The organism is Nocardia sp. Tas62D01 (genome assembly GCF_055232035.1).
This window is the reverse complement of sequence record NZ_JBUYUZ010000001.1, coordinates 632,058-687,861: the sequence shown is the minus strand read 5'-3', so window position 1 is coordinate 687,861 and position 55,804 is coordinate 632,058. Positions and strand designations below refer to the sequence as shown.

General features: G+C 65.1%; 57 protein-coding genes and 1 pseudogene (1 of these 58 running past the window's edge). 40 read left to right on the top strand and 18 right to left on the bottom strand.

All coding sequences use genetic code 11. The features are described from left to right. Positions 1 to 420: 420 nt before the first annotated feature. Both ACV7NQ_RS03440 and ACV7NQ_RS03435 read left to right on the top strand, forming a co-directional pair. Complete coding sequence (locus tag ACV7NQ_RS03440) at positions 421 to 1,197, top strand: SDR family NAD(P)-dependent oxidoreductase (protein ID WP_463358269.1); 777 nt, start codon at positions 421 to 423, stop codon at positions 1,195 to 1,197. A 36-nt stretch (positions 1,198 to 1,233) separates the two neighbouring features. Then, the gene (locus ACV7NQ_RS03435; RefSeq protein WP_463358268.1) at positions 1,234 to 1,665 is read left to right on the top strand and encodes a VOC family protein; all 432 of its coding nucleotides are present in this window, start codon (positions 1,234 to 1,236) and stop codon (positions 1,663 to 1,665) included. 19 nt (positions 1,666 to 1,684) lie between these two features. Here the strand turns inward: ACV7NQ_RS03435 and ACV7NQ_RS03430 are convergent, their stop codons facing one another. Further along, a complete protein-coding gene (locus ACV7NQ_RS03430) occupies positions 1,685 to 1,870 on the bottom strand; it encodes a hypothetical protein (RefSeq protein ID WP_463358267.1) in 186 nt (61 codons plus the stop codon). Between the two features lie 49 nt (positions 1,871 to 1,919). Between ACV7NQ_RS03430 and ACV7NQ_RS03425 the strand changes: the two genes are divergently transcribed. Continuing rightward, complete coding sequence (locus tag ACV7NQ_RS03425; protein ID WP_463358266.1) at positions 1,920 to 2,879, top strand: helix-turn-helix transcriptional regulator; 960 nt, start codon at positions 1,920 to 1,922, stop codon at positions 2,877 to 2,879. A gap of 213 nt (positions 2,880 to 3,092) precedes the next feature. Here the strand turns inward: ACV7NQ_RS03425 and ACV7NQ_RS03420 are convergent, their stop codons facing one another. Continuing rightward, a complete protein-coding gene (locus tag ACV7NQ_RS03420) occupies positions 3,093 to 3,683 on the bottom strand; it encodes a TetR family transcriptional regulator (protein WP_463358265.1) in 591 nt (196 codons plus the stop codon). 124 nt (positions 3,684 to 3,807) lie between these two features. On the opposite strand from ACV7NQ_RS03420, the gene ACV7NQ_RS03415 reads away from it, so the two are divergent. From ACV7NQ_RS03415 to efeB, 5 genes are all read left to right on the top strand, one after another. After that, complete coding sequence (locus tag ACV7NQ_RS03415; RefSeq protein ID WP_463358264.1) at positions 3,808 to 4,776, top strand: SDR family oxidoreductase; 969 nt, start codon at positions 3,808 to 3,810, stop codon at positions 4,774 to 4,776. Positions 4,777 to 4,973: 197 nt separating this feature from the next. Then, the gene (locus tag ACV7NQ_RS03410) at positions 4,974 to 5,315 is read left to right on the top strand and encodes a hypothetical protein (RefSeq protein WP_463358263.1); all 342 of its coding nucleotides are present in this window, start codon (positions 4,974 to 4,976) and stop codon (positions 5,313 to 5,315) included. A gap of 40 nt (positions 5,316 to 5,355) precedes the next feature. Then, positions 5,356 to 6,276, top strand: coding sequence for an iron uptake transporter permease EfeU (efeU, locus tag ACV7NQ_RS03405; protein ID WP_463358262.1), 921 nt, complete (start codon positions 5,356 to 5,358; stop codon positions 6,274 to 6,276). Positions 6,277 to 6,291: 15 nt separating this feature from the next. Further along, entirely contained in the window at positions 6,292 to 7,425 is a 1,134-nt protein-coding gene (gene efeO / locus ACV7NQ_RS03400) for an iron uptake system protein EfeO (protein ID WP_463358261.1), read from the top strand. Beyond that, a complete protein-coding gene (gene efeB, locus ACV7NQ_RS03395) occupies positions 7,373 to 8,692 on the top strand; it encodes an iron uptake transporter deferrochelatase/peroxidase subunit (RefSeq protein WP_463358260.1) in 1,320 nt (439 codons plus the stop codon). The genes efeO and efeB overlap by 53 nt, the downstream gene beginning before the upstream one ends. Before the next feature lie 1,267 nt (positions 8,693 to 9,959). On the opposite strand, the gene ACV7NQ_RS03390 is transcribed toward efeB, so the two are convergent. Next, a complete protein-coding gene (locus ACV7NQ_RS03390; RefSeq protein WP_463358259.1) occupies positions 9,960 to 10,589 on the bottom strand; it encodes a TetR/AcrR family transcriptional regulator in 630 nt (209 codons plus the stop codon). A gap of 95 nt (positions 10,590 to 10,684) precedes the next feature. Between ACV7NQ_RS03390 and ACV7NQ_RS03385 the strand changes: the two genes are divergently transcribed. The 3 genes from ACV7NQ_RS03385 (at position 10,685) to ACV7NQ_RS03375 (ending at position 13,454) form a co-directional block, all read left to right on the top strand. Next, positions 10,685 to 11,149: a nitroreductase family deazaflavin-dependent oxidoreductase gene (locus ACV7NQ_RS03385; protein ID WP_463358258.1), complete on the top strand. Its 465-nt coding sequence runs from the start codon at positions 10,685 to 10,687 to the stop codon at positions 11,147 to 11,149. A gap of 1,021 nt (positions 11,150 to 12,170) precedes the next feature. Then, positions 12,171 to 12,368, top strand: a complete 198-nt coding sequence (locus ACV7NQ_RS03380; protein WP_463358257.1) for a hypothetical protein — start codon at positions 12,171 to 12,173, stop codon at positions 12,366 to 12,368. Positions 12,369 to 12,509: 141 nt separating this feature from the next. After that, positions 12,510 to 13,454: a S66 peptidase family protein gene (locus ACV7NQ_RS03375; RefSeq protein WP_463358256.1), complete on the top strand. Its 945-nt coding sequence runs from the start codon at positions 12,510 to 12,512 to the stop codon at positions 13,452 to 13,454. A 6-nt stretch (positions 13,455 to 13,460) separates the two neighbouring features. On the opposite strand, the gene ACV7NQ_RS03370 is transcribed toward ACV7NQ_RS03375, so the two are convergent. The 4 genes from ACV7NQ_RS03370 to ACV7NQ_RS03355 form a co-directional block, all read right to left on the bottom strand. Then, positions 13,461 to 14,261 carry a hypothetical protein gene (locus ACV7NQ_RS03370; RefSeq protein ID WP_463358255.1) on the bottom strand — a complete coding sequence of 267 codons (801 nt, stop codon included), beginning with the start codon at positions 14,259 to 14,261 and terminating at the stop codon, positions 13,461 to 13,463. Continuing rightward, entirely contained in the window at positions 14,258 to 15,418 is a 1,161-nt protein-coding gene (locus ACV7NQ_RS03365; RefSeq protein ID WP_463358254.1) for a tetratricopeptide repeat protein, read from the bottom strand. The genes ACV7NQ_RS03370 and ACV7NQ_RS03365 overlap by 4 nt, the downstream gene beginning before the upstream one ends. 340 nt (positions 15,419 to 15,758) lie before the next feature. Further along, a complete protein-coding gene (locus tag ACV7NQ_RS03360; RefSeq protein WP_463358253.1) occupies positions 15,759 to 16,106 on the bottom strand; it encodes a hypothetical protein in 348 nt (115 codons plus the stop codon). Position 16,107: 1 nt separating this feature from the next. After that, positions 16,108 to 16,437: a hypothetical protein gene (locus ACV7NQ_RS03355; RefSeq protein WP_463358252.1), complete on the bottom strand. Its 330-nt coding sequence runs from the start codon at positions 16,435 to 16,437 to the stop codon at positions 16,108 to 16,110. A gap of 227 nt (positions 16,438 to 16,664) precedes the next feature. Between ACV7NQ_RS03355 and ACV7NQ_RS03350 the strand changes: the two genes are divergently transcribed. Beyond that, positions 16,665 to 17,873, top strand: a complete 1,209-nt coding sequence (locus ACV7NQ_RS03350; protein ID WP_463358251.1) for a helix-turn-helix domain-containing protein — start codon at positions 16,665 to 16,667, stop codon at positions 17,871 to 17,873. Positions 17,874 to 18,078: 205 nt separating this feature from the next. Here ACV7NQ_RS03350 and ACV7NQ_RS03345 read toward each other — a convergent pair whose 3' ends face one another. Next, positions 18,079 to 18,666 carry an NADPH-dependent FMN reductase gene (locus ACV7NQ_RS03345; protein ID WP_463358250.1) on the bottom strand — a complete coding sequence of 196 codons (588 nt, stop codon included), beginning with the start codon at positions 18,664 to 18,666 and terminating at the stop codon, positions 18,079 to 18,081. A gap of 346 nt (positions 18,667 to 19,012) precedes the next feature. On the opposite strand from ACV7NQ_RS03345, the gene ACV7NQ_RS03340 reads away from it, so the two are divergent. The 3 genes from ACV7NQ_RS03340 to ACV7NQ_RS03330 all read left to right on the top strand — a co-directional run bounded on the left by ACV7NQ_RS03340 (position 19,013) and on the right by ACV7NQ_RS03330 (position 23,808). After that, positions 19,013 to 19,189 carry a hypothetical protein gene (locus ACV7NQ_RS03340; RefSeq protein ID WP_463358249.1) on the top strand — a complete coding sequence of 59 codons (177 nt, stop codon included), beginning with the start codon at positions 19,013 to 19,015 and terminating at the stop codon, positions 19,187 to 19,189. A 114-nt stretch (positions 19,190 to 19,303) separates the two neighbouring features. After that, positions 19,304 to 20,848, top strand: coding sequence for an ATP-binding protein (locus ACV7NQ_RS03335; RefSeq protein ID WP_463358248.1), 1,545 nt, complete (start codon positions 19,304 to 19,306; stop codon positions 20,846 to 20,848). Then, entirely contained in the window at positions 20,845 to 23,808 is a 2,964-nt protein-coding gene (locus tag ACV7NQ_RS03330; RefSeq protein ID WP_463358247.1) for a Z1 domain-containing protein, read from the top strand. The genes ACV7NQ_RS03335 and ACV7NQ_RS03330 overlap by 4 nt, the downstream gene beginning before the upstream one ends. 16 nt (positions 23,809 to 23,824) lie before the next feature. On the opposite strand, the gene ACV7NQ_RS03325 is transcribed toward ACV7NQ_RS03330, so the two are convergent. Next, on the bottom strand, positions 23,825 to 24,688 hold the full coding sequence (locus tag ACV7NQ_RS03325; RefSeq protein WP_463358246.1) for an HNH endonuclease: 864 nt from the start codon (positions 24,686 to 24,688) through the stop codon (positions 23,825 to 23,827). A 258-nt stretch (positions 24,689 to 24,946) separates the two neighbouring features. Beyond that, the gene (locus ACV7NQ_RS03320; protein ID WP_463358245.1) at positions 24,947 to 25,267 is read right to left on the bottom strand and encodes a hypothetical protein; all 321 of its coding nucleotides are present in this window, start codon (positions 25,265 to 25,267) and stop codon (positions 24,947 to 24,949) included. Positions 25,268 to 25,759: 492 nt separating this feature from the next. Between ACV7NQ_RS03320 and ACV7NQ_RS03315 the strand changes: the two genes are divergently transcribed. The 7 genes and pseudogenes from ACV7NQ_RS03315 to ACV7NQ_RS03285 form a co-directional block, all read left to right on the top strand. Next, positions 25,760 to 26,002, top strand: a complete 243-nt coding sequence (locus tag ACV7NQ_RS03315) for a hypothetical protein (RefSeq protein WP_463358244.1) — start codon at positions 25,760 to 25,762, stop codon at positions 26,000 to 26,002. A 1,275-nt stretch (positions 26,003 to 27,277) separates the two neighbouring features. Then, positions 27,278 to 27,625 (top strand): GNAT family N-acetyltransferase, encoded by a 348-nt coding sequence (locus ACV7NQ_RS03310; RefSeq protein WP_463358243.1) that lies wholly within the window; start codon positions 27,278 to 27,280, stop codon positions 27,623 to 27,625. Positions 27,626 to 27,814: 189 nt separating this feature from the next. Next, complete coding sequence (locus tag ACV7NQ_RS03305) at positions 27,815 to 28,489, top strand: phosphotransferase enzyme family protein (protein ID WP_463358242.1); 675 nt, start codon at positions 27,815 to 27,817, stop codon at positions 28,487 to 28,489. A gap of 799 nt (positions 28,490 to 29,288) precedes the next feature. Further along, positions 29,289 to 29,618 (top strand): hypothetical protein, encoded by a 330-nt coding sequence (locus ACV7NQ_RS03300; protein WP_463358241.1) that lies wholly within the window; start codon positions 29,289 to 29,291, stop codon positions 29,616 to 29,618. Continuing rightward, on the top strand, positions 29,599 to 30,120 hold the full coding sequence (locus ACV7NQ_RS03295; RefSeq protein WP_463358240.1) for a DUF6879 family protein: 522 nt from the start codon (positions 29,599 to 29,601) through the stop codon (positions 30,118 to 30,120). The genes ACV7NQ_RS03300 and ACV7NQ_RS03295 overlap by 20 nt, the downstream gene beginning before the upstream one ends. Continuing rightward, positions 30,078 to 30,965 (top strand): helix-turn-helix domain-containing protein, encoded by an 888-nt coding sequence (locus ACV7NQ_RS03290; protein ID WP_463358239.1) that lies wholly within the window; start codon positions 30,078 to 30,080, stop codon positions 30,963 to 30,965. The genes ACV7NQ_RS03295 and ACV7NQ_RS03290 overlap by 43 nt, the downstream gene beginning before the upstream one ends. A gap of 107 nt (positions 30,966 to 31,072) precedes the next feature. Then, positions 31,073 to 31,864 (top strand): annotated as a pseudogene (locus tag ACV7NQ_RS03285) (isocitrate/isopropylmalate family dehydrogenase); the annotation flags it as partial. An 81-nt stretch (positions 31,865 to 31,945) separates the two neighbouring features. On the opposite strand, the gene ACV7NQ_RS03280 reads toward ACV7NQ_RS03285, so the two are convergent. Next, positions 31,946 to 32,716 (bottom strand): GntR family transcriptional regulator, encoded by a 771-nt coding sequence (locus ACV7NQ_RS03280; RefSeq protein ID WP_463358238.1) that lies wholly within the window; start codon positions 32,714 to 32,716, stop codon positions 31,946 to 31,948. A 66-nt stretch (positions 32,717 to 32,782) separates the two neighbouring features. On the opposite strand from ACV7NQ_RS03280, the gene ACV7NQ_RS03275 reads away from it, so the two are divergent. From ACV7NQ_RS03275 to ACV7NQ_RS03250, 6 genes are all read left to right on the top strand, one after another. Beyond that, positions 32,783 to 33,949 (top strand): mandelate racemase/muconate lactonizing enzyme family protein, encoded by a 1,167-nt coding sequence (locus ACV7NQ_RS03275; RefSeq protein ID WP_463358237.1) that lies wholly within the window; start codon positions 32,783 to 32,785, stop codon positions 33,947 to 33,949. A gap of 240 nt (positions 33,950 to 34,189) precedes the next feature. Beyond that, positions 34,190 to 35,533, top strand: a complete 1,344-nt coding sequence (locus ACV7NQ_RS03270; RefSeq protein ID WP_463358236.1) for an MFS transporter — start codon at positions 34,190 to 34,192, stop codon at positions 35,531 to 35,533. Further along, on the top strand, positions 35,530 to 36,348 hold the full coding sequence (locus ACV7NQ_RS03265; protein WP_463358235.1) for an MBL fold metallo-hydrolase: 819 nt from the start codon (positions 35,530 to 35,532) through the stop codon (positions 36,346 to 36,348). Before ACV7NQ_RS03270 ends, ACV7NQ_RS03265 begins: the two co-directional genes overlap by 4 nt. Next, complete coding sequence (locus ACV7NQ_RS03260) at positions 36,345 to 37,379, top strand: Ldh family oxidoreductase (RefSeq protein ID WP_463358234.1); 1,035 nt, start codon at positions 36,345 to 36,347, stop codon at positions 37,377 to 37,379. Before ACV7NQ_RS03265 ends, ACV7NQ_RS03260 begins: the two co-directional genes overlap by 4 nt. 131 nt (positions 37,380 to 37,510) lie before the next feature. Next, entirely contained in the window at positions 37,511 to 38,704 is a 1,194-nt protein-coding gene (locus ACV7NQ_RS03255; RefSeq protein ID WP_463358233.1) for an MFS transporter, read from the top strand. 92 nt (positions 38,705 to 38,796) lie between these two features. Continuing rightward, positions 38,797 to 39,744 (top strand): phosphoglycerate dehydrogenase, encoded by a 948-nt coding sequence (locus tag ACV7NQ_RS03250; RefSeq protein WP_463358232.1) that lies wholly within the window; start codon positions 38,797 to 38,799, stop codon positions 39,742 to 39,744. Positions 39,745 to 39,786: 42 nt separating this feature from the next. Here the strand turns inward: ACV7NQ_RS03250 and ACV7NQ_RS03245 are convergent, their stop codons facing one another. Beyond that, positions 39,787 to 39,948 carry a hypothetical protein gene (locus ACV7NQ_RS03245; protein WP_463365522.1) on the bottom strand — a complete coding sequence of 54 codons (162 nt, stop codon included), beginning with the start codon at positions 39,946 to 39,948 and terminating at the stop codon, positions 39,787 to 39,789. A gap of 223 nt (positions 39,949 to 40,171) precedes the next feature. Here ACV7NQ_RS03245 and ACV7NQ_RS03240 point away from each other — a divergent pair, with 223 nt between their 5' ends. Further along, positions 40,172 to 40,435: a hypothetical protein gene (locus ACV7NQ_RS03240; protein WP_463358231.1), complete on the top strand. Its 264-nt coding sequence runs from the start codon at positions 40,172 to 40,174 to the stop codon at positions 40,433 to 40,435. Between the two features lie 38 nt (positions 40,436 to 40,473). On the opposite strand, the gene ACV7NQ_RS03235 is transcribed toward ACV7NQ_RS03240, so the two are convergent. From ACV7NQ_RS03235 to ACV7NQ_RS03225, 3 genes are all read right to left on the bottom strand, one after another. Then, positions 40,474 to 41,289 carry an MHYT domain-containing protein gene (locus ACV7NQ_RS03235; protein ID WP_463358230.1) on the bottom strand — a complete coding sequence of 272 codons (816 nt, stop codon included), beginning with the start codon at positions 41,287 to 41,289 and terminating at the stop codon, positions 40,474 to 40,476. 315 nt (positions 41,290 to 41,604) lie between these two features. Then, positions 41,605 to 42,624 carry a Gfo/Idh/MocA family protein gene (locus ACV7NQ_RS03230; RefSeq protein ID WP_463358229.1) on the bottom strand — a complete coding sequence of 340 codons (1,020 nt, stop codon included), beginning with the start codon at positions 42,622 to 42,624 and terminating at the stop codon, positions 41,605 to 41,607. A gap of 88 nt (positions 42,625 to 42,712) precedes the next feature. Beyond that, the gene (locus tag ACV7NQ_RS03225) at positions 42,713 to 43,717 is read right to left on the bottom strand and encodes a LacI family DNA-binding transcriptional regulator (RefSeq protein ID WP_463358228.1); all 1,005 of its coding nucleotides are present in this window, start codon (positions 43,715 to 43,717) and stop codon (positions 42,713 to 42,715) included. A gap of 265 nt (positions 43,718 to 43,982) precedes the next feature. On the opposite strand from ACV7NQ_RS03225, the gene ACV7NQ_RS03220 reads away from it, so the two are divergent. From ACV7NQ_RS03220 to iolD, 8 genes are all read left to right on the top strand, one after another. Then, entirely contained in the window at positions 43,983 to 44,897 is a 915-nt protein-coding gene (locus ACV7NQ_RS03220) for a TIM barrel protein (RefSeq protein WP_463358227.1), read from the top strand. Further along, positions 44,897 to 45,913 (top strand): sugar ABC transporter substrate-binding protein, encoded by a 1,017-nt coding sequence (locus ACV7NQ_RS03215; protein WP_463365521.1) that lies wholly within the window; start codon positions 44,897 to 44,899, stop codon positions 45,911 to 45,913. The genes ACV7NQ_RS03220 and ACV7NQ_RS03215 overlap by 1 nt, the downstream gene beginning before the upstream one ends. Before the next feature lie 6 nt (positions 45,914 to 45,919). Beyond that, positions 45,920 to 46,972: an ABC transporter permease gene (locus ACV7NQ_RS03210; RefSeq protein ID WP_463358226.1), complete on the top strand. Its 1,053-nt coding sequence runs from the start codon at positions 45,920 to 45,922 to the stop codon at positions 46,970 to 46,972. Further along, a complete protein-coding gene (locus ACV7NQ_RS03205; RefSeq protein WP_463358225.1) occupies positions 46,969 to 47,754 on the top strand; it encodes an ATP-binding cassette domain-containing protein in 786 nt (261 codons plus the stop codon). Before ACV7NQ_RS03210 ends, ACV7NQ_RS03205 begins: the two co-directional genes overlap by 4 nt. A 162-nt stretch (positions 47,755 to 47,916) precedes the next feature. Then, positions 47,917 to 48,855 carry a 5-dehydro-2-deoxygluconokinase gene (iolC, locus tag ACV7NQ_RS03200; RefSeq protein WP_463358224.1) on the top strand — a complete coding sequence of 313 codons (939 nt, stop codon included), beginning with the start codon at positions 47,917 to 47,919 and terminating at the stop codon, positions 48,853 to 48,855. Beyond that, positions 48,846 to 49,805 carry a Cgl0159 family (beta/alpha)8-fold protein gene (locus ACV7NQ_RS03195; RefSeq protein ID WP_463358223.1) on the top strand — a complete coding sequence of 320 codons (960 nt, stop codon included), beginning with the start codon at positions 48,846 to 48,848 and terminating at the stop codon, positions 49,803 to 49,805. Before iolC ends, ACV7NQ_RS03195 begins: the two co-directional genes overlap by 10 nt. Further along, positions 49,802 to 50,689, top strand: a complete 888-nt coding sequence (gene iolB / locus ACV7NQ_RS03190; RefSeq protein ID WP_463358222.1) for a 5-deoxy-glucuronate isomerase — start codon at positions 49,802 to 49,804, stop codon at positions 50,687 to 50,689. The genes ACV7NQ_RS03195 and iolB overlap by 4 nt, the downstream gene beginning before the upstream one ends. Positions 50,690 to 50,816: 127 nt before the next feature. Further along, on the top strand, positions 50,817 to 52,724 hold the full coding sequence (gene iolD / locus ACV7NQ_RS03185) for a 3D-(3,5/4)-trihydroxycyclohexane-1,2-dione acylhydrolase (decyclizing) (RefSeq protein ID WP_463358221.1): 1,908 nt from the start codon (positions 50,817 to 50,819) through the stop codon (positions 52,722 to 52,724). Positions 52,725 to 52,794: 70 nt separating this feature from the next. Here iolD and ACV7NQ_RS03180 read toward each other — a convergent pair whose 3' ends face one another. After that, positions 52,795 to 53,451: a hypothetical protein gene (locus ACV7NQ_RS03180; RefSeq protein ID WP_463358220.1), complete on the bottom strand. Its 657-nt coding sequence runs from the start codon at positions 53,449 to 53,451 to the stop codon at positions 52,795 to 52,797. Positions 53,452 to 53,602: 151 nt separating this feature from the next. On the opposite strand from ACV7NQ_RS03180, the gene ACV7NQ_RS03175 reads away from it, so the two are divergent. Both ACV7NQ_RS03175 and ACV7NQ_RS03170 read left to right on the top strand, forming a co-directional pair. Next, entirely contained in the window at positions 53,603 to 54,376 is a 774-nt protein-coding gene (locus ACV7NQ_RS03175; RefSeq protein ID WP_463358219.1) for a TetR/AcrR family transcriptional regulator, read from the top strand. Between the two features lie 343 nt (positions 54,377 to 54,719). Next, positions 54,720 to 54,923 carry a cold-shock protein gene (locus tag ACV7NQ_RS03170; protein ID WP_040693519.1) on the top strand — a complete coding sequence of 68 codons (204 nt, stop codon included), beginning with the start codon at positions 54,720 to 54,722 and terminating at the stop codon, positions 54,921 to 54,923. A gap of 77 nt (positions 54,924 to 55,000) precedes the next feature. Here ACV7NQ_RS03170 and ACV7NQ_RS03165 read toward each other — a convergent pair whose 3' ends face one another. Next, positions 55,001 to 55,150, bottom strand: a complete 150-nt coding sequence (locus ACV7NQ_RS03165; protein WP_463358218.1) for a hypothetical protein — start codon at positions 55,148 to 55,150, stop codon at positions 55,001 to 55,003. A gap of 74 nt (positions 55,151 to 55,224) precedes the next feature. On the opposite strand from ACV7NQ_RS03165, the gene ACV7NQ_RS03160 reads away from it, so the two are divergent. Further along, positions 55,225 to 55,746, top strand: a complete 522-nt coding sequence (locus ACV7NQ_RS03160; protein ID WP_463358217.1) for a winged helix-turn-helix transcriptional regulator — start codon at positions 55,225 to 55,227, stop codon at positions 55,744 to 55,746. Here ACV7NQ_RS03160 and ACV7NQ_RS03155 read toward each other — a convergent pair. Then, positions 55,743 to 55,804: the 3' portion of a nucleotidyltransferase domain-containing protein gene (locus tag ACV7NQ_RS03155; RefSeq protein ID WP_463358216.1), read on the bottom strand. The gene runs 712 nt beyond the window's last position; 62 of the gene's 774 nt are visible here — the last part of the coding sequence; its start codon lies beyond the right edge, outside the window — the gene reads right to left on this strand; the stop codon is at positions 55,743 to 55,745. The genes ACV7NQ_RS03160 and ACV7NQ_RS03155 overlap by 4 nt on opposite strands.

Genomic DNA, 55,804 nt, shown 5'->3' with positions numbered 1-55,804 from the left:
GGTCCAGCCGTTGGCTCGGGCCTCTTCGATGCGGTCGCGCAGGTTCGCGGCGATCTCGGCCAGCCGGTCGCGTGCGCGTAGGTGAATACGGAGGCTCGGACATCTGATGCATGCGTTCCCCGGAAATTTGCCGTGTTGTCGGTGATGGCGTTGCGCGGCTGGCCGAGTCGTGGCGGCAGCACCGCAAGCTCCCGGCCTGGCGGCTGGCCACCTGCCGCCAGGCCGACGTCGATGCTTGGAGTTGGGTGTTCCGGCGCTCGAAGCTGTCGAAGTCGTCGCTGGTACCGCCGTGGTCGAGGTATTGGGTGATGCGGTCGAGGTCGGGTTGCGAGCACGCGGGCTATGGGACGCAGGCATGGTCCAGATATCTTTTCCTATACCGGGCGGATCTTGTCTGGTATAGGTCCTAGCGTGGTCGCTATGACAACAACGAACGTATTTCCCACCGCCGATGAGCTGGCCGGAACCGTCGCACTCGTGACCGGCGCCACCAGCGGCATCGGTCGAGCCACCGCAATCGCATTGGCTGCGCGGGGTGCCCGCGTGCTGGTCCACGGCCGGAGTACGAGCCGCAGCGACGAGGTCGTGGCCGCGATCCGCGCCGATGGCGGCGACGCCGAGGCGCTGCTCGGTGAGCTAACCATGCCGAAGGACGTATCCGCGCTGGCCCAACGTGCCCTCGATCTCGGCGGCGGACACCTCGACATCCTCGTCAACAACGCCAGCCTGTTCCCGATCGGCGGACTGACCACGCAGACACCGGTCGCGGACATTGATGCCGCGTTCGCGGTCAACGTCCGCGCGCCGTTCCTGCTGGTCGCCGGGCTCGCTCCCGCGATGGCCGCACGTGGCCACGGCGTGATCGTCAATGTGCTCAGCACAGTCGCGCGACTCGGTGTGGCAGGCCTCGGGCTCTACGGCGCGAGCAAGGCCGCACTCGGATTGCTCACCCGCTCGTGGGCCGCCGAGTTCGGCCCCCACGGAGTACGCGTCAACGCGGTCAGTCCCGGCCCCACCCACACACCCGGTACCTCGCAACTGTCCGAATTTATCGAACAGATCGCCGCGCAGGCGCCCGCAGGGCGCGTCGCCACCCCCGATGAGATCGCCGCCAGCATCAGCTATCTCGTCGGACCCGGCGCAAGTTTCGTGCAAGGCGCCGTGCTCACTGTCGACGGTGGCCGCAGCGCGGTCTGACGAACCCCAGCCAATCCCCGGAAAGGATTACCTCCCATGAGAATCGCATCACTTCGCGTCATCACCGATGACGTCGCTCGGCTCATCCAATTTTACGAACACATCACTGGCCTGGCCGCCACTTGGGCGACACCTGACTTCGCGGAGATCACCACGCCCGCGTTCACCCTCGCCGTGGGCAGCACGCGCACCGTCGACATCTTCGGACCTGGAACAGCACGGCCGGCCGACAACCACAGCTTGATCATCGATTTCCTCGTCGACGACGTGGACGCCGAGTACGCGCGACTCCGGCAACACCGCGACGACCTACCTGCCATCCAGTTCGTCAATGAGCCTACGCAGATGCCCTGGGGCAACCGATCGCTCCTGCTCCGCGACCCTGACGGCACCCTCGTCAATATCTTCACCCCGGTCACCGATCAGGCCATCGCCAAATGGGCCCAGGGACGACCGCTTGTCAGCTGAGTTCGGGTCACCCCCCCGCTCAGTCGGCGGTCACGAACTCTGCGTGACCATCGGTTTGCCGGATCGCGCAGACCACCGGTGTGGTGCACCCCGTCACGGCTATGGACAGAACGTGCGCGCCGTCGGCGCCACGGTGCAAGCCGCTGGCAAGACCGATCCCACTGGTCATAGTGGTGTCAAGCCGTGCGAAGGACGTCATGGCCACGGCGCCGCACCTTAAATCCGGGCAATACCTGCCCGGATTAAGGTGCACAATGACGAATGTGCCCCGACCCACCGTCCGCGTGCTGGCCCTCCTGGAGATCCTCCAATCCGGGGGCACCCGCACCGTCACTGAGCTCGCCGACCGGCTCGACGTGGACGAGCGGACCGTCCGCCGCTATGTCGAGCACCTCGTCGAGCTCGACATCCCGGTTCGCTCGGTGCGCGGCCGCTACGGCGGTTACCGCATCGCCTCCGGATTCCGGATGCCTCCACTGATGCTCACCGACGACGAGGCCGTTGCTGTTCTCGTCGGCCTCGTCGTCGGGCAGCGCGCCGGCTGGGTACCCGCGTCAGGCGAGAGCGCGACGGCGAAAATCCGTCGAGTCCTTCCCCAGCCCCTCGCACGCCGGCTCGAGACGTTGCTTGCGAGCACCGATTTCACCAGCCCCACCCGCGACGCCGTCAGCCCGGACAGCACAGTGCTGCTCACCCTCGCCGAGGCGGCCCACGACCGCCGGCCAGTCGCGATCCGCTACGTCGGGCGCGACGGACGTCGCAGTGAACGCATCGTGCGCCCCTACGGGCTCGTCGCCCATTCCGGGCGCTGGTACCTCAGCGGCGCGGACTCCGCCAGCAACGACGTCCGCACCTTCCGGCTCGACCGTGTCGAGCGAGCTGCGCTCACCATGGGCACCTTCGAGGTCCCCGAAAGCTTCGACCCGACCGAACGCGTGCTCACCGCGCTCGCCGAGCAGCCCTGGCGCCACGAGGTGTCAGTTCGAGTCAAGGGAGACTCCGCAGAGGTCCGTGCCCGACTGCCAGCCGGGCTCGCCGTCGTCGAGGAGTCCCTCGACGACGGGTGGGTACGAGTCCGGATGCGCGTCGAACGCCTCGACTGGCTGCCCGCCGTGCTGGCCTCCCTCGACCGGCCGCTAGTCGTCGAGAATCCCGACGAGCTACGAGACCACCTACAAGCCCTCGCTCACCGACTCCAGGACGCCTGCCGTTGACACCAAGCGTTGCCGGGCCACGCGGGACGGGCGCCCGCGCCAGCGTGAAGCTCCGGCCTGCACTCAGGACCCGGCTGCGACAGAGCGTCAACCGCTCCTCCTGACTGTCCCGATAATGGGCATCCCATGCTCAACCTGCCTGGTTATCCGGGTCAGCCGCAGCGTGTCGGCACGTTTGTCCCGCAGACATCGGTGGCCGTGGGCGGGGCGGTGTCAGCTTTCAGGCCGTGCCTGTGCCGACAGGACGGTCGCGGAGAGGGCGCGCAGGTCGTCGAAGGCTTCGAGGAGATGCGCGTCCAAGCTCTGTGAGGGGTCGTCGATCCAGGCTTGGGCCGCGTGGTGAAAGGTGGCCCAGCCGGTCTGGGCAGCCAGGCCGGCCAGCCGGTCGGCGACACCGCGCTGCCGCAGCGCCTCCGCCGCGGCTTCGGTCATCGACGCGGCCTTGGCCAGCTCGCGTTCGCGGAGCGCTGGTGTCACGGCGATAATTCCCAATCGCGGTTCGGAGAACGGGCGATTGTCCTCGAGGATCCGTCCGGCTTTCCGGAAGGCGCAGAGCAGTACCTCGAGCGGCTGAAGACCATCGGGCGCTTCGGTCACCGCCTGCATCAGCTCGGCGCGCAGGGCGGCTTCGCCGTCGAAGAGCACCTCGCGCTTGTCTGGGAAGTGCCGGAAGAACGTGCGCTCGTTGAGGCCGGCGCGGGCGGCGATCTCAGCGGTGGTGGTCTGGTCGAACCCGCGTTCCCGGTACAGCTCCAGGGCCGCCTGCTGAAGGCGGCGGCGCGCTTCTATTCCGCTCCGTGGCACCCTCCGAGGCTACCGCAATGTGTCAGTAACTGGCGCCACATTGCGCCAGTGACTGGCGCTACGTGCAGAGTCGGCGACTGGCGCTACTTAGCGCCAGTAACTGGCGTTAAAAGGAGAGTGTTTCATGCATGTCTTCGTCACCGGGGGTTCCGGCCAAACCGGCCCCACCGTCGTCGCCGAGCTCGTCGCGGCCGGACACACCGTCACCGGTCTGGCGCGCTCGGATACCGCCGCCGCTCGGCTGGAGTCGATGGGTGCCACACCACACCGCGGCTCTCTGGACGACCTCGACAGCCTACGCAGCGGCGCCCAAGCCGCCGACGGCGTCCTGCACATGGCGTACGGCGGCGACTACGCCGATCCGGACAGCCTCATCCGCCGTGACTGCGCCGCGATTGAGGCACTCGGTCAGGCGCTGGTCGGGTCCGGCAAGCCGTTCGTCAGCACGTCGGGCACGTTGGTGACGAGGGCCGGCCGGGTCAGCACCGAGCAGGACGCGCCGGATCCCGATTCGGTCGCTGCCTTTCGTATCCCGGGCGAGCAGGCCTGTCTGGGCTTCGCCGATCTGGGGGTCCGATCCAGCGTCGTGCGACTCGCACCGACCGTGCACGGCCCGGGCGATTATGGGTTCATTCCGGCTCTCATCGCGGCCGCGCGCAGGGCGGGCGTCTCGGCCTACATCGGTGACGGCGACAATCGTTGGCCGGCAGTCCACCGCTTCGATGCCGCCAGCCTCTTCCGGTTGGCGTTGGAGACAGCTCCCGCAGGCAGCGTGCTGCACGGCGTCGGCGAAAGCGCCGTCACGATCAAGAGCATCGCGGAGCAGGTCGCGCAGATGCTCGACATCCCCACCTCCTCGCTGACCCTAGAGCGGGCCTGCGAGCATCTCGGAAACCCGTTCCTGGCCAGATTCTTCTCCCTCGACGTGCCCGTCTCCAGCGAGCACACCCGGGCGCTCCTGGGCTGGGCGCCGAAGCACGCAACGTTGCTGGAGGACCTCGAGACCGGCGACTACTTCACTCCGCAGGCCAGCATCCGCGCCGAGGAGATCTGGTTGCCGCACCACGGCCCGCGCGAGCACAGCCAGAGCTGACCCGCGCACCCCAAGACACCGCCAGCACCAAATCGACTACATCGTGGAATGCCTGCGCTGGCGCGATGAGATCGGCGCGGCCGCAATCGAAGTCGACGAGGAAGCCAGTACGCGTTCCCGCTCACCTTCGCCGCGCTCAACGCATGCTCGGCTGCCCGCCGGATATCGGTCAGCGAGTCGCGGTCGGGATGGCCGCGATGTTCGAAGGCGTGAACGCCGCCAACGGCAGCGCGATGCTCGCCGACGCATTGCGCGACCTGGTCTCCCTCAAGCGGGCCGAGCCCGGTGACGACATCACCTCCCGGCCACTGGCCCACCCGGCCCAGCTCGACGACGAGGAGTTGATCCACCAGTTGGTCACCCTCTACCGCGATCGGCGGCAGACTCCGCACCAACAACCACAAGTGCCACCACGGTCGCGAGGACTGCGGCCGAGGTCAGGACGTCGTCGTGGCCATTCAAAGTCGTCGGCTGCCGCCGGGCGTTTCAGCGTTTCTCAGTTTCGAGTCCCTTCCATCGCCCGGCATGTGTCAGAATAGGTTTGCCTTGCCAAACTATGGTGAGGCTGGCTTTGGTTCGATGGGTGTGAATGTGACTGACTTGGCTTCCGCGTCTGATGCACCGTCGGTTGCGGCTCAGTTGTTCGGCAGCGGATTGATCGGTGTCCGCGAGGGTCTCGAGACCGGGATCGTGGTCATGATTCTCGTTGCGTTCCTGGTGAAGTCCGATCACCGCGGATCGTTGAAGTGGGTTGCCTGCGGAGTCGGGGCGGCGATCGCGATGGTTGTGGCGATCTTCGTCGGCATCCACTACGGGACTTCCACGGTGACCGGACTGGCGGCGGAGTTGATCTCCGGGATCGCCTCGCTGGCCGCGGTCGCCATCGTCACCTGGATGGTGCTGTGGATGCGCACTGCTGCCCGCTCGATCTCCAGTGACCTGAAGGCCGGGATGTCCAAGGCCGTGTCTGTGGGCCCGGTAGCGGTCATGATTCTGGCGTTCCTGGCGGTCGGTCGCGAGGGCGTGGAGACGGCGCTGCTGATGGTCGGCTACGCGGAGAACACCGCGGGTAGTGCATGGCCGTTGCTGGGACTGGTGGTGGGGATCGGGATAGCCGCTTTGCTGACGGTGTTGCTGTATTTCGGTGCGGTGCGTATCAACTTCGCGATGTTCTTCAAGTACACCGGAGTGCTGCTGATCGTGGTCGCAGCCGGAATCCTTGCCTATGGGCTTCAGGCGTTGCAGACCGCGGACTGGCTGCCGGGCTTGTCCGAGTTCGCGTTCGATATATCGTCGTGGTTCACGATGTCGAGTTGGTACGGCACTGTCGCACAGGGGATCTTCAACTTCCGCGCCGATCCCACTGTGCTGCAGGTGCTCGCGTGGGTTGGGTATGTGGTCGTGGTGCTGCCGCTGTTTCTGCGCCCGGTCTCGCGATCGGCCCCGGGTGGCACCGAAATGCCCTCGTCTACTGATTCCGCGGCCGCGCCGCAATCGTGAAAGGTCTGCTCTTCCATGCGCTTTACCGTTGGTTCGATCACTGCTGCCGTGACGCTGCCGGTGCTGCTGATGTCGTGTACGAGCAAGTCCGATCCGGCGTCCGGCGGTGATATCGGCGTCACCGCCGGTGATTCCGCGTGTGATGTCGCGCGTGATTCGGCCGACACCGGCAACGTGACGTTCCAGATCACCAATAACGGCTCCAAGGTCACTGAGTTCTATGTCTACGGCGCCGGCGACCGCGTAGTGGGCGAGGTCGAGAACATCGGCCCCGGGCTTACTCGGCAATTGATCGTGCCGCTGCCCGATCCCGGGAAGTATGCGACGGCCTGCAAACCGGGCATGGTCGGCGATGGAATCCGCCACGATTTCACCGTCACGGGGCAAACCCAGTCCCGGGACGTGACCGGCAAGCTCGCCGACGCGGCGGCGGGATACCGGCGTTACCTGGTGAGCCAGGTGACGGCGTTGCAGGACACCACGAAATCCTTTGTCGCCGCGATCAAATCCGGTGACATCGAATCGGCCAAGAAGCAGTATCCGGTGACCCGCACCTACTACGAACGCATCGAGCCGGTGGCTGAAAGCTTCCCCCACGATCTCGATCCACGCCTGGACCTGCGTGAAGCCGACGTCGCCACTGGCGAGAAGTGGACCGGATTCCACCGGCTGGAGAAAGATCTCTGGACCCAGGGAGTACAACCCGACACCAACCAGATGGCCGACCAACTCGCCGCCGACGTCGCCGAACTCGTTGCGGGCGTGAGCGCTGCGAACTTCGCCGTCGATCCCATTCAAGTCGCCGGCGGCGCGCAGAGCCTGTTGGACGAGATTGCGCGCACCAAGATCACCGGTGAAGAAGACACCTTCTCGCACACCGATCTTTGGGACTTCCAAGCGAACATCGACGGCTCCCAGGCCGCGATCGCCAGCGTTCGACCTATCCTGGACGAACGAAACCGCGATCTCGGCACGCAGATCGACCGACGATTCGCCGAACTCGACAGCGAACTGGCCAAATATCGCGTCGGCGACGGTCATGTCGACTACGCCACCGTCACCGAGCCGCAGCGTAGCGCGCTGGCACGTCAGATCGATGCGTTATCCGCGGTCGTCAGTCAGGTGCAGGGCGTTGTCGCGGGATCGTGAGCGAGATGATCGCGGTAGCCGCGGGGTGTCGCGCCGTGGCCTGATCGGTTCGGCCGGTGTCGGAGTGGTCGCGGCCGGGGCCGGTGTGCTGGCGGGCCGGCTGTCCGGTCCGGCCTCGACGGCGTCTGCCTCCGGTGTTGTTCCGTTTCGTGCGGCCAATCAAGCGGGCATTGTGACGCCCGCGCAGGATCGACTGCATTTCGCGGCGTTCGACGTACACACCGAATCTCGTGCCGAGCTGGTCGATTTGCTGAAGACCTGGACGGTTATGGCGGAGCGAATGACTGCGGGGCATGAGGCGACGCCCGATGGCGCCATCGGCGCGGGGGCCTACATGCCGCCCACCGACACGGGGGAGGCGCTTGGTCTGGCTCCCGCGCGGCGTACGCTCACGATCGGATTCGGGCCGTCACTGTTCGCTACGGCCACCGGGGCCGATAGGTTCGGTCTCGCGGCCCGCAGACCGGCCGCGCTGATCGAGTTGCCGAAGTTCACCGCAGATGCGCTCGACCCGGCGCGCTCAGGCGGCGATATCGCCATCCAGGCATGCGCGGATGACCCGCAGGTCGCGGTGCACGCCATCCGCAACCTCGCGCGCGCCGGCTTCGGGGCGGTGTCGGTGCGATGGTCGCAGCTCGGATTCGGCCGCACGTCCTCGACCTCGACCAGCCAGGAGACACCTCGAAATCTCCTGGGGTTCAAGGACGGAACCCGCAATATCAAGGCCGAGGACCACGACACTGTCTCGAAATTCGTCTGGGTCGACGCACGCGACGATCAGTCATGGATGGCCGCCGGTTCCTATCTGGTGACCCGCAGGATCCGAATGCTGATCGAGCCGTGGGACCGCACCAGCCTGCACGAGCAGGAGCGGGTGATCGGCCGCGCTAAAGGCACCGGCGCGCCACTCGGCGGCGAGCACGAGTTCGACGAGTTGGACCTGCAGTCCGCGGGCCCGTCGGGGCCGCTGATCGATACCGACGCGCACGTCCGGCTCGCCTCGGCCGAAGAGCTCGGCGGCATCCAAATCCTGCGCCGCGGTTACAACTTCACCGACGGGTCTGATGGCTTCGGGCACCTCGACGCGGGTCTGTTCTTCATCGCCTACTGTCGAAACCCGCTCACCCAGTTCGTACCGATGCAGCAGAATCTCTCCCGCAACGACGCTCTCAACGAGTACATCAAACACGTCGGGTCCGCGGTCTTCGCGGTCCCGCCGGGGCTGGGGCCGCAAGACTATTGGGGCTCAACGTTGTTCGCGCCCTGACAAGCTCAGTCGCGCGGCATCGCGAAAGTGGCCGGCGATTACGTGCGGATCCACCGGAGGGGAGCGCAGTGGTCATGAGGTGCGCCACCCGGTGCTTACAGACTCGGCGGACAGTCGCGCGTTCCGCGCTGCTGGATTTCTGCAGTATGGACGATCGGTCCCTTCGGCTGCGCAGCGCGGGTTGTGCCGCGTGCGGCGAAAGCCTCCGCCTGAACCGGTCTTCGTCAATCAGCTCAACTGGGGTCAGGGTGAAGTCCATGTACGGGCGGAACCCCCGACAGCGGTAGGCGCCGATACCGGCGCCGCACCACTGATGTCCCGCCCGCTCGAGGAACTAGCTGCTGCCGAACAGGCCGTGCGGCAGCAGGTGGCGGGGGAACCGCCACGGGTCGTCTCCACGACCGCGGTCGTCGGAACGACCCCGATCGTCTCGACGATCGCGGTCGCAATCGTCCCGACGGCCGGGGCTGTGATTCCGGTCGTCCCGGAAGTCGGGCCGGTCACAATCCCCGCGGTCGTCCCGCGAGTCGTGTCGAACTTGGGTAATCGCCGGACCATCGGCCGACGGATCAGCCATGGCCGGAACCGCCAGGGCGGTCAACGGAACTGCGACAAACGCGCCGGCGACTGCGATGCGAGCCAGCCTCCGGCGTGGAGTAGTCGACTTTGTCGTCGAGAACACCATGGATCCTTTCTCTCTTGCGGTGAACCGTGCGTCCACCATCCCTCGGTCACGGTCTGCTCTCGTGGGGCGCAATGCCTTCCGGGCAGATCGGGATCGAGGTGCGGCCGCTGACAGCAGGCTGCTGAGGAAATCCCGGTGGTGGCACCGGCCGCACGTTCTACACTCTGCCGGACTTCGGCCGAAAGGCAATGGGGCTGACACCATTACAGGGAAGTTTCATCCTTTGGTATGAGGAGTCCCCTAGCCCGTGGGGTATCAGGACTCAGGGTGCTGGGCCTGGCGGGCCCGGACGCTGTGAACGGGAAGGGTTCGCCGAAGTGACGGCGCATCATGTCGCCGTCGAGCGGATCGCACCGATGGGCCCGTGTGCCGCGGTCCGGACGAACTCCACCGCGGTCGCAGAGGGCGGCCTGCGTGGTCGACTTGCCGACCGGGATGCTGCTGCGCCGCGACCGGCTGGCCAATCCCGTTGCGCGCGAACACCCGCGGGCGGCGCTGCGGGGGCGTTCTTGCGGTAGGCCCGCCGAACTGCCTTCTCTGGCACCGCACCGCACCTCACCGACACCAGAGCCGTCGGCGCGGTCAGCGTGCGTCGAAGATCGGCAGCAAGGTGTCGACGACAGTCGCGGGGGAGGGGAGCGACGCGACCGCGCCAGGTGGACTGAGGTGACGTTGTAATGCGCGTTGGTGCGCCGCACCGACCAGCAACAGTGCTGCGGCGCGCAGGTCCACCGCGGCGGGTGCGTCCGCTCGAGCGGTGGCGAGGCGGGCCTGGACGGCGTCGACGGCGCGGTGCGGGCCAAGATCGACCTCCTGGCTGCGTTCCTGATACTTCGCGCGGAGTTCGGCATCGGACTGGATGGCGGCGGCGACCGGTATCGCGCCGACAAAGAAATTCTCCAGCGCCTCGACGAGCGCGACGAGATCGGTGCGCAGGTCGCCACCGCCGTCGACCGTATCGAGCACGTCCTTGAACGGACGCAGATGCTGCTGAATCACCGCCTGCAGCAACCCGATTCGATCACCGAAGTGATAGAAGATGCTGGATTCGGCCACCCCGGCGCGTTTGGCGACCTCCTTGGTCGACAACCGCGCCACGCCCGCCTCGGTCAGGATCTGTTGCGCCGCAGTGATGACCGATTCCCGCACACCCGTCGACGGCCGCCCGCGTGTTCGCCCCTGCTCGCGCTCGGATGCCGGCACAACGCTCACCTCCCACTTCTCCTCAGACCCTTGCAGTATGCCCGATGCAGCCGTATTTTCTGAGTTATAACTCAGTAATTAGGTGACCTCCGGAGGTGCTCACCATGTCCACTCCCACCCGAAACAAGCCGACCCAGTCCCGCATACAGCGCACCGGTGACGCGTTCGTCCGCTTCTTGCTGCGATCCCCACTGCATCGCATGGTCAGCGGCAAGTTGCTGCTCATCACCGTGGTCGGCCGTAAGACCGGCCGGGAGTACACGAACCCCGTCGCCTACGCCGAACACGAAGGACATCTGCTCATCGGTACGGCCGCCAAGTGGCGGCGCAACCTGCAGCAGGGTCAGCCGGTGCGTGTCCGACTGCGCGGCAAGGACATTCGCGCCGAAGTCGAGGTCATCACCGACGAAGAGCGCGCTGCCGAGCTGTACCCGGTGATCCTCACCGACAACCCGGTGCACGGCCGGTTCGCCGGTATCGGCCTCGAACCGGATGGCACCGTGAACCGCGCGGACCTGCACCGGGCCTTCGCGAATGGCACTGCGATCGTGCGTCTGCGGCCGTTGTGACAGACCCGGCCCATCGAGGCGACCATTCGGTTGGTCGCCCCACCATTGCGCCGGCGTATTGAGCCAGGGACCGTTTCTCGACGCGTCGACGACCGAGTGGCGCGCGCCGTGCTCCATTCACGGCACCGCGCTGAGCGATCACAACGAGTGAGGTTCGGATTCAGGTGTCATGGCACCGGCCCGTGCGCGGTCATGCGGAGCCTCGGGACGTTGCTCCGCTCAGTGGCCCCGGACTATCAGCCCAAGCCTGGCCTGGGTGCGTACAACTCGGGCTCGAACAGTGCTTTGGCTCCGGAGCGTGTGTAGAGCTTTCGTTGCCGAAAGCCAGCTCGCTCAGAAATAGCACTCTGGCGGTACGCACCTCGGTCAACGTCGCACGGTCGCTGACTGCGCGTCGCAGCCTGCTGACCTCGTCGTCGAACCGGTCACGATCGGGAAATCCCGGTGCACGTACAGGGATCGGCGCATCGGTCGACACTCCGGTCCAGCTGGCCAGTGCCGCGTCCACGAAGTCTCGCTCCCTGGGCGTCAGTATCGACATATCGAATTCCATTGTCCCTTGTCCCTCGCTGGGTTATCGAACGTCACCGATTGCCGCCCTGCTTTCCCGGCGGTGTACCTCCCGGTGGGTCCCCCGGGGCTTGCCCCGGCTGGGGTGTGGGGGCTGGGCCCCAGGGTCTGAAATCGCGGTCCGCACGGTTATGTCCACACGCAGGCGGTGGGGCACGCTGCCACCGTGCTGGGGGCTGGATGATCTCGACTGGCACGGCGACCAATCCATCGAGATCAGTAGCGACGAATCAACCACATAAGTTGCGACCAATCCACCAGCACAGCCCCGACCAATCCACCAGATATATTGCGACGAATCAACCGGATACCCCGGGAAAGTCCATTACCTCGCCGACCTCGCCCGAACGGTTGCGGCAAATCGCAAGGGCCACGCGACAATCGGCGCGCTGACGCCATCAATTTGGCTGTTTCCCGGCGGTCAACCCGGTCGGCCCATCAGCACCAGCGATTGAGACGACTCGACATCCGCCCAGGCGCGGCCCGCAGCACCGCACTGTTCCAGCTCGCCACCGAGATCCCCGCAGCAATCCTGGCCCGCACCCTCGGCATCCACACCGATGTCGCCGTCGCATGCCAGCGACTCTCCGCAGGCGACTGGACCAATTACGCTGCAGAACTCAGCCGACGCCCAACTCCACCGGAGTGAGGCATCCAGTCTGGATCGGTTGGGCCAGTAGAGATTCGAAGTGCTGAATGTTGCCGCTACCGCACCCGCCCACTGATCAAGCGTTACAGTCGCTCGATCGAATCTTCGCGCAACGTCGCAAACACCGGGGTGGGCTCACACATGACCCAACCGAACCAGCCGAAAGCGCTGTCATGGCCGCGGCTACAGGCCGGTGACCGCGTCCGGCTCGTCTCTCCGGCCAGCTTCCCCGAAGATCCCGGCTCGATCGACGACTTGATCCACGTCCTGAGCAGTTGGGGCCTGGAAGTCGAGATCGGCAAACACGCCCTGGACAGGCGAGGTTACATGGCCGGGCGTGACGAGGACCGGCTCGCCGACCTCAACGCCGCCTACACCGACCCCCGCGTTCGCGCCCTCATCACAACCCGGGGCGGTGCCGGCGCCTATCGCATCCTCGACGGACTCGATTACGACGCGATCCGCGCCGACCCGAAACCACTGGTCGGATTCAGCGACATCACCTACCTGCACCTGGCCATCTGGCAACATTGCCGAGTCCCCGGCATCCACGGCTGTCTGGTCGGTCACCATGCGATCAGAACCACCCATAATCTGCTGACTAGCACCGAACTCGCAGTGCGGCACCGAAACTCACAACTGATGTCGGTCGCTGCCGAGGTAACAGGTCACGCTCATGGTTTCTTGATGGGAGGCTCGCTGACAGCGCTGACAGCGCTGGCCGGCATGGTCGGCGCCGGACTGCCCGACCTCGGCGGGGCCATCCTGCTGATCGAAGCCGAACGCAAGATCGGGCTCGGACAAGTCGACCGGCAACTCACGCAACTGATTCGTTCCGGCGCACTCGACAGCATCCGCGGGATCGCATTGGGTCGATTCCCAGGTTTCGAGGACTACACCGACCGCGGCTGGAATCTCATCGACGTCCTTCGCGACCGGCTCACCCCGCTCGGCATCCCCATACTGGGCGGCCTCGAACTCGGCCACGGGCCAGACCCGCACGCTGTTCCCCTCGGCGCCGCTGCCGAACTCGACACCGACAGCGGCACCCTCACTCTAAACCCACCTGGACAGTCAGGGTTCTGAGCAAAGTCAACGAACCCGATGCTCGACGGGCCCCGAACAGGCGGCGACCCCCTCGCTCACGGCGCACCGCCTAGCGGCAACATGAGGCATTCGGACAGCTCCAATATCCGACGTGATCTGTAGCCAGGTAATCAGCAGTGCCAGCAGTGAACTGGCCGTCACGGCGGACTCGATGCCCAATTGTTCGTTGCGTAACGGCTCGGCGAGCAGCGTCGTCAGCTCCGGCTCGAGGTCCTCGTCGGTAGCCGCGGCCCGCAGCGCGCGGCGGGCCGCGGTCAGTGCGTCGGCTTCCGTCGCCAGCAGTTCGTCGGGTTCGGTCCGGGCGGTGTCGGTGCGGGCGAAACGATCATCCCGCGAACCGGCCACGACGCCGACGGCCACCAGGGCCGCCACGTGCTGGTCGCTGCGCGGCTGCCCTCCGCTGCCGAGCACCAGGTGTCGCACCTGCGCGAATCCGTTGTCACCGAACACGTGTCGTTGACGGCGGGCCAGGGCAACCATGGACAGAAGTGACGGCAGTCCCACGGCGTGGTCGATCCAGAAGGCGATCGAGTCGATCCCGGCGTCGGCGGCCGCAGGCATGAAACCGTACCGGCGCACCGCCTTTTCGATCACCGGTCGCATGAACGCCAGGAATTCGGCTTGGGCGGTGCGTCCGGCCCGAGCGGCCCGCTCTTCGCGGTCGGACAGCTCAAGCAGAACCGCGCGCCCATTGAAGGGTATCGCGGCGCGCGCCACGACATCGATTTCATCGAGCCTCTGCACCGACAGCAGCGCGGGTAGCAGCGCCGTTTCGTCTGCGGTCACGGCTGGTCCTGCCGATTCAGAATGGCCACAAGCTCATCGACATCGCGTCGTTCGTCGTCGGTCGATGCCTGCTCGTAGGCCCGCGCCAGATACTGTCGCGCACGTGCTCGGTCCGGTCGCCAGAACACCTGGGCGAGATTGAAATACTCGGCGTGCGTCAGATCCGGCTCCGCGGCCTGCCGTTCGGCCAACAGCAACGCCGCGTCGGAGTTGCTGTTGATGTGCTCGGCGAACATCAGATAACCTCGGTACTCCCGATTACCGGGGAAGAACTGGACAACCCGCCGCAGCTCGGTGAGCGCGGCTGCCGACTCCGGCCCGCGGGTGAGGGCGATCTCGAACAACGACGTGAGCCTGGCCCGCATGTCCACCGCGTGCCTGTTCATATCGTCGTCTGTGACCACGAGTGCCCGGAGCACCGCGGAGTGCGGCGCCAGGGTTTCCAGTTCCCGGGCCACATCGTCGACGCGCTCGTCACCTCCCGTGCCGTAGGCAGAGACCAGCCGCTCCAACACCGCGACATTGTCCGGTTCGAGTGCGCGTGCCGACTCCAGTACCAGTGTGGCCTCGCTCAACAGCTCCTTCGTGTCGGCGAATCTGTGCAGTGCCATGAGATCGTTCGCCAACTGGATCAGGTCGTCGACACCGGCCTCGTCGGCCGCCGCCAGTTCTCGAAGCATCGCGGCACGTCGTTGGAACAGTTGAATCTCTTTGTCCCGCCACGCGATCCAGCGAGCTATCTGGTCGCGACGGCCTCGCAACACCACCAGGCTCTGCGACGGGTCGTCGTCTCGCGTCCGGCCGGACGCGATCTCGGTGATGGCGCTGTCCAGCGTGGCCACGGCGATGTCGACCTGACCGAGGTGGACATAGGCGTTCGCGAGATTCAGGCGAAACTCAAGGCGACGCGGCGCACGGGTGTTCGCATCCCGGAATGCCGGAACCGCTCGCTCCATGTAGCCCGCCAGCGCCAAACCCACTGCATAGAGGTGTATCTCGTTCGGCGTGCCGCCGCGTGTCCGGGTGTACAGATCCTTCAGTGCGCGCTTGGCCTCTTCGGGTGTAGAGCGTTCCAATGTCTCCAGTAACCGCAGATTCCGCTCGGTACGATCGCTGTCATCCAACAGCCATTGCGTCTCGATGCCAGGCTCGGACAAGTGAATACCCCTCCGATCGTCGCGTCATCGTCCAAGATCTATCTCCACGATGACGCCTGAACTCCGACAGACGTTCGTCCGATCCGTCCCAGCTACGTAATGGAAATGACCAACGCGGCGCACCTCGTTCATGCCGATGAAGGGTCACGGCCGAGGGCACGTCACCCCCCACGAAAGAACCGATCTAGCAAACTGTACTGGCAGAGGTACAGGGAACGAGCAAGATTCACTGGCAAAAAGGAAGATCAACTGTCACAGGACAATGCAACATTCAGCACGAACCATGCCATGAAGGTTCAGCATGTCGAGCCCCGATCAGATTCGGCGCCGATAGTTGGTCTCATCGCACGTGCCGCTCAGATCTGCTGCTGGGCTTGATCTTTCGCGCCGCCACCTTCGAACGGAACGCGGCACCCTTCCATTCGCACACGTCGGCATCGCATTCGTAGTGCGCCTGCAACAGATAGGAGGCGTCGTCGTTGCCGATCAGCGCGGCGTCGCTGGGGCGTTTCCAGCGGGGCGGTTCCCATCCCACCTCGCAGTGCCCTTCGCGGTCGATCCGTTTCATGATCGCTGTCAACTCGCTCTCCTTGCGGGAACGGCGGGCGAACACCACCATGGTGATCGCAAGGCCCACGAAGATCACGCACGCCAGGGTGGCGACGAATATGGTCCAGTCAGTGGACATTTCAACTCACCTCCACCGCGCCGTAGGTCGCCCATCTGTGGCCGCGCCGCCAAATCTGTTCAGGCGCAAGGACCATGAGGTGACAGACTTCGGTGAGCCCACGCCGCGCCGTCCACACGTGTTCCCGCGTCGGAGTGATCACCAGGCTCGCGGAACAGCGTCGAATCGTTTGCATCAGCAACAACGTCGGCATGTACACGTCGCGGTCGACGACGAGTATCTCCGCAAGTTCATAGGCTTGCCGCAGTGCTATGTCGTGGATCGCCTGCTTTTCACGCCCGCAATCGATCCCTGATTGGTCCAGTCGTATGTAGCCCACCGCGATGGTCACCCGAACACCCCTGGTTGTTCGTCCGTTGATAGTTGGCAGCCCGGCGCCGGGGGCTCTCGCTACCATCCGGCGGAACCCTTGGTCGCCGGTAATATGCCCTGATGAGTGGGGGCTTCACCCGACGCCGGGGCCTGATAAATAGCGTCACGGATTCGTAAGACCTGAACTAACAAGGATTTTGATAGTTTCGAAGGACGGGCAAGCGCAGAATAGGAACCGTGATGGTGATGACCAAAGACTCTGGTGTCGGCGTCGGAAAACGTCTCGCCGACGCACGCCACCTGAAGGGCTGGACTCAGGCACGCCTGAGCAGCGAGGCGAAGGTGTCCACCAGCCTGGTGTCACAGGTCGAACAGGAGCGAGTGCCGGCCTCTCCAGCGTTCCTTGCCGCTGTGAGCCGCGCGCTGGGCATCGGGATCGTCGACCTGACCGAACAGCCCTATGCGCGCAACACCGCCGCCGAGCAACGTGTTCACGAGGGGATAGCCGGCATCCGTCGCGAGCTCGCCGCCTACCGGACACCACCTGACGGAACCACCGAAGCGCGTCCGCTCGTCGAACTGTCGGCCGACGTGCACCGGGCCTCGAAGCTGCGGCACAGCGTGAACCTCACCCGGCTCGGTGCGATGATGCCCGGTCTGCTGTCGGAACTGCGGACTGCCTGGAACACCTTCACCGGCCCGGAACTCGAACAGGTCTACGGACTCGCGGCCGAAGCGTACGCGGCCTGCAGCCAAGTGGCGTACAAGCTCGGCTACATCGACCTGTCGAGCCTGTGTGTGGAGCGGTACGAGTGGGCTGCCGCGAAGTCCGGCGATCCGCTGGCCGTTCTTGCCGGGGACTACCAGCGCGCCGGCGAGCTGATCTGCGCGGCGGACTGGAGTGGGGCTCTACGGTATTTGGAACAGTCCCTGCGGATGATCGAGCCCGACATCGGCTTCGACGACCCGGCGACGCTTTCGATGTGGGGGAGCCTGCACTTGAAGGGCGGGTTGGCTGCCGCACGCGCCGGAAACGAGGCCCTCGCAGACGACCACCTCGCCGAAGCGCAGGAGACCGCGGACCGCATCGGTGTCGACCGCGACGACTACCGCCTGTGCTTCGGTCCGACCAATGTGGCGATCTGGTCGGTCGGGCTGGCCGTCGAAATGATGGACGGCACTACCGCGGTCGCCCGGTCACAAGATGTCCATCTGCCATCGGACACCAAACGTGAACGCGCCGCACACTACTGGATCGATTTGGGGCGCGGGTACTTGTTGCACGGCGATCGGGACCGGTCATTCGGGGCGCTGCGAAAGGCAAAGGAACTGGCGCCGACCATGGCCCGATATCACCCGATGGTCCACGAAACCCTCCGTGTCCTGGCACGCGATGATGCCCGCAGCACGGAGACGTTGCGCGGATTCGCCGCCTGGTGCGGAATCAACCGCTGACATCACCACAGCACCGACCGCGTACTCTGACACACTCCTCTTTGTCTGTTGTCTTGTGTCGCAACAAACAACCTACGAGAAGGAGCCCCCTTCACGTCAAAACGACTGAGCCACAACAGTACTCACCCCAGAAGAGCCGCACCCGTCTCCTATCGAGGCATGCTCGACCTGGCCACCATGCTCATCTGGCTTTGAGGACACTCGGTCAGCGGGCTCGTAGTGGGCCGAGCGCATCAGCCAAGAGCGCGAGTTCGTCCAGCATTGTCTTTGCCGCCCTTTCCATGATCTCGTTGGGCTCGATGACTCCGTCCGCGTTGAGGAAATTCGGGACAAACGGAATGTTTACCGCCTCGGGAATCGGCACCATCTTCAAGGTTGCGACTACCTCCTTGATCATGTGTACTGCCCTGGTACCGGCGGAAACGCCGCCGTAGCTGACGAATCCGACGGGTTTGTAATTCCACTCGGCGTGCAGGTAGTCGAGTGCGTTCTTCAGTGGCGCGTTGAACCCGTGGTTGTACTCGGGGGTTACAAACACGAATGCATTGGCGCGGTCGACGGTCGCACTCCAATCCTTCGTGTGCTGATGGACGTACTGGCGAAAGCGTGGATGGTTCGGTTCGTCCATCATCGGGAGGTTTACTTCGGCTAGGTCGACCACCTCGACGGTGAACCCGCCGTGCTCGACCGCGCACGAGTAAAACCACTCCGCCACGGGGCCGCCCGTCCTTCCGGGACGGGTGCTGGCTATGACCACCTGCAATACCGGCTTCTGTATGCCTGACTCAGGCATGACTGATCCTTCCTGCTGAATCTGGTCTCGGGACTCTGGCTGAGACCGCTGGCTGTATTGAGTGGGCTGGTACTTCGGCTGGGATCATTCGGATCGAATTCGTGCCAGTGGTAGCCGGACACGGAGGGCGAGCGTGGCTGTCATCTCCGATCGTCTCCTGCAAGCGACTCAGGGCGGCGGAGAGCTGATCGACCATGCGCAGTATGGTCGCGCTTACCGGGCGACGTCGTCACTGCCAGTACTACTTTTCGGATGCTGCTAGCCGGAATCTCGATTTTCCAGGCAACGGCAATGCGGCGGGCATAGTCGACAACACGCCGCCGACGATCTGACGAGCGCCGGCGCGATGCCGCCGTCGGAGAAGACCGCCCGGAGGCGCTCACTTCCATCGGGCGCCACCGTGCGTGCCTCCTGGTCCACGGGTGACTCCGCCGCGCAGGTCTACGCCGAGCGCGTCAACATGCACGAATACCGCAATGTCCGGCAGGTGGCTGAGGTTATCGCCCGCCTACTGCCCACGTGATGACTGCGCTCGCGTCAGGCAACCGACCAGCTGTGTAACGACTGCCTATGGTCCTAGGATCTCTCACTAGAGATTTCCTCTGAATTCAGAGGTGCGGGCGACCTCGGAGTGGCGATGACGGCAGATTGGCACTTCGACGTACCAACGGCGGGAACCAAATACCTTCCGCCCGACTCGCGGTACATGGACGCGCTGACCAGCCAGGGTTACGGCTTCGAAGCAGCCATCGCCGACCTGATCGACAACTCGATCGACGCGGAAGCGCACGATGTCGTCGTCCACTTCCTCCGTGACGGCGACACCCTGGTCAGTCTGCTGATCATCGATGACGGTCACGGTATGACCGACGCGGATCTCGACGTGGCGATGACAGTCGGTGGCCGCCGCGACTACTCCCCGAATGCACTGGGTATGTTCGGCACCGGGTTGAAGTCGGCATCGCTCAGCCAGGCATCTGCGGTAACCGTTACCAGCAGGACACGCAAGACCAGACCCGCTGGTCGGCGGTGGGTGATGGAGCGAGCCCGTAATGGCTTTCAATGCGACATCGTCGAACCTCGGTATGCGCAGTCCTTGATCGACCGTTACAGCGGGTGCCCGATCACGTGGCAGGGCACGGTGATCCGGTGGGACGGTGTGAAGGACTTCCCACAACACGGGGGCGGTGGACAGACCGACCGCTACCTGCACCGCACCATCAATAGGTTGGGTCTGCACCTCGGCCTGCAGCTGCACCGATTCCTGTTGCGCGACGACTTCAACATCACGATTGCCGTCGAGGACATCCGAAGCGGCGACGTGTACATGAACTTCGGCGTCGTGCCACTCAACCCGTTCGGCTACCCGGTTTCCGGTCATCCCGATTATCCACGCAGCTTCATGGCCGAGGTCCCATCGATCGGTCGGCTGCAGCTGACCGCCCATATCTGGCCGCCGAAATCCTCGTTGGACGAGTACAAATCTGTTGGTTCGGTGCTGGATCGTCAAGGTTTCTACTTCTATCGCAACGACCGCATCGTCCAGGCCGGTGGATGGAACAACTTCCGCCAGCCCGAACAACATCTCTCGTTGGCCCGTATCGACGTCGACCTGCCGTCCGACGCGGGTGACGTGTTGCGGCTGAGCGTGAAGAAGGAAGGGGTCAAGGCCACACCGGAGTTCGCGTCCGCAGTTGAGAACGCGCAGGACTCGAGCGGCCGCCCGTTCACCGAGTTCATCGCGGACGCCCAGACGACCTACCGCGAGGCGCGCAAGCGTTCCGGCACCCACCGCAAGCCGGTGATCGCGCCGGGCTCCGGATTTGCCCCTGCGGTAAAGGAATCCATTGAGGAGGAGCTGCCGCTTCTGCCCGGCGAGCAGCCGATCGCCATCCAGTGGCGGAAGCTGGCCGACGACGTCTTCTTCGACATCGATCGCGACATCCGAACGATCGCGCTCAACCGCCGCTACCGGACCGCCATTTTGGGCGGGCGCCGTGGAACCCTCAACGACGCACCGCTGGTCAAGTCGCTCATGTTCTTTCTCCTGCACGAGGTATTCGAGAAGGAGTTCAGCGGCCCCCGGATTAGGGACAACCTCCAGTTGTGGCAGGCCGTCCTTGTCTCGGCAGCCCGGGCCGAGCTCAACCAACTCGACGACGAGTCTGGAGAATCCGCATGACCGCCGCGGCGCATCGCATCGCATTGCACAGCGCGGTGCTGGCCGATATGGGTGGCAGCCGGCCGAAGAGGCTGGCGAAGGCGATGGCCTACCAAGCGGAGGACATGCCGCCCGAAGTGGAAGCCCATGCCCACGAGGACGACTTCCGGGAGGCGCTGCTACACGCCGCAGTCAGCGACCAACTGGTTGACATGTGGCGAAAGCAGTTGACCCATTGGGACTTCGCGGAGGCTCCCCTGTGGTCCTCGTCGGCCGCGCGGACGGATGAACGCCGCGCCGATATCTACCGACTGCTGGATCTGGAGCGGGGAATCTGCAAACTGCTCGAGGCATTGATCCCGGTGTCGAAAGCTGTGCCGCCAGTGGTGATCAGCGACAAGTTCACACCCTGGTACATGCCCGCAGCGCAACAGGGCAGGCCCTGGTACTGGCCGTCCTATCAGGGTCTGCTCGCGAGGAAGGGCTGGTCCGCCGAGTCGATCTCGGCACTCGATATCGCGACCGACAGCGTCATCGAGCGACTGGCCGACCCCACACGTTCCGACGCGTATCAGTCGAAAGGACTTGTCGTCGGCTATGTTCAGTCGGGTAAGACCGCCAACTTCACCGGTGTGATCGCCAAAGCAGTCGACGCCGGCTACAGACTGGTCATCGTCCTTGGCGGGACGCTAAATCTGCTGCGCGGCCAAACACAGCGTCGCCTCGACATGGAACTCGTCGGCAGGGAGAACATTCTGCGCGGCGCGAGCGAGTACGAATCCGACTACGCCGACGATCCGGATTGGATCCGTGGCAAGTTCGTGGAGTTCGGCGGATTGCCCTCAGCCCTAGCGGCTTTCGACATCGTCCGGATGACCACCCGCCACGACGACTACAAGAGCCTCCTGCAAGGCATCGTCGCCCTCGAATTCGAGAAGCAGGAACCGGCCCTCCCGCTCTACGACGCCCGCAACTTGCACCGCGCCTCGGCCCGGCTGATGGTCGTCAAGAAGAACAAGACAGTTCTCACCAAGCTGGTCAAAGACCTCAATAAAATCAAGACACCGCTCTCCGAGATCCCCGTCCTGATCATCGATGACGAATCGGATGAGGCCTCGGTCAACACGTCTCGACCGAAGCCGGACGCCGACCGTACCGCGATCAACAAGAAGATCTCCGAGTTGCTGACCATGCTGCCGCGTGCCCAGTACGTCGGCTACACCGCAACGCCGTACGCCAACGTCTTCATCGATCCGAGCGACACCGCCGACATCTTCCCCAAAGACTTCATAGTGTCGCTTCCACGGCCGGACGGCTACATGGGCGCGAGCGATTTCCACGATCTCGACACCGACATCCCGGAAACCGAACGCACCATTGCGAGTTCGAACGAGAAGGCCCACGTCCGTGATGTCATCGTCGATGCCGACGACGACACCTCATGTCTGCAACAGGCAGTCGATATGTTCGTCCTCACTGGGGCGATGAAGCTCTACCGCGAAGATGAAGGCGGCCTCGGTGACCGCTACTTCCAACATCACACCATGCTCATCCACGAGTCCAGCTGGCTCGACGTACACCGGGAACTCCTGGGGCGAGTCACCAAATTGTGGTGGAACTCGGGCTATACGGGTGCGACAGGGCACCAGCGGCTGCGGGCATTGTTCGACAACGACGTTGCCCCGGTCTCCGCCGTCCGCGCCGAGGGGCTCGCGGTTCCTGCTTCGTACGACGAAGTGATGCCATATGTAGGCCCGGCCGCAGTACGCATTAGCGGCGACGAGAAGCCGATCATCGTCGTCAACGGCGACAAGGACCTGGAAACCGGCGAAGCTGACTTCGACAAACGCCCGATCTGGAAGATCCTGATCGGCGGTCAGAAGCTATCCCGTGGCTTCACGGTCGAAGGACTCACCGTCTCGTACTTTCGGCGCCGTGCGACCAACGCCTCTGCGCTGATGCAGATGGGTCGCTGGTTCGGGTTTCGTGACGGATACCAGGATCTGGTGCGGCTGTTTATCGGGCGCGAGGAAGTCGGAGCAGGTCGGAAAGGAATCGACTTGTACAAGGCTTTCGAAGCAGTATGCCTGGATGAGGAGAGTTTCCGGGGAGAGCTGACACAGTATTCGGAATGGGTGAATGGTGTTCCGCAGGTGACGCCGGCTCAGGTCCCGCCCCTCGTTTCCCAGCATCTGCCGTTGCTCCGGCCCGCTAGCCCGAACAAGATGTACAACGCAAAGCTGGTCGAGGTTCGCTCACCAGGTAGATGGCGTGAGCCGTTTGCCTACCCGTCTCTTCCAGCAGACCTGCGGCACAATACCGCGCTGTGGACGCCGGTATTCGACGGCCTGTCCAACGCCACTACCGACTTCGCGTACCACTTCCCGGAGAAAGGGATTGTGCACCGACTCACGGCGCTCACCGGCAGGCTCACCGGGGCAGAGTTCCTGGACATCGTCGAAGCCGTGAAGTGGCGCGCGCCAGGGCAGTTCGCCCCACATCTCGAGTATCTACGTGCGATCACCAAGGGGTCTGCGAATAACGTCGATGACTGGGTGGTTCTTGCACCCCAGCGGCTGAACCGCGACAAGGAGGTTCTGATCGGTCGACGGCGTTACACGCGGTGGGAGCGTGTCCGCCGACGTGATCCGTTGTTCGGCGCGATCAGTACCAGTCGCCATCGCGATATCGCCATGCGTATCGCGCGGGGACTGACCGATTCGGGGGACCCGAACACCGAGCGGCTTGTGGGCGATCATCGTGGCGCCATCATGCTGCACCCGGTCGTCGAGCCGAAGTACGGTCACGAGGTCATGCCGGATGGGTACATCGATCCCGCAAAGCTGGTCATCGCGTTCGGATTTGTCGCGCCTGCCTCTGCAACTGGTGGCGATGGTAGGGTCATCCGGTTCACGACGATTGATTCTTCCAACGATTCGGCGATCATCGATGTGGAAGAGACCGAGAACGAGCTGGAGTAGCCCGATAGCCGGAATATCAGCCGGCTGCCTCGAATTCGGCGAATCGTTCCTCGAGCCGTTCGGGTGAGGGACGGTCCTGCCGCCGTTGCGGCAAGGCGAGGTGCTTACCGTTCATCTCCTGCAGTCCATGCCGCAGCATCGGCCCTTCGTGCGGATCTTGCATCAGCTTTTCGCCGACGTGGATCTCGTATTCGGGAGAGATGCCGATCAGGTTCGTGTCATAAGCGGCATGGTGGATCTTGCAGAGGCTCAGACCGTTGCCGACGTCGGCCGCACCATGCTCCTTGCCGTCCGCGATGATGTGAGCGGCGTCGAGCAACTGCGCGTGGCCCACATTGCACATCGCACAGCGATGGTCGTACGCAAGGAGAACCCGGCCCCTGAACTCTGGCTGGTGTAGTCGTTGCTTGGTGAGGCGCTGAGCGTATGCCCGCTCGATCGGCATCAGGTTCAGTGGATCAGCAACGTCTCGGAGGCTGTCGTCCAGCGCGAGGATGAATCGTTGGCGTTCCTTGTCGTCCGCAATCACGTAGACCGGAAATACCGGGACGTACCGAATGGCAGCACCGATGCTGATCCACCGAAGCAGGATGATGGGCAGCTGTAATTCATAGGCGCGCCGCAGCTTCGTGTTGTCGCCTCGGACGTTGCCGTCCCGGTACGCATAGGCGTAGAGAGAATCGCCGACTTCCTCGTCGTCGTAAGGGCTGTCGGGCTTCGACAGGATCGACAGGGTCGCCGCGAATCGAGCGGGGTTCCAAATCCCTTTGTTGCGATCGATCAGCCGATAGGTCTCGGCACCGACTTCGAAGTCGGTCAGCTCGTCTCGGGTCAGCGACCCCTTCTCTTTGACCTTGCGCGCCAGGTGATCGAAGATCATCTGGCGCAGTTCTAGCTCCGCCCCGCTCTCCACAAGTGAAGTGTGCCATGGTCACTCGATCTGCGCTGATCTTTCGAGCAGCAGCGGCAGCGGCGGGTGCAGAGCTGCGAGCTCACTCGTCTTCGGTCGTGATATGTCTGCCAGAGCTTGTGCTCCGAGTCGCAGCACGTTCCCGTTGCGAGCGACGCGGCCGGGGTGACAGGAGTGATATCGAGTGCATTCAGAGGCGCGTCGGCGTGGGACGGCTAAACCCGTAGGTCAACGTCCGTCAAAGTCCTCGGGCGAGACGCCGTCGAGCCAGTATGCACCGTCACGACCCTCGACGTAGTTTCCGCCAGGAGGGTCGGCGTAAACGGTCAGCATGGCTCCCCTTGCTGAAGAAGAAGCGGCCGATAGGTTTTCGTCTCGAGAGTCTTTCCAATCGTCCCAGGTCCAGCCAGCACCTGCATCGATCCTGAACTCGGTGACTACCTTCTCGACACCGTCAACGAACACACGGACATCGATCGGACCGTCCGGGTCACGCACGACGACCACCTCGATACCCGATTGGTCGAAATGCTCTGTACCGCTGTTCATCCGATCCTCTTCTCGCAAACGATGGTTTGATTGATGGTTTCGGTGCTCATGTTCAGGGTTCCAGATAAAGGCGCTCGTTCGGCAGCCGCGGTAGTCCTGCGGTGTTGCCAGGGACGACGGCCACGGCGGCGGGTCCGTGATGGGTTTGCCAGTCCTGCACGAACATCAACGCGGCGGTGAGGCAGGCGGCAAAGTCGATCCGAGCGTCGTTGATGACGCTGGCCGACCAGCTTGCCGCACTGACTCGCAGCGATAGTCGGCCACTCCGATCTTTGGAATGCGCGGGTCAGCGGCGTTCGCTCATGGCTAGTTGGCCAAGGTTCTCAACGGTAGTTGGCCAGCGAGGTAGGTGGATCGGATGCCGGGCTGTTCGAGTTCACTAGCCAGCTCGAGGTGTGTGTAACGACCTAAAGTTGCTTTTCGACAGTAACTTTGGTCGTCCGATTGGGACGCCGGCTCCCAGCCCATTGATTACAGTGAGGAATCCCAGACATGGCATATCGCTTGTCGCGCAAGTCGATTCGCGCCGCCCTCGGCACTATCGCGGTCGGCGCGGCCCTCGTCGCTGGCGGCGCTACCGCCTCGGCGGATCCGTTGCCCCTCGACCCCGCATCGACGCCCGCCGCGGCATCGCCGATTGGGTCCGATGGCACCGGCTCGGCCGGGACCGGGTCCGCCGGCCCCGGATCGATCCTCTGCTGGCTGCTTCACCCCAGCCCGACTTGCCAGATCTGAGCTTGTTGTTCAACCTCGGCGACCGGTTATGCCGGTCGCCGAGGTTGTTTCTGTGGTGAAAGGTGCTGTGCCTGACAGTATTTCGCCGATGCTGCGGGCGTGTCGCTGGCGGTGAGGCGGTCACCGTCCGATAACTTCGGGTTCCTGCGAAAGATCCGGAAGAAGACGAAAACGGTGACCGTGGCTGCCAGCCTGCCCGAGGTGGGGATCCCTAGGAAGGCCGAGTCATCCGTCGATCGCCGCTGGTGCTGCCGTTTCCAGCCCTCTCGGATCGCCTCCTGGACGAGAATCATTGTGTAAGAATGTATTTGATTTGAGCGAAGTTGGCCCGGGAGGGGATCATGTCCAACCTGGACGACCGAATGGACCTAGCAGTCGATTGGTTAGGGCGCAGTCAGGTGTCCGACGGTGCTGGTGGTGCGGGGTGGGGCTGGGTGGCGGATGTTCCGCCGAACCCGCAGAACACCGCGGAGGTGGTGTGCGCGCTCAAAGCAGCTCGTCGCGAAATACCCAGGGCAGCAGAGGTATCGGTGTTGATCCGTCGGTCGGTGGTGGATCGGCAGGGTGGGGGTTCGTGGGCTTTTGAGGCTCCGGTTGATGTCGCGTGGCGACTGCGTGCCATGCGGTGTCTTGGTGCCGAGGTCGGCGATCCCGATGTTGTTGCCTGTATCGAGTTGCTGGTTGCCGAGCAGGACGCCGAGTCGGGTGGGTGGCGAATGTCGGGGCGGGTCGGCCCGGCGTCGATCACTGCCACCGCAGCTGTGATACATGCGTTGGGTGGGGTAGCTCCGGAAGACGAACGGGTAGCGCGGATTGTACTGCGCGGGGTGACTTTTCTGGCGATGTCGATGTTGTCCGAGGATGTTCGGGCACAGCCGATGTACGCGGCTGCGCATATCGCTTCTGTGCTGGCCCGACCGGAACTCGTATCGGTCGGCGGCAAGCGGAGTCGGCGTGCGGCCGAGTTCGCGGTCAAGCGATTGCTGCAGGGGCTCGGGCGGGATGAGGATCGAGTCGAAGAGGAACCGTTTCGTCGCGGCGATGTCTCTGATACGTGGCGCCACTTGAGCCTGCACCTCTCGGTGGGCGCCGTGGTCGCTGCCGACAGCGGTTCGATATTCGATCCTGCTGTGCGCAAGTCATTGACCGAACTGCTCGAGCTGCAGGAGACGACTCCGTTGCATGCTCATCGGGGCGGGTTCCGGACCTCGGCGGAAGGGTTTGTCACGTCGTATGCGACAACCCAAGCTCTGGAAGCGATGACGCAAGCTCGGGATGCGGTCAGCGAAACTGTCAATCCCGGAAAGGTATTCGACATCATCTGCCGGATCGACGGCGCGCATCACAGCGATCTACCCCGAACTACGCCCCGCGTCGACGGGCGCACCGGTCTACATCTTCCGCGAGTTCGCCGTACACCCCGACCAGCAGGGCCGGGGGTTCGCGCGAATCATCCACGACGCCTTGCTGTCCCAGCGTCCGGAACCACTGGCTTACCTGCTGGTGCGTGTCGGCAACCCTGCCAGAGCAGCGTATGAGTCGTGGGGCTGGCGTGTGATCGGCCAAGACCAACCCTTCGCCGACTCGCCGGTGATGGACGAGATGGCCCGGCCGTTGGTTTGAGCACCGAGGCATGACGCATCTACGGGCAACTATCGGGCGACTCTCGGCTGTCCCTATTCGGGATCAACTACGGACTCTTGCCGAAGCTGCTGCGCCGCATCGTTGGATGACTGAAGTCATCGAACTGAGGCGAGCCCTCATCAGCTCTTCAGCACCTGGTGCAGCGCCGTGAGTCCTGCCAGTGCCCCAATGTCGTCGCACGAGGTGTTGGCCAAGGCGGCCCAGATCGGTGGCCTCGACGCACGGGGATGCGAGGTGATCCGTGATGGGTCCCATGCTGTCTACCGACTGCCTGGTGGCATTGTCGCGAGGATCGGCAAGCCGGGCAGCGCTGAAGTCGCGCGTCGCGAGCTGCGGATCTCACGGTGGCTCAACGATTCCGGTATTCCGACAGTTCAGCCCATGTCGACGGTGGCTCAGCCGATCGTCGTCGACGATCGCCCGGTCACATGGTGGCATCTGATACCCGAGCTGCGGTCGTCGACGACGGAGGAGTTGGGCACTGTGCTCAGGGCGTTGCACGCTCTGCCGATTCCGGCAGAGTTGATGCTCGTGCCCTACGATCCGTTTGCCGGGCTGTCGGAACGACTTTCTGCCGCAGTCACTGTCGGTGAAGGCGATCGGGCATGGTTGATCCAGCACTTGCGGGAGCTGCGGGCGCGGTACGACGAGCTACCAGAACCGTTCTCGTTGTGTGTAATTCACGGTGATGCTTGGCAAGGCAATGTGGTGGTTGGGTCTGATGGCGTACTGACCGTGCTCGATCTGGACAAGGTGTCGCTCGGCCGACCGGAATGGGATCTGGTCCAGCTCGCCGTCGACTCATGCACCCCGCAGTCCCGGAACAACCCACCCGATCGCTGAATGTATTCGGCGGGCGGTGGTGCCGGGTCGAGATGCCCTGTGCCGCTGTTCATCCGATCCTCTTCTCGCAAACGATGGTTTGGGACAACGGCCACGGCGGCGGGTCCGTGATGGGTTTGCCAGTCCTGCATGAACACCAACGCGGCGGTGAGGCAGGCGGCAAGTCCATCCGCGGAAGAGGCGCGAACGTCACGTGACGACTGATCACGGATTCCTGATCCACACATCATGTTCGGCCGGGCTGAATGTCCGTCCGTTGCTACAACCCGGTGCCCATCGGGCGTACGTGTTCTCAGGGCTTACGGTGATCACGTCAACTACCTTCACCAACTCCGAGGACACTTCCCCACCGAAGTGCCGGACACTGGGAACGATCACGGCGTCTACGTCCACGCGGCGAACAACGTTCATCAGACGGCTTAGAGGGCTGTCGGTCTCAGGTCCGAACACAACCGTTTTCGCAAGCTCGTACCCGAGCCTCTTTGCGACACTGCGTATCTGGATCTCGTCCCAGGTCTGAGAGACGCCGGATACGTCTCGGCGCAGGTAGCCGATCGCTGTTGGCCGTGGCCTCATTCGTGCACCCCATCCGTCGTGGTTGGCAAGCACCCGACGCCGGGGGCGGCTCACCCGGCGTCGCGTGCCTGAACAAGGACGGTAGGGAGCCGCTGAGCACAAGCGCCAGGAGTGTGCACAACTGTGCTCGAAATCGGCCATCAGCCAATTAAATCGGATTTACCGGGGATAATGTACTTGGCACGGGAAAACTCGTGCTCAGTCCTAGACAGGGGGCAAGAACATGCGCCTACAGTTCCTCGGCAAGGGTGGATCGGACGTTGGCGGATGCCCGACGCTGTATGCCACAGACCACGGCTCGTATCTCGTCCAGGGGTGGCAGACAGGCACGCTGAAATCCATCGAAATCCCGCACCTGTTAACGGGATTCGCTGAAGCCGATACGTTCATCGGGGCAACGATGACGGACACCGGCCGGGGTACCTTCACCCTGTCCGGCCGACCGATCGCCGAGCCTGAGACGCTGGCTCAGCTCGACCTAGCACCCAACGAGACAGCGATTGAAGTTCCGAAGATCAGGAGGGCGTTCTACGGTGCTCTACCTTCAGCATGAGCCGCCCGATTGGGTGGCCTTGTTCTGTGATTGCAAGGCCGAAGCGTTCCACCTCGAAGTCCGGGACGCCTACGCCGTGCCGACCGAGTCGGACCGGTTTCGGCGGTTCCTCGCTGGTGAGCCCGCCTTGCCGGACGAGCACAAGAACCGTTGGAACGATCTTGTCCGGGAAACGACCGGGCGGGGTGTGACCGTGAGCAGGGTCCGCGTTGTGACGGTCCCGCACACCGACTACCACCGCTGGCTGTTGTCGGTGACCGATACCAACACAGCAGCGGGTGAAGACATTCGGTACGTGCCCCGGCATCTCGCCGGAGAAGTGCCACCCGATGATTGGTGGCTCATCGACAACGAGCGGGTTGTCTACAACCTGGTTGGCGAGAACGAGAAGCCAGCGGGACTGGCTGTGACCACCGATCCGGGGATCGTCGACTACGCCCGGAGTGTAAAACAGCGGCTGTGGTCGCTGGCGACCCCGTACGCGGAGTACGTCAACCAGTGACGAGCAGCGTTCACGACGCGCGGGAAGCTCTCGGGGCACGCCTTCGGGAGCTTCGCCGCACAGCTGGGCTCACCAATCGGAAACTCGCCCAGTTGTCCGGCTGGCACGAGTCGAAGGTCTCGAAGATCGAATACGGACGGATCAATCCGTCCGATGACGACATCCGGGCGTACTGCCTGCACGCCAACGCCAGCGATCAACTCCCTGACCTACTGGCCACGCTGCACAACATCGACGCCGCATACCTCGAATGGCGGAGGGTGCTCGGTACAGGGCTCAAGCGTCGGCAACAGAAGTCCTTGAAACTCGAAGCTGAAGCAACGTTCATCCGTGACTACCAGCCCCAGATCATTCCCGGCCTGTTGCAGACGGCCGAGTACGCCGAAGCCAAGCTGCGGCGGGGTATCGAGTTCCACCAGGTACCTGACGACGTGGACGAAGCCGTATCGAAGCGCATGGAGCGGCAACGCATCCTCTACCAGCGCGACCATCGGTTTCACTTCCTCATCGCTGAGCAGGCGCTCTACACAACAGTTGGCACCGACGCCGTCATGATCGGCCAGCTTGACCGGCTTGCCTCGATCCTCGGAATGCCACGTGTCACGCTCGGCATCGTTCCGGCTATGGCTGAGGCGCTGGTGGTATCAACCAACTTCGCCATGTTCGATAATCGGCTTGTCATGGTGGAAGGAACAGCCGCGGAGCTGACTATCACCCAGCCGAGAGAGATAGCGACCTACGGACGAGCGTTCAAAACCCTTGCCGGGCAGTCTGTCACTGGTGAGGCCACGCGGAAGCTGATCAGGGCAGCGCTCGACAAGCGGCGCACACAGCCCCAGAAATGACGAAGCCAGGGCGGTGTGCCCCGGCCGCTCGAACCTTCCAATCCTGGGACAGTCACGACCGTGACGCCGTTGTTCGTGACCTCGCCCAGCAACCGGCGTAACACACCATGGGTGCAACGCATCGGATCGCAGTCATCCCCGGCGACGGGATCGGCACAGAGGTCGTCCCCGAGGGGCTGCGGGTACTCGAAACCGCGGCGTCGGCATTCGACTTCACCCTCGACTACGAACAGTTCGACTACGCGAGCGCCGACTATTACACCAAGACCGGTGCGATGCTGCCCGCCGGCTGGTTCGACGAGTTGAACCGCTTCGACGCCATCTTCTTCGGTGCGGTCGGATGGCCCGAAGTCGTGCCCGACCACATCTCGCTGTGGGAAGCCTGCTGCAGTTCCGCCGCCACTTCGACCAGTAGGTGAGCCTCCGGCCGGTCAAACTCCTTCCCGGCATCGCGAGCCCGCTCGCCGGCCGCGCACCTGGTGACGTCGACTTCTACGTTGTCCGAGAGAACACCGAAGGCGAGTACTCGAGCATCGGCGGCAAGATCTTCGAAGGCACCGATCGCGAAACCGTCGTCCAGGAAACGGTGATGACGCGGATCGGGGTGGACCGGATCCTCGAGTACGCGTTCAACCTCGCCCAGAGCCGACCCAAGAAGCATGTGACGTCGGCGACGAAGAGCAACGGAATCTCGATCACGATGCCGTACTGGGACGAACGAGTCGAGGAGATCGCGAAACGATTCTCCGACGTCGAGGTCGACAAGTTCCACATCGACATCCTGACCGCGAACTTCGTACTCCACCCGGACTGGTTCGACGTCGTCGTCGCCAGCAACCTCTTCGGCGACATCCTCTCCGATCTCGGCCCCGCATGCACCGGCACCATCGGCATCGCAGGATTCAGGGAGCCTGGCGCGCAGCGCAATTCGCTGCACTCGGCCGGACCCCAGCTTGTTCGTTTTTCGGGCAGCGGTGTCTCTACCCGGCACTCCGTTCGGCCGGTGTCTGCTCACGATCTTCCAGAGCGCGAATGGCGCTGGCAGTCAGGCTCTCGGTGATGTGGCGGCGCATCAGATCACCCGCGCCGGCACTGTCGCCGGCGACTACCAGCTCGTAGAGTTGCTGGTGCTCGTTGAAGTCCCTGGTCCGGGGTTCGTCTCCGGGCGGAAGTTCGAGGCCGACGCGCCGGTAGCGGTCGGATTTGTCCCAGACGTCGTCGAGCAGCCGAATGAGAACGTCGTTGTGTGAGGCGACGTAGAGCGAGCGGTGGAAGTCGCGGTGCGCGAGGAGCCCCTCTTCGCCCCACTGGCGCGTAATCGGCAGCAGGCGGTTCAGCGCCGCTCGCATGATCAGGATGTCCTGCTCAGTGCGGCGTTCGGCGGCCAACTCGGTGGCGGTGGGATCCAGGGAGAGCCGGACTTCGAAGAGCTGGCGGGCCTCCTCTGCGTTCATTTGGGCAATCCGCACGTCGCGGTGGGCGTCGACCTCCACCAGCCCCTCACTGCTGAGGCGGCGGACTGCCTCCCTCAGTGGCGTGATACTCATCTCGAGGTTATCGGCGAGTTCGTTCTGCGCCAGGCGCGACCCAGGAGCGAGTTCGCCGCTCAAGATTAGCCGCCGTAGTTCGTTGTAAGCAACGTCGCCCTTGCTGGAAAAGACGTTCGTCGACGGCATGTGCCCTCTCTCACCCAGATTCACGGTTTGTGCCCTCGGCCATAAATTGCCCCTTGTGTCCGGGGCCGCTTTCACCTTAGCATCGTCCCTACATCTTATAATGGATACATCTTATAAGATATAAATAGTGAGAGGACCCACATGAAGATCATCTCGGTGCACGAAGGCGTCGTCCCGATCAGCTCGTCCATCCGCAACGCCTGGATCGACTTCAGTGCCATGGACTGCTCGATCGTGGCGGTGGTCAGCGACGTCGTGCGTGATGGTGAGCCGATCGTCGGATACGGCTTCAACTCCAACGGCCGCTACAGCGCCGGCGAGATCCTGCGCCGCCGCGCCATCCCCCGTCTGCTCGACGCCGAGCCCGAAAGCTTGCTCGACGAGAACGGTGACCTGGACCCGGCGCCGGCCTGGGACATCATGATGAAGAACGAGAAGCCGGGCGGACACGGCGAGCGGTCCGTCGCGATCGGCGTCATGGACATGGCGTTGTTCGACCTCGCGTCGAAGATCGCGGGCCAACCGCTCTACCGCTACCTCTCCGACAAGTACGGTGACGGTAAGCCCGACGACTCGGTCTTTGTCTATGCCGCCGGTGGCTACTACGCACCCGGCAAAACGCTGCGTGACCTACAGGACGAAATGCGCGGCTTCCTCGACCTGGGCTACAGCGTGGTCAAGATGAAGATCGGCGGCGCGGACCTGGCCGAGGATCTCACGCGTATCGAGGCAGTCCTCGAGGTTCTCGATGGCGACGGCTCTCGCCTCGCTGTCGACGTCAACGGCCGCTTCGACCTGAACACTGCCCTCGAATACGGCCGGGCCATCGAGCCGTACAACCTGTTCTGGTACGAGGAGGTCGGCGACCCGCTCGACTACCGCCTGAACGCGATCCTGGCCGAACAGTACCGCGGCCGGATCGCGACCGGAGAAAACCTTTTCTCGCTGCAGGATGCCAGGAACCTGATCCGTTACGCGGGCCTGCGCCCGGACCGCGACGTCATTCAAGTCGATCCCGCCCTGAGCTACGGACTCACCGAATACCTGCGCGTTCAGCAGATGCTGCGTGATCACGGCTGGTCGTCGCGGAACTGCGTCCCCCATGGTGGTCACCAGTTCTCCCTGCACATCGCCGCTGCTCTGAAGCTCGGCGGTAACGAGTCCTACCCCGGCGAGTTCCAGCCGACCGGCGGCTTCGCTGACGACGCCATCGTGCGCGACAGCCGCGTGGGACTCACCGAGATCCCCGGCATCGGTTTCGAAGGCAAGGCCGCGTTCTACAAGGTGCTCCGCGACCTCCACCACTGACCCCTACCACCCCCGGTTCCGGCCGCGGGGACCGCTGCCCAGCCCGAAGTGCAAAGGAGCACTCGCGATTAGTACTACAACCATGCCACCGAGCCATACCGAATGTGAACGCTCGAGGCCATCGGTGGATAACCTGCGCAAGGCCGGCCGGATCGGCATCAAATCGATCGGCTACTTCCTTGCCCTATTCCATCCTTTGCGCGATCGTGAGAGCGCCCGAGACAGAGAACTGAGGTCGGCATGAGCTCTGCGACGTACGAATTCGCAGGTCGGCAACGCCGACGGGTGATTGCAGCGGCATCGGCCGGCAACTTCGTCGAGTGGTACGACTGGGGTGTCTACGGTGTCGTGGCCACCGTCATCGCCGCGAAGTTCTTTCCCCCTGGCAACCCGGTCGTCGGTCTGCTGAACACCTATGCGCTCTTCGCCCTGGGCTACCTTTCCAGGCCCTTCGGCGGAGTCGTGTTCGGTTTGATCGCCGACAAGCTCGGTCGCAAACGGGCGCTCTCGCTCACCGTCACTCTCACCTGTGGGGGTACCGCTCTGATCGGTGTCCTGCCCACCTACCACCAGGCGGGCCTGCTGGCGCCGGTCCTGCTGTTGATATGCAGGCTCGCGCAGTCCATGGGGACCGGAGGCGAGTACTCCAGCGCCATCAGCTTCGTCTACGAGCACAGCCCATCGGCGCGCCGAGGCCGTAACGTCGCGATCCTGGTGGCGACCACGTTCGTCGGCATCTCCGTCGGATCCATCCTCGCCCGGCTCTGCTCAGCGTTGATGAGCGCGCAGGCGTTCGCGACCTACGGCTGGCGCATCCTCTTCCTCCTGGCCATCCCCATGGTCGCCATCGGCCTCTACCTGCGTTCCAACGTGGAGGAGACACCGGAGTTCCGCCAGATCGCCGCCGCCCGGGAGAAGGCCAAGCGCAATGCGACGCCGCTGCGGGACGCGGTGCGCTCGCAGTGGCGCACGATGGTCGTCTTCGGCGTGGCCACCGCCAGCTGGGCGCTGATCAGCACCACCATTACGGCCTATCTCACCACGTTCCTGACGGACGTGAACCACATGACCAAAGCACAGGCCTACAACGTCACGATCGCCAGCAACGTCATCCTGATCGTCGCGACCGTCGCCATGGGCCCCGTCTTTGACAGGTTCGGCCTGCGCAAGTCCCTGATGGGCTCCGCCGCGGTCGTCGCCGTCCTCGCGATTCCCGCGCTGACCCTCGCTGCGCACGGGCTCGCCGGGGGAACGGTGGGAAGCATGGTGATCGGCCTGTGCAAAGGCTTGCTGGCCGTCCCGGTGCTTGTGGCGATGAGCCAGATCTTCCCGGGTGCGACCCGCGTGACCGCCGGCGCGCTCGCCTACAACATCTCGCAGGCGTTGTTCGGCGGGACGGGGCCGATGATCGGCGTGTGGTTGAACCACAGCACCGGCGGCCCGTACGGCTTCGCCATCTATCTGGCGGCCCTCTGCGTGATCACAGTGATCGCCGCGTACGTCGCCCGCGCCATCTTCGAGCGCTCGGACCACAGCGACACTGACACCGCCGCCCCGGCGGCTCGTGTACTGGAGGTTCGATGAGCACGCCGTCCTGGCCCACCGGACCGGTCCGGCGCGCCGACGTCAGCAGCGACGGTTACCGGGTGTTCCCGCTGGTACAGGGGTATCCGGGCAAGAGCACCGAGCACGGCGGACTCGGCTGGAGCAGCGTCACGATCGTGGCCGGGAATGGCCGCCTCGTGCTGGTCGACACCGGCGGCTTCGGAATGCGGCCGATGCTCGCCAGGCGGCTCGCCGAACGCGAAGTCGACCCCGGCGACGTCACCGACGTCCTGCTCACGCACGCGCACTACGACCACCTCGCGAGCTATCCGCTGTTCCCCCGCGCGTCCGTGTGGATCAGCGCGGGGGAACTGGAGTGGGCGGAGCACGAGCCGCCCTCGTTCACCCCGCTGGCCGAGCTCTACGCCGCCGACCTGCGCACCAATCCGCGTGCCCGGCACGTGGAACGGGACGGAGAGATCCTGCCCGGCATCGAGGCGATCGCGGCGCCCGGTCACACGCCCGGGTCTCTGATCTACCGCGTCGCAGGGGCGGAACACCCCGTGCTGTTCACCGGCGACGCGGCCAAGAACAATGCGGAACTGCTGTCCTGTGTGGCCGACATGTCGGGCGACCATCAGGTCAGCAGCGCCTCGCTCCGCCACATCAACGAGGTATGGCGGCAGCGTCCCGGCACAGTGCTGATTCCCGGCCATGATCTGCCGCTCGCACTGGACGCCGATGACCGGCCACGGCGCATCGGCCGGCGTCGCGCCCACATCGACGCCTGGTTCGGCGACGACCTGCAGACCACAACGGGCTTTGACCTCACCACAGTGAAGGGAACCTCGTGACCACCATCATCGCGCGCGAGCGGCTGGAGGAACTCGCCTCCGCCGCATTGTGCAACGCGGGCATCTCCGCGAGCGACGCCGCCCAGGTCGCCCAAGTGCTCGTGCTCGCCGATCTTTTCGGCATTCACACCCACGGCGTCCAGCGCATCCCCCAGTACCTGGGCCGGGCGGACGCCGGCGGGCTCGATCTGCATGCGCAGGTCGTCGCTGAGGTCGTGGCTCCCGCGATCGCGCTGGTCGACGGCGCGAACGGCCTCGGCCCGCTGGTCGGCGCACGCGCGCTCGAGGCCGCGATGGCCGCGGCACGCCGGACCGGCGTCGGCGTCGCCTTCGCCCGCGGCAGCAACCATTTCGGTCCGATCATGCCGTACCTGTTCAGGGCATGCGGCGAAGGCTTCGCCGTGATCATCGCGAGCAACGCCACCACGACCATCGCACCGTGGGGTGGACGCGAGGCCCGCTTGGGAAACAACCCGCTGGGACTGGGCGTACCGGCTCCCGGCGGGGACCCGGTCATGCTCGACATCGCCATGAGCGTCGCGGCCCGCGCCAAGATCCGCGCTGCGGCCAAGAACGGGGAGCCGATTCCGGACACGTGGGCCACCGACGCAGCCGGGCTACCGACGACCGACCCGAACGCCGCCCTCGACGGCTTCCTCCAGCCCATCGGCGGACACAAGGGCTACGGCCTGTCCATCATGCTCGACCTGTTCGCCGGCCTGCTGTCCGGGGCCGCGTACCTGACCCATGTCGAGTCCTGGAACAAGACACCGGACCGGCCCCAGAACCTCGGCCACACGTTCATCCTGATCGACACCGGCCACCTCGGTTCCCAGGACGAACTGGCCGGCCGGATTCGGGACTTCGCGGACATCATCCACGACACACCGCCCGCTGATCCCGCCCGTCCGGTACGCCTGCCCGGAGAGGCCGAGATGGCCGCCTATCACCGGCAGTCCCGGGACGGGGTCGAGGTCGCGGCCGAGGACGTCGCCGCGCTCACCGACCTCGCCGAGGCCCGTCACCGATGACGGGCCGTACGGCCGGGCCGGCGGCCGGGCCGTTCGGCCGGGCCGGCCGACGGAGCCACGGCGACCGAATGGGCCCGAGGGCCGGCACTGACGCCGGATACCGGCCGGGTGATCACACATACAGGCGGGTTGTGTTCGGTCTCGCGCTCGGCGGGTTCGCGAACTTCATGGCCCTCTACTACGTCCAGCCGTTGCTTCCCGGCATCGCGGACGTATTTCACGTCTCGGCCTCGGCGTCGGCGGCCGTACTGTCGCTGCCCACGATCACGATGGCCGTCGCCCTCCTGTTCGTCGGGCCGCTTTCGGACGTGATCGGGCGCGTGGCGATCATGCGGATCTCGCTCGCCGGATCGGCGGTCGCGGGCATCTCGTGCGCGTTCGTGCCCAGCTGGCACGGCCTGTTGCTCGTCAGGGCGATCGAGGGCGTGGCCCTGGCCGGTCTGCCCGCGGCGGCACTCGCCTATCTGCGTGAGGAGATCCACCCCGGGGCGCATCTTCGCGCGAACGCCGCGTACATCACCGGAACCGCATCCGGAGGCGCGGCCGGGCGGCTGCTTCCTGGGCCGTTCAACGCGGTGTGGGGGTGGCAGGGGGCCGCCTTGGCCGCCGGCTGCGTCACCCTGCTCGCCGCCGTCGGCCTGTGGGTCCTCGTCCCGGGGTCGCGGCGATTCACCGGCTCCAGCGCTCGGCCGGCCAGCTTGCTACGCAACACCTGGCTGACCCTGCGGGACCCCGGCCTCGCCGCGCTTTGCCTGGCCGGGGCAGCACTCATGGGTGCCTTCGTCGGCCTGTTCAACGCCATGGCGTTCCGTCTGGAAGCCGCCCCGTACCGGCTGGGTGACGCCGCCGTGCTGGTGTTCCTGGCCTACCCTCTGGGCCTTCTCGCGCCGAACGCCGCGAGCCGGACTGCAGCGCGGCTCGGGCGCGGTTCCACGGCCTTGATATTCGTCACCCTGGTCCTGGCCGGTGCGGTGTTGACCGTGGCGACGTCGCTCGTCGTAATCTTCATCGGCATCGGCATGGTTACCTTCGCGTTCTTGGGCACCCACTCGCTCGCCAGCGGCTGGGTGGCAGGCCGGGCGCATCGGTCCGGTCTGGGTGTCGGGCAGGCGTCCGGGCTGTACCTGCTCGCGTTCTATGTGGGCAGCTCGGTCTTCGGCGCCGTGGTGACCTACCAATGGCAGGCTGGGGGCTGGCACGAGGTGACGATGACCTGCGTGATCCTGATCGTCGCTGGGGGTATCTGCGTGTTCACCGCCCGCTGCTTCGACGCAGCCTCCCGGCCCACCGGCTCGGACTCGCGACCTGACGCGCCGTCGCGATGAGTGGCCCCGCGACTGGCCGGCCCATCCGGTATGCCTGAGTTGACCGCTGAAAGCCGCACCAACGGTGCAACACGTTTCGAGAGGATTCGCGCATGTCACGTGTACTGGTCACCACCGACTACCTCTGTCCCGGTGACGAGATCGACGACATTCTCCGCCGGCACGGCCATGAGGTGACCTACTCTCCTGCCCTCGCTGCCCGTAGCCGCGATGAGGCGTTGGCCCTGTTCGACGGAATAGACGGCGCCATCATCGCAAGCGAACCGGTCACCGCGGATATGCTCGAGCACGCATCCTCGCTGAAAGTCATCGCTCGCAGCGGCGTCGGCTACGAATCGGTCGACGTCGCCGCGGCCGCCCGCCGCGGCGTACGTGTGTGCAACACCCCCGGCGTCAACCACCACGCGGTCGCGGAAATGACGATGGCTCTGATCCTTATGGTCGCGCGGAAACTTCCCGCGGTCCTCGATGGTGTCCGAAACGGGCAGTGGCCCCGCGATGCCGGCCGCGAGCTTCGCGAATCCACACTCGGAATTATCGGATACGGACCCAGTGGTCGAGCTGTCGCACGACTGGCCCGAGCCTTCGGCATGGCCGTGGCGGTGAGTTCCGCACACCCGGACGCCGACGAACCGGGTATCGAATTCGTCGACCTCGATACTGTCACCTCGACTGCGGACTACTTATCGCTGCACGTCCGCGCCGATGAGTCGACCCGCCACTTGATCGACCGCAAACGCCTGCAGTCGATGAAAAGCACAGCGATCCTGGTCAATACCGCGCGAGGCAGCCTGGTGGACGAGGACGCGCTCGTCGAGGCCCTGGCCGCAGGCGAGATCGCCGGCGCGGCACTCGACGTCGTCACATACGAACCGCTGTCTGTCTCGAGTCCACTGCGCGGCTTCGACAACGTGCTCGTCAGCTCGCACCTGGCTGGTCAGACGACAGAAGCGCGCATCCGGGCAGGTATGTCGGCCGCACAAGCGGTGATTGATGTCCTCGCAGGGCGCGAACCCGCCTACCCGGTCGATCGACTGTGAGAGTCGAGATGGGCACTGAGGGAGACCAGTGCGATGGGAAAGTTATTGTGGGAGAACAGATTCAGCAGTTTGCGCACGGCGGACGACCATCGGCTCCAGGCCGTGGCGCTGCATGGCGGCACGGTAGCCCTTGCGGCGCGGTGCGGAGGTGAAGGCGGCGCCGCCGTCGAGGTGCACGATGCGCCGATGCCCGAGGGACACCAGGTGATCGACGGCGAGACCGGCGCCGACCTCGCCGTCGTCGTTTAAGGCAGGGCCGACGATGTCCCCAGGCGCTGAGGGGTGGACCGAGCGGTTGTCGATTCGGGCGGGTGCGGCGCAGTCAGTCGAGCAGATGCGGCGGTGTCCGGGTCGGACGCACTTTGTGCACGAAGTTTCGCCTCAGCCCGTGGTACGGCTCACCTGCGGCGAAGAAGTTGTGGCGCATATGGGCCAGCTCCCCGCCGTCGACTACGAGGATTTCAGCCGTATAGCCGAGCCGGAGTATCGGTCGTTCGTCGAGGCGTATGGCGGCTACGACGTCACCACCTGGCCGGGCTTTCGGCTGCTTGCCGATATCCAGGAATTGCGTTGGGTGGGTTTCGCTCTCGGGCAAGCGCATTCCAGTGACGCCGCTGCTACGCAGGCGCGGCATCGGATCGCATGCTTGCGCGGATCGGTGCCGCGGCCTTGGCGGTGGGAGGCCTTGTGAGCACCGCCCCAAGCCGGGCATGCCGCGCGTGAAACCGGTCAGTTATCGACGCGCCGCCGCCATCGGCGATCGCTGGTGGTGACGGCGGGGTTGGCTGTCGATCCTGCAGGACCTGGGAGCGGGTCGGGTGTGCTGCGCTCCTCGATTTCGGCCGCGCCGACCAGGATGATCAATATCATCGTGACCAGGGTAACGATGAGGATCAGCGGGCTGAACAGCTGGAAGGGTTCGGCGCCGTTGGGTGTGCCGATGTGGTCGCCGTGGTGGGCGCTCATCGACGCCATTCCGGTGTAGTGCATGCCGGATACCGCGAGGCCCATGATCAGCGCCGCCCCGGTAGTCGCGCCAAAGCCGCGCACGTGCAGTACAAACCATAGCGCCGCCGTCGCGGCGACCACTGCGATCACGACCGATAGCGCGACGAGCGAGCGGTTGTATTCGATCCTCGCGTTGGTTTTCATCGCGTGCATGCCGATGTAGTGCATGGCGGCTACACCGAAACCGGTGATGGCGCCGCCGAGCGGCAGTGTCAGGCTCTCCCGTCGACCGTAAACGACGATCGACAATCCGAGCCACGCCACCACGATCGCTACCGCCGCGCTGAGCATGGTCATCGGCACGTCGTAGCGGATTCTCTCCCCGCGGATGGCGAAGCCGAGCATCGCGGTGAAGTGCATGACCCAGATGCCGGTACCGCCGAGAGCGACGGCCGCGGCGACGAGCCAGCCGTCGCGCCAGCGAGACGCTCGGGCATGGACTGTACATCTCAGACCGACGATCGATCCGACGACCGACATGGTGTAGGCCAGGGCGGGGGCTACCCACCCTGCGCTGAACTGATCGAGTTCCAGCACGTAAGTACTCCCTGGCTAATTCAGTCTGATGTGAAACGTTGATGTCTCGTATTGGTGTCGTCTGAAACGCCTACGACCGTTACCACAGGGAGCTGGCACTGAGGCGCGATGATTTCTACGCATGCGCGCGTGCCGACCTCGAGGTTTGTAGCGGTGCGCTTCCAGCCAGCTACCTGATTGGCTTGGCTATGACGGCAAACGATTCCAGGACTTCATGATCAGGCCCAGGGCTGTCAGCGGTGGTGTCTGCGCGATTCTTGATCCGAGCGACGTTGATTGTCACCGGTAGGCGGGCCGTCTACCGGTGAACCGGAATCAACGGCGGAGTTCGGCTACCGTGACCGGCCGTGATTCCCGGCGGGAAAGTTCGCAAGCCTCGGCGATATAGAACGCCTCGAGGGCGTCGTTGGGGCTGCAAGGGTTGTCGAGTTCGCCGGTCACGACGGAGACGAAGGCGGCCAGTTCTTCGGTGTAGGCGCGGCGGAAGCGGTCCATGAAGCCGGGGTAGGCGGGGTAGGGGGAAGGGGTGTAGTCGGGTTCGACCGAAGTCAAGGGTGAGCGGTCGTCCAGGCCGACGACGGCGTTTCCCTTGGAGCCCAACGCTTCCAGTCGGACGTCGTACCCCGCCCCGTTGTATCGGGTGAGGGAGACGGTGGCGAGGGCGCCGTCGTCGAGACGCAGCAGGACGGCGGCGGTGTCGACGTCGCCCGCGTCGGCGAAAAAGGATTCCCCGCGGTTGGCGCCGACCGCGTAGACCTCTGTGACTTCACGTCCGGTCACCCACCGGATGATGTCGAAATCATGCACACCGCAGTCCCGGAACAACCCACCCGATCGCTGAATGTATTCGGCGGGCGGTGGTGCCGGGTCGAGGGTGGTGGCGCGTAACGTGTGCAGCCACCCGAGGGTGCCGGACCTGATGGCTTCGCGGGCGGCCTGGTAGCCGGCGTCGAAGCGGCGTTGGAAGCCGATTTGGACTGGAACGGTGGAGTTTTGGATGTGGTCGATGACGTCCAACGTGCCCTGGATGTCGGCGGCTACCGGCTTCTCGCAGAAAACGGGGATGCCCGCGTCGACGGCGCGGGTGATCAGTTCGGGGTGGGAATCGGTGGCGGTGGCGATGACGAGGCCGTCGATGTCGGAGGCGAAAAGGGTATCGATGTCGGGGGCGAATTCGACGCCGAGTTTGGCGGCGGTGGTGCGGGCGCGTTCCTGGTCGGCGTCGGCGACGATGACGGTCTCGACGCCGGGGAGATGTTTCAAGGTTTCGGCGTGTGAGGTGCCGATTCGTCCGGTGCCTGCCAGGCCCAAGGTGACGGTTGTTGCGGATGTCATCGTCGCTCCTCCTGGTGAAACTCATCGTGTGGTGGGGAATTCGCCATCGGATGTGAGTTCGAACTCGGGGTGGCCCATAGGGCCTGATTCAGCTGCGGAGTATGGCCGTCGTCGCGCGGACGACCAGCGAGGGCTGTAGGCGACGACGGACCGGATCGGTGCGGCCGTCGCGGAGGCGTTCGGTCAGCGCTTCGATGGCCAAGCGGCCCATTTCGGTGCGTGGCTGATCGATGGTGGTCAGAGAGACATGCCGCAGCGCCGCCAGTGACGTGTTGTCGTAGCCGACGATGGAAACGTCGTGCGGCACCCGCAATCCCGCCTCTTCCAGTGCGGACATGGCGCCGACGGCGTTGAAGTCGTTGCTGCACACCAGCGCGGTGGGGAAGTTGTTGTGGGAAAAGAGGTTCAGGAGTTTCTGCACGGCGGCGATGCCTGCTGAGTCGGTGTGTTCGCTCGGGATGATCATCGGCTCCAGGCTGTTTCGCGCCATGGCGTCGCGGTAGCCGCGGCGGCGCGCGGCGGAGGTGAAGGCCGCGCCGCCGTCGAGGTGCACGATGCGGCGATGGCCCAGGGCAGCAAGGTGATCGACGGCCAGCGCAGCGCCGACTTCGCCGTCGTCGTTGACGGTGTCCACGTCGGGGATGGTGGAGCTGCGGGAGACGAGGACGACCGGACCCTGTTGTGCCGCATCGCGGATCGCGGCGACGGGCAGCACCGGTGACAGCAGGATGATGCCGCCGGGGCGGAAGGACAACAGGCTTTCCAGCGCGGTGCGTTCGCGGGCGGTGCTGCGTCGGCCGGTATTGAGGATCAGCTCCAGCCCGGCGTCCTGCGCGGCCGCGTCCATGCCCTCGACGACGTCGGCGAAGAAGGCGTTGCGCAGGTCGGAGACCATGACGCCGACGATGTTCGAGGTCCGGCTGGCCAGGGATCTCGCCATGATGTGCGGTTGGTAGCCGAGGTCTTTCGCGGCCTCGAGCACGGCGCGGCGGCGGTGCTCGCTCACTTTGGGGGAGTCGCGCATGACGAGAGAGACCAGCGCGCGGGAGACGCCGGCGCGGGCCGCGACGTCGTCCATGGTCGGTCGCGTCATGTCGCCTCCGTTCCGCGTTCGGTGATGCCTGCGGTGTCGGACGTTACAAGGTTGGCGCGTGCGAAGCAATAGAGCGCTCTAATTGGACATTTTCACGCGTCACCGCCTCTTCATCAGCACAGGTGGACGTTATATTCGCAGGTAATAGCGTTATATAGGCTGCCGAAGCAGTACTTGACACGCTATGACCTACGTTACATAGTTGGAGCGCTCCAACAGTTTGGAGCGTACACGTCGATAGACACCGAAGGTCGGAGAAGTCCCGATGACCGAACCGCTCTACCCGCTGCGTATCGCGGCCGCGCCAATCTCATGGGGAGTCTGCGAAGTCCCCGGCTGGGGCCACGTGCTCGACGCGCGCACCGTGCTGACCGAGATGGTCGCCCTCGGGATCTCCGCGATGGAACTCGGCCCACCCGGGTACCTACCCCAGGATCCAGTCGAATTGCGTGCGCTGCTCGACGGGTTCGGCGTCAGCTCGGTCGGTGGCTTCCTCGCTCTCGCACTGCATAAGGACCCACAGCGCGCGATCGAAACCGCACGGGAAACCGCCGCCCTGTTCGCCGCGACGGGTGCCGAGGTGCTCGTCCTGGCTGCCGCGACCGGACTCGACGGATACGACACGCGCCCAACGCTTTCCGACGACGAGTGGCGGACCCTCGTCGAATCCGCCGCCGCGATCGGGGATGTCGCCGCGGAACACGGTCTGCGCACCACGCTGCACCCGCACGTCGGCACCTATGTCGAGACCGAAGCCGAAGTCGACCGCTTCCTCGCCGATTCCGATCTCGACCTCTGCCTCGACACCGGGCATCTACTCATCGGTGGCACCGACCCGGTGCGACTGGCCCAGCGGTACCCCGACCGCGTCGGCCACATTCATCTCAAGGACGTTCGCAGCGCGATCGCCGACGAGGTCCGCAGTGGCGCAGTGGAATACAGCGAGGCTGTGCGTCGCGGACTGTATGTCCCGCTCGGCGCAGGCGACGTCGATATCGACGCCCTGGTGCGCGCCGTCCACGAGGCCGGCTACCAGGGTTGGTACGTCATAGAGCAGGACGCCGCACTGAGCCCCACCGATTCGGCAAAGCTGCCGAGTCGGGATGCCGAACTCAGCTTGAATTACCTCGCGAGCCTTGGCTCCACACTGGCAAGTCGTACGAATCTAGTTGGGAAGTGATGACAATGATGTCAATTCGATCGCGTCGGGCGGCCACCGGGTGGCGGCGGTCGCGCGCGCTGCTGCCGTGTATGGCGACGGTTGCCGTGCTCGCCGCGTGCAGCGGCCCAGGCTCCGACAGCAATCCCTCGACCACCCAAGCCCCTACTGCCGAAGGCAAATTGGGCTCCGTTGCCGTGGTGACCCACGGCAGCGCCGGTGATGCCTTCTGGAATGTCGTCAAGAACGGGGCCCAGGCGGCGGGCAAGGACCTCGGCGTCCGCGTCGACTACCAGTCTTCCGGTGACCCGGGCCAACAGGCGAAGCTCATCGATAACGCGGTGGCGCAACACGTCGACGGTCTGGTCGTCTCGATGGCCAACCCGGAGGCGCTGCGATCGTCGATCGAAAAGGCTGTCGCCGCTGGCATTCCGGTGGTCACCATCAATTCGGGCGAGAACGACAGCGCCACGTTCGGCGCGATCGGCCATGTGGGACAAAGCGAGACGCTCGCCGGCCAGAACGCGGGCAAACGTCTCGCTGATGCGCACAAGACCAAGCTGCTGTGCGTGATCCACGAGGCAGGCAATATCGGCGCCAACCAGCGCTGCGACGGCGCCGCAAAGGGATTCGGCAATGCGACCACGCTGCAGGTCGACATCAACAACCCGACCGACGCGCAGTCCCGGATCAAGGGCGCGCTGGAGGCGGACAAGTCGATCGACGCGGTACTAACGCTGAATTCGCAGGTGGCGGCGCGCGCGGTGGATGCGGTGAAGGAATCGGGCTCTGCCGCAACGGTTGCCACCTTCGACCTCAACAACGATGTGGTCGAGGCGATTCGAGCGGGCAAGCTGCTCTTCGCGGTCGACCAACAGCAGTACGAGCAGGGTTATCTGCCCGTCGTGATGCTGAAGCTGTACCGGTCGAACATGAACAGCGTCGGCGGCGGCGCACCGGTGCAGACCGGTCCTGCCTTTGTCGACAAGAGCAACGTCGAGGCCGTCGCCGCGCTGGTGGCGCGGGGCAATCGGTGAGTTGATATGACTGTTGCCACGCAAACACCCGACACCACACCGACGCAGCGGCCGGACGGTCCGACGCTGTGGCAGCGGATGGTCGTGCGGCCCGAGATCGGGGCCTTGCTCGGCGCGCTGTTGGTGTTCGTGTTCTTCTCGGTTATCACCGACCGTTTCCTCAGCCCCCTGGGTGTCGGGACCTGGCTGGACGATTCGTCCACGCTGGGCATCATGGCAGTCGCGGTGGCGTTGTTGATGATCGGCGGCGAATTCGACCTGTCCGCAGGCGTGATGACCGCGTCCACCGCGCTGGTCACCGCGCTGCTCTCGGTGCACGCGGGTTGGAACATCTGGTTGGCGCTGCTGGCGTCGCTCGTATTCGCCTTGGTCGTAGGAGCATTCAACGGCTGGGTGGTGATGCGCACCGGTTTGCCGAGCTTCATTGTCACGCTCGGTACGTTTCTCGCGTTGCAGGGCTTGAATCTCGGTGTGACACGGCTGGTGACGAACACGGTTCAGGTGTCGGGTGTGCGTGGCGCGGCAGGCTATCAGTCGGCGGGCTCGGTGTTCGCCTCGACCATGAACATCGGCGGCCTCACCATTCAGGCCTCGGTCCTCTGGTGGGTCGTGGTGACCGCGGTCGCCTCACTCGTGTTGGTGCGCACCAGGTTCGGCAACTGGATCTTCGCGGTGGGCGGTTCGTTGCCGAGCGCGCGCGCCATCGGGGTGCCTGCGATACGGACGAAGATCCTGCTGTTCATGGGCACGGCATTCGCCGGATGGGTGGTCGGCTCCTGCAACATCCTTCGGTTCTCCAGCGTGCAGGCGAATCAGGGGGTCGGGCTCGAACTGCACTACATCATCGCGGCCGTGGTCGGCGGCTGCCTGCTGACCGGTGGTTTCGGATCGGCGATCGGCGCCGCGATCGGTGCGCTGATCTTCGGCATGGCGCGGCAGGGCATTGTGTTCGCCCGTTGGGACAGCGACTGGTTCATGCTGTTCCTCGGCGTGCTCCTGCTGGCCGCGGTGCTGGTCAATAACAGATTCCAGAAGCGAGCCGAGAGGGTACGCCGATGACTACTCCACTGATCGAAGCGATCGATATCGGCAAGAGTTACGGCGGCGTTGTGGCGCTGCAGGATGTCAGCACCGTGGTGAACGCGGGCGAGGTCACCTGCATCCTCGGCGACAACGGCGCGGGCAAATCGACCCTCATCAAGATTCTCGCGGGAGTCCACCAGCACGACCGCGGCGAACTGCGGATGGACGGTGAAACGATCCGATTGTCCTCGCCCCGAGAGGCTTTGGACCGTGGCATCGCGACGGTGTACCAGGACCTCGCCGTGGTGCCGCTGATGAGCGTCTGGCGAAACTTCGTCCTCGGGTCCGAGCCGACCCTCGGATACGGTCCGCTGCGACTGCTCGATCGCCGCAAGGGTCGCGAGATCGCGCGACAGGCGTTGGAGGACATGGGAATCGAAATCCGGGACATGGAGCAGCCGGTCGGCACACTCTCCGGTGGTCAACGACAGTGCATCGCCATCGCCCGTGCTGTGTACCACGGAGCCAAGGTGCTGATTCTCGACGAACCGACCGCGGCGCTCGGCGTGAAACAGGCCGGTGTCGTGCTGAAGTATGTCGTCCAAGCGCGCGACAGCGGCCTCGGCGTCATCCTGATCACCCACAATCCGCACCACGCCTACCCGGTCGGTGACCGGTTCCTGCTGCTGAAGCGCGGCGCGATGCTCGGTTCTTACGAGAAGTCGGAGATCGATGTGCAGGAACTGACGAGTCAGATGGCAGGCGGCGCCGAGTTGGACGCCTTGCAGCACGAATTGGAGCGGGTGGTGACGCCGTGAGGTACCGCCCGGCGCCATACCCACAGCCAAAGCCTCGTCGCGACGGCCGAGGCCGAGACGAGGGTCGTGCGACGCGAGTTACTACGGGTGGTGGCGGAATGAGGACACCGGAATCTCGGAGCACCGTTGGCCGGACGGCGAGGACATGAGGGCGGTGGCACGGTGACCGGCCTCGAGGTCCTGACGATCGGACGCGTCGGTGTCGACCTCTATCCGCAACAGAGCGGTGTGGGCCTGGCCGAGGTCGAGACGTTCGCGAAGTTCCTGGGCGGCACCGCGACCAATGTCGCGGTCGCCGCCGCAAGGCTGGGCAGGCGCAGCGCGGTGCTCACGAAGGTCGGGCCCGATGGCTTCGGTGACTATGTGCGGGCCGCGCTGGAGGGATTCGGTGTGTCGTCGAGCTACGTGACGACCGCGCCGAATCTGCATACCCCGGTGGTCTTTTGCGAACTCGCGCCGCCCGCCGACCCGCCCCTGCTGTTCTATCGAGCGCCCATCGCCCCGGATCTCACCATCACCGAGGACGAAGTCCCTTGGGAAGCCGTGGATTCGGTTCCACTGCTGTGGGTCACCGGCACCGGTGTCAGCGCGGAACCCGCCCGGTCCACCCAGCGGACGATCCTGGAACGTCGGGCCCGCAGTGGGCATACCGTGCTCGACCTCGACTACCGGCCGATGTTCTGGCCGGACGAGGCCACCGCGCGCGCCGAGATCAGCTGGATGCTCGACCACGTCAATGTGGTGGTGGGCAACAGGACCGAAGTGCAGGTGGCGGTCGGCACCGCCGATCCGGACGCGGCGGCCGACCGGCTGCTGGCCCGCGGTGTGCGCCTGGCGGTGATCAAGCGCGGCGCCGACGGTGTGCTCGTCGCCACCGAATACGAACGCTGGTCGGTGCCGCCGTGCCGTGTCGAGGTGGTGTGCGGGCTGGGCGCCGGCGATGGGTTCGGTGGTGCGTTGATCCACGGTCTGCTGTCGGACTGGGATCCGCAGCGGATCGCCACCTACGCCAACGCCGCCGGTGCGTTGGTGGCCTCGCGGCTGGCATGCGCCGACGCGATGCCGACGAACGCCGAAATCGAGGAGGTGCTGTGTATCTGACCGATCAGCGCTGGCGCGAATTACTGCACGTGCGCGCGACCGACCCTGCGGCGATCGAACGGGCATATGCGAAACGGCTCCGGCGCCCGAGTCTGTTGCCGGACAAGGAAACCCTGTTCCTCGTCGCCGCCGACCATCCGGCGCGCGGCGCGCTCGGCGTCGGCTCGGATCTGACCGCGATGGCGGACCGTCGCACCCTGCTGGAACGTCTGCTCGTCGCGCTGGCGCACCCGGCCGTCGACGGTGTGCTCGGTTCTCCGGATGTGGTGGAGGAACTGCTGCTGCTGGACGCGCTGGACGACAAGATCGTGATCGGTTCGATGAACCGTGGCGGTCTGGCGGGTGCCGAGTGGGAGATCGACGACCGTTTCACGGGATACGACGCCGACGCACTGGTGCGATTCCGGCTGGATGGCGGCAAAATGCTGCTGCGCCTAGTGGATTCGGATGCGGGCACGATCCCGACGCTGCATGCCTGCGCACAGGCCGTCTCCGAATTGGCCGCGCACGGCCTGATGGCCATGGTGGAGCCGCTGCCGTACCGCCGCGACCACAGCGGAGCCCTGGTGATGAGCAGGGACGCACCGGCATTGGCGCGGGCGATCACGGTGGCGTCCGGCCTCGGTGTCACCTCCGCTTACACCTGGCTGAAAATTCCGGCGCCGCAAGACTCTTTCGTCCTCGACGCGACGACACTGCCGGTGGTCGTGCTCGGCGGCGCGCCATCCGGCGACCCGGCCGCGGATCTCGCCTCTTGGGGTGGCGCACTGAGTCATGAGGTCGTGCGCGGCCTGGTGGTCGGCCGTACCCTCCTCTACCCGCCCGACGGGGATGTCGCGTCCGCGGTGGACGCGGCCGCACAAGTGCTCCAGGGACGCCCGATGACCGCGCCGGTCGTCCATCAGGACCCGCTCGGCCGAGCCGCCCTTCGGAATTGGGAGGCTCGATGAAGCTGCATCGACCGGCCGGGAGTTTGACCGATGGGCCGGATCCCGTACTCCTCACCTCGGAAGGTGCGGGGTGGAGCTACACCGGACTGCGGGTGCTGCACCTGGGCGCGGGGGAGACGCGGACCGTGCACACCGGCGAGTACGAGGCGTTCGTGCTGCCATTGGCCGGGTCGTGCACCGTCCGCGTGGACGGCCTGGCGTTCGAATTGGCCGGGCGGGATTCGGTTTTCACCCGCGTCACCGACTTCGCCTATGTGCCGCGCGATGCCGAGGTCGAGCTGTCGACGGTCGGCGAGCTGGAGGTCGCGCTGCCGATGGCGCGCTGCGCGAATCGCCTGGAACCGAGATACGGTCCGGCCGAGCAGGTTCCGGTCGAGGTGCGTGGCGCGGGGCGGGCGACTCGGCAGGTCACCAGCTTCGGCGCACCCGGAATATGGGACCACGCCGACAAACTCAACGCGTGTGAACTGATCACGCCGGAGGGCAACTGGTCCTCGTACCCGCCGCACAAGCACGACGAGGCGAGCGAATGCGAAGTGGTCAACGAGGAGATCTACTACTTCCGTATCGCCGGGCGCGACGGGATCACCACCTCGACCGAGGGTTTCGGCATGCACCGGACATACACCGCCGACGGCGCACTGGACGAGAACGTGGCCGTCCGCGACGGTGACGTCTTCCTGGTGCCGCACGGCTACCACGGCCCGTGCATTGCCGCCCCTGGCTACCCGATGTACTACCTCAACGTGCTTGCGGGCCCGGCCCCGGAACGCTCGATGGCCTTCTGCGACGACCCCGCCCACAGCTGGGTGCGCGACAGTTGGGCGGAACAACCGACCGACCCACGCTGCCCGGTCACCGACCACGAAGGACGGCGCGCATGACGCTCGACACAGCAGAGGTCTCGGAGGACGGGCTGATTCGCCGATCATCGCCGACGTTCGCCGCTCGCCTGCGCGCCTGTGCAGGCGGCCCGCGGCGCTCGTCCACCGACCAGCCAGGACGATCCGCATGAAGTTGACGACTGCGCAGGCACTGGTGAGCTGGCTGGTCGCCCAGCGCTCGGAGACGCTCGACGGACGCGAAGTACCGTTGTTTCCAGCTGTTTTCGCTATTTTCGGGCACGGCAACGTCCTGGGTCTGGGTACCGCGCTGCAAGAGCGCCGCCACGAGATACCGGTCTGGCGCGGGCATACCGAGGAGGGCATGGCGCTCGCGGCGGTCGGCCTGGCCAAGGCCACCGATCGACGTCAGGTCGGCGTCGCGACCTCCTCGATCGGCCCCGGTGCGTTGAACATGGTGACCGCCGCCGGTGTGGCGCACGCGAATCGGCTTCCGCTGCTGCTGCTTCCGGGCGACACGTTCACCACTCGCGCGCCGGATCCGGTGCTGCAGCAGGTGGAGCACTTCAACGACCCCACCCGCACGGTGAATGACGCGTTCCGCGCGGTGAGCCGTTACTTCGACCGGATTACCCGCCCCGAACAGTTGATCGCGACACTGCCCCAAGTGGCGCGCGTACTCACCGATGCGGCCGACGCCGGGCCGGTGACTCTCGCACTGCCGCAAGATGTCCAGGCCGAGATCTACGAGTTCCCGGAGTCGCTCTTCGAGCCGGTCGTGCACCGCATCCTCCGACCGCGCGCCGACCGCCGGTCCCTCGCCGATGCCGCTGCTGCGCTACGCGCCTCTTCCCGGCCGTTGCTCGTGCTAGGTGGCGGAGTGCGTTACTCCGGTGCGGGCGGTCGAGCGCTGGAATTCGCTGAGCGACATGGTATTCCGGTCGTCGAGACAACCGCTGGCCGCACTCTCGTCCCACACTGGCACCCGCTGTATGCCGGACCGCTCGGCGTCACCGGAGCCGCGTCCGCCAACACCATGGCAGCAGAAGCCGACCTGGTGCTTGCGATCGGTACCCGGTTGCAGGACTTCACCACCGCGTCGTGGACGGTCTTCGCACCCGACGCCGCGTTGATCACCATCAATGCGGCCCGCTTCGATGCCGTGAAGCATGGCGCGCTGGCGGTCGTCGGCGACGCCGATGTGACGCTTCAGGATTTGGCGGAGTATCTGGCCGGAGACACCCTCGGGCAGGCGAACATTCGGCAAGACGCTTCCGGCGGCGCCGACACTCACTCGTCGAGGTGGCGAGTCGACACCGCCTGGCCCGCCACCGCGGCCGCGAGGCGCGCCGAGTGGGACGCGCACATCGGCACATTGCGTGCACCGACGGCGGGCACGCCCACGTATGCCCAGGTGGTGGGCGTGGTCAACGACCTGAGTGGGCCGGACGATTACGTCATGACCGCCTCCGGCGGCATGCCCGGTGAACTCGTCGGCGGCTGGCGGGCCACCGGCGGCGCGCCCACCATGGACGTGGAGTACGGATTCTCCTGTATGGGTTACGAACTCGCCGGTGCGTGGGGTGCGGCGATGGCGCACACCGACGGACTGGTGACCACGATGCTCGGCGACGGCTCCTATCTGATGCTGAACTCCGAGTTGTTCTCGGCCGCATTCGCCGGGCACCCGCTGGTCGCCGTCGTGTGCGACAACGACGGCTACGCGGTGATCGCCCGGCTGCAGGAAGGCCAGGGCGGCGAACCGTTCAACAATTTCTACGCCAACTGCCGCACCAGCCACGCCGAGCCGCCACGGGTGGACTTCGCAGGCCACGCACGTTCGCTGGGTTGTGCGGCATTCACCGCGACTGATCTGGGCGAGTTCCGCGACGCCTACGTGCAGGCCCGCGACGCGGCGCGCAGCGAGTCCCGTCCGGCGGTGCTGGTGGTGCGCACTCAACCGTCGTCGTGGACCGAGGCCGGGGCGTGGTGGGAGGTCGGGGTGCCCGAGCACCTGTCGGGGCGGGCGGAGTATGACGCGGCGAAGGCGCGGCAGGTTCGCTATACGCGGGCGTAGGGGGCTCGGGTTGTGGCTGGATTCGGCATAGAACGCCCTGCTCAAGGCCATGGCTCGAGCTCGAATCCGATCAAGCTGCCGATGTCGATCGTGTCATCGGGGCGGGCTGTCGCGTCATCGCCAGCGTCGCACTCACCGTCAGGATCCACAGCATGGTGAGGCCGCCGACGGTGGCTGTCGTACCCCACCCGTTGGCCGCATAGAAGTTGGCCGGTGTGTTTCCGAAGTACAGCGAGGGGACGAATGCGACGTTGATCAGCGCCAGCACCCAGGCCGACCAGGCGACCCAGCGCGGCAGCAGCGCGGTACGCAGTACCGCGAATCCGATTGCGGCGAAGAACAATCCCTCCAGCAGGCGGGAGATCGTTCCGTACAGGATGTAGGTGCCGCTGACCGTGATGGTCGGGTCGATCGGTTCGGGCGCTTCGATTACCGCACCGACCTCCAGCGCCATCGAGACGAACGCGGCCGTCAGCCACATCAGCCCCGCGATGGCGGCGACGGAGCCCACCCATTCGTAGGCGGTTTGCTTCAGCAAGTACCCCAGGCCCGACATGAAGACGATGAGCAGTGTCAATCCGGTGAGGCCGAACACGCTGCGGGTCAACACATTCGAGTCGGGTGGCGGCCCGTCGTAGACGAAGTACAGGGGCAGTTCGATCAGTATCAGAATGGCGGCGACGAGGCCGCCGATTCCGGTAGCGCGACGTATTGCATTGGCGTCCATGTGCTCTCGCTTTCCGAGGGGTGCCGAGGTGGATCTATCGCCGACGTGCGTGACGGCGCGGGCATCGCTCGATAGTATACGACTTATACTATAAGGCGCATGTTAAAGTGCCGCGACGCTGTGACCAGCGAGAACGGAGGCAGTCCCGACCATGTCCGAAGACAAGTTGCCGGACCAGCTCGTGCGGTTGTGGCGGCTGCCGATCGGACCGCGACTCGGCCGTCCGGCGGAACTCGACGTGAATCGGGTCGTCGACACGGCGGTGACACTGGCCGATCGGGACGGACTCGCGGGCGCGACGCTGCCGAAGATTGCTGCGGCGCTGGGTGTTACGCCCATGTCGCTCTACCGGCATATCGGCTCCAAGGACGAGCTGATCGTCTTGATGGCCGACTTGGGCACCGGCCCGGCCACCGAACTCGCCGCATCGAACGGCGAGTGGCGCACGGACCTGCGGCACTGGGCACTGGCGCAACTCGCTGTCTACCGCCGCCATCCCTGGTTGGCCCAGCTGCCGGTCAGCGGGCCGCCCCGCGGCCCCAACGCGATCGACTGGATGGATGCGGGCCTGCGCGCTCTACGTGACACGGAGCTGGACTGGGCCGCCAAGGTCGGCGTCATCACCGTCGTCAGCGGGTATGTCCGGCAGGGCCATGTATTGGCAAGCCAACTCGAACAGGGCAGTCGGGCGGCGGGCCTGGCGCAGGCGCAGGTCGAGCAGAACTATGGCCGCGACTTGGCCCGGCTCGTCGACTCCGCCCGTTATCCGGATGCGGCCCAACTGTTTTCCGCGAACATCTTCGAATCGCCGCCCCCGGACGACGGAACCGATGACCCCGACTTCACCTTCGGCCTCGAGCTCATCCTCGACGGCGTCGCCGCCGCGATCCGGGACGCCGCGTCGGCCGGAGATGGTGCGTCGTGAGCCGCCGCGCGCGGTAGTCGCCGACACCTTGCACGGTCTCGCGCGGAAGTCGGGACATCTCGCACGGTCGCGCGCCACGATCGTTGTGCGACCGCAACATTGCGATCTCGGCGCGGTCTCGAACCGGCCGCTTTTGCGAGCTCAGGCCGCCGTCAGGGCCGATTCCGGGGTCCGCGCGCCGGGGCGGAATCGGAGGGCGCAGGCCCTCAGGAACGTCGGTTTCCTCACAGTCTGGGGAGTCGGATGTGGAGGAATTCGTCGGATGATGGCATTGTTGATGGCGAGATCGGGCTTATCAAAGTGATCTGCTCGGCTCGCCTACAGGAAGTAAGAAGTAAAGAACATGGCTCAAGGCAGTGTGAAGTGGTTCAACAGCGAAAAGGGCTTCGGCTTTATCGCTCAAGACGGGGGCGGCCCTGACGTCTTCGTGCATTACTCGGCCGTTAGCGGCTCGGGTTTCCGGTCCCTCGAAGAGGGCCAGCGTGTGGAGTTCGAGATCGGCCAGGGCCAGAAGGGTCCTCAGGCCCAGGACGTCCGCGCTATCTGATCAAGCGTGACTTCTGAGAAGCTCGCACCCGGCAACGGGTGCGAGCTTCTTGTCATAGCTGGGGGAGATTCGGCAGCTCAGGAGATCTTGGCGAACTGCACGTGGGTGACCGCGGGCGAGCTCACCACCGAGGTGCACTCGTATCGGGGCAGCGTCCCGAGTTCGTCGTAGAGTCGTTCGCCCGCGCCGAGCAGGATCGGCACGACGGCCAGATGCGCCTCGTCCACCAAACCCGCGAGTCACAACTGATTGTATATTGCAATCAGAAGTTCGATATCGATTCCGCGAAGAGGAGCACCGCATGCGCGACGAGGGACGCTCGGGCTGCCCGATCAACGCGACGATCGAGGTGATCGGCGATCGGTGGACGCTATTGGTGCTGCGTGACGTGATGTTCGGCAATCGGCGCCACTTCCGTGAACTGTTGGCCGCCTCCGACGAGGGAATCGCCTCGAACATCCTGTCCGATCGGCTGAAACGACTGGTCGCGGCCGGTCTGCTCAGCCGCGAGGACACGCGGCCGGGGCAGAAGGCCGAGTATCGGCTGACCGAACCCGCCATCCAGTTGGTGCCGATCATGGCGCAGCTCGCCGCCTGGGGGTTGCGGCACCGGCCCACCACGAAACAACTCCGGGTGCGTGCCGAACTCCTCGAAGCCGGTGGACCGGAGCTGTGGGCTGAGTTCATGGACGAGCTGCGGGAGTCGCACCTCGGGATCCCGCGTCCCGATCATGGTGGGCCGAGTGCCACCGAACGGCTGGCGCACGCCTACGCCGAGGCTATGGATGGCCGAGTCGCAGTAGCCAGCAGTGAGTTGCCCTAGCGTCCGATGGCCAGCGCCTCTTTGCGGAAGAAATCCGCGGTCATCGCGCGAGCGCGCT

Coding starts and splice junctions, on each gene's coding strand:
- ACV7NQ_RS03220 (WP_463358227.1), top strand. CDS start 43,983: ATGACCGAACCGCTCTACCCGCTGCGTATCGCGGCCGCGCCAATCTCA.
- ACV7NQ_RS03160 (WP_463358217.1), top strand. CDS start 55,225: ATGCGCGACGAGGGACGCTCGGGCTGCCCGATCAACGCGACGATCGAG.
- ACV7NQ_RS03175 (WP_463358219.1), top strand. CDS start 53,603: ATGTCCGAAGACAAGTTGCCGGACCAGCTCGTGCGGTTGTGGCGGCTG.
- ACV7NQ_RS03345 (WP_463358250.1), bottom strand. CDS start 18,666: ATGCCTGAGTCAGGCATACAGAAGCCGGTATTGCAGGTGGTCATAGCC.
- ACV7NQ_RS03240 (WP_463358231.1), top strand. CDS start 40,172: ATGGGCCAGCTCCCCGCCGTCGACTACGAGGATTTCAGCCGTATAGCC.
- iolB (WP_463358222.1), top strand. CDS start 49,802: ATGAAGCTGCATCGACCGGCCGGGAGTTTGACCGATGGGCCGGATCCC.
- efeB (WP_463358260.1), top strand. CDS start 7,373: ATGCGTTATCCGCGGTCGTCAGTCAGGTGCAGGGCGTTGTCGCGGGAT.
- ACV7NQ_RS03275 (WP_463358237.1), top strand. CDS start 32,783: ATGAAGATCATCTCGGTGCACGAAGGCGTCGTCCCGATCAGCTCGTCC.
- ACV7NQ_RS03425 (WP_463358266.1), top strand. CDS start 1,920: ATGACGAATGTGCCCCGACCCACCGTCCGCGTGCTGGCCCTCCTGGAG.
- ACV7NQ_RS03270 (WP_463358236.1), top strand. CDS start 34,190: ATGAGCTCTGCGACGTACGAATTCGCAGGTCGGCAACGCCGACGGGTG.
- ACV7NQ_RS03330 (WP_463358247.1), top strand. CDS start 20,845: ATGACCGCCGCGGCGCATCGCATCGCATTGCACAGCGCGGTGCTGGCC.
- ACV7NQ_RS03180 (WP_463358220.1), bottom strand. CDS start 53,451: ATGGACGCCAATGCAATACGTCGCGCTACCGGAATCGGCGGCCTCGTC.
- efeU (WP_463358262.1), top strand. CDS start 5,356: ATGGGTGTGAATGTGACTGACTTGGCTTCCGCGTCTGATGCACCGTCG.
- ACV7NQ_RS03340 (WP_463358249.1), top strand. CDS start 19,013: ATGCCGCCGTCGGAGAAGACCGCCCGGAGGCGCTCACTTCCATCGGGC.
- ACV7NQ_RS03440 (WP_463358269.1), top strand. CDS start 421: ATGACAACAACGAACGTATTTCCCACCGCCGATGAGCTGGCCGGAACC.
- ACV7NQ_RS03435 (WP_463358268.1), top strand. CDS start 1,234: ATGAGAATCGCATCACTTCGCGTCATCACCGATGACGTCGCTCGGCTC.
- ACV7NQ_RS03250 (WP_463358232.1), top strand. CDS start 38,797: ATGTCACGTGTACTGGTCACCACCGACTACCTCTGTCCCGGTGACGAG.
- ACV7NQ_RS03385 (WP_463358258.1), top strand. CDS start 10,685: ATGTCCACTCCCACCCGAAACAAGCCGACCCAGTCCCGCATACAGCGC.
- ACV7NQ_RS03225 (WP_463358228.1), bottom strand. CDS start 43,717: ATGACGCGACCGACCATGGACGACGTCGCGGCCCGCGCCGGCGTCTCC.
- ACV7NQ_RS03350 (WP_463358251.1), top strand. CDS start 16,665: ATGACCAAAGACTCTGGTGTCGGCGTCGGAAAACGTCTCGCCGACGCA.
- iolD (WP_463358221.1), top strand. CDS start 50,817: ATGAAGTTGACGACTGCGCAGGCACTGGTGAGCTGGCTGGTCGCCCAG.
- ACV7NQ_RS03230 (WP_463358229.1), bottom strand. CDS start 42,624: ATGACATCCGCAACAACCGTCACCTTGGGCCTGGCAGGCACCGGACGA.
- ACV7NQ_RS03300 (WP_463358241.1), top strand. CDS start 29,289: ATGCGCCTACAGTTCCTCGGCAAGGGTGGATCGGACGTTGGCGGATGC.
- ACV7NQ_RS03310 (WP_463358243.1), top strand. CDS start 27,278: ATGCGGTCAGCGAAACTGTCAATCCCGGAAAGGTATTCGACATCATCT.
- efeO (WP_463358261.1), top strand. CDS start 6,292: ATGCGCTTTACCGTTGGTTCGATCACTGCTGCCGTGACGCTGCCGGTG.
- ACV7NQ_RS03215 (WP_463365521.1), top strand. CDS start 44,897: ATGACAATGATGTCAATTCGATCGCGTCGGGCGGCCACCGGGTGGCGG.
- ACV7NQ_RS03415 (WP_463358264.1), top strand. CDS start 3,808: ATGCATGTCTTCGTCACCGGGGGTTCCGGCCAAACCGGCCCCACCGTC.
- ACV7NQ_RS03320 (WP_463358245.1), bottom strand. CDS start 25,267: ATGAACAGCGGTACAGAGCATTTCGACCAATCGGGTATCGAGGTGGTC.
- ACV7NQ_RS03325 (WP_463358246.1), bottom strand. CDS start 24,688: ATGATCTTCGATCACCTGGCGCGCAAGGTCAAAGAGAAGGGGTCGCTG.
- ACV7NQ_RS03410 (WP_463358263.1), top strand. CDS start 4,974: ATGTTCGAAGGCGTGAACGCCGCCAACGGCAGCGCGATGCTCGCCGAC.
- ACV7NQ_RS03205 (WP_463358225.1), top strand. CDS start 46,969: ATGACTACTCCACTGATCGAAGCGATCGATATCGGCAAGAGTTACGGC.
- ACV7NQ_RS03305 (WP_463358242.1), top strand. CDS start 27,815: ATGTCGTCGCACGAGGTGTTGGCCAAGGCGGCCCAGATCGGTGGCCTC.
- ACV7NQ_RS03170 (WP_040693519.1), top strand. CDS start 54,720: ATGGCTCAAGGCAGTGTGAAGTGGTTCAACAGCGAAAAGGGCTTCGGC.
- ACV7NQ_RS03210 (WP_463358226.1), top strand. CDS start 45,920: ATGACTGTTGCCACGCAAACACCCGACACCACACCGACGCAGCGGCCG.
- ACV7NQ_RS03335 (WP_463358248.1), top strand. CDS start 19,304: ATGACGGCAGATTGGCACTTCGACGTACCAACGGCGGGAACCAAATAC.
- ACV7NQ_RS03375 (WP_463358256.1), top strand. CDS start 12,510: ATGACCCAACCGAACCAGCCGAAAGCGCTGTCATGGCCGCGGCTACAG.
- ACV7NQ_RS03265 (WP_463358235.1), top strand. CDS start 35,530: ATGAGCACGCCGTCCTGGCCCACCGGACCGGTCCGGCGCGCCGACGTC.
- ACV7NQ_RS03360 (WP_463358253.1), bottom strand. CDS start 16,106: ATGTCCACTGACTGGACCATATTCGTCGCCACCCTGGCGTGCGTGATC.
- ACV7NQ_RS03315 (WP_463358244.1), top strand. CDS start 25,760: ATGGCATATCGCTTGTCGCGCAAGTCGATTCGCGCCGCCCTCGGCACT.